The organism is Dyella sp. 2RAB6 (assembly GCF_052115385.1).
Classification (GTDB): Bacteria; Pseudomonadota; Gammaproteobacteria; order Xanthomonadales; family Rhodanobacteraceae; genus Dyella_D.
In genome coordinates this window covers 57,672-114,835 of sequence record NZ_JBFRGP010000014.1, presented here as the reverse complement: position 1 = coordinate 114,835, position 57,164 = coordinate 57,672, and the positions used below count along the sequence as shown (strand labels likewise).

Annotated in this window: 47 protein-coding genes (2 of these 47 cut by a window edge); 15 read left to right on the top strand and 32 right to left on the bottom strand. The window is 67.7% G+C overall.

Annotated elements, in window-relative coordinates; translation table 11 throughout:
* Positions 1-422 carry the 5' portion of an RDD family protein gene (locus tag AB4083_RS17750; protein ID WP_441609544.1) on the bottom strand. The gene continues 352 nt to the left of window position 1, outside the view, so the window shows 422 of its 774 coding nt (coding positions 1-422); the start codon lies at positions 420-422; its stop codon lies off the left edge, out of view.
* An 88-nt stretch (positions 423-510) separates the two neighbouring features.
* Positions 511-2,385, bottom strand: coding sequence for a tRNA uridine-5-carboxymethylaminomethyl(34) synthesis enzyme MnmG (gene mnmG / locus AB4083_RS17745; RefSeq protein ID WP_441609542.1), 1,875 nt, complete (start codon positions 2,383-2,385; stop codon positions 511-513).
* A gap of 598 nt (positions 2,386-2,983) precedes the next feature.
* Between mnmG and AB4083_RS17740 the strand changes: the two genes are divergently transcribed.
* The gene (locus tag AB4083_RS17740) at positions 2,984-3,169 is read left to right on the top strand and encodes a hypothetical protein (protein ID WP_441609540.1); all 186 of its coding nucleotides are present in this window, start codon (positions 2,984-2,986) and stop codon (positions 3,167-3,169) included.
* A gap of 36 nt (positions 3,170-3,205) precedes the next feature.
* Here AB4083_RS17740 and pepN read toward each other — a convergent pair whose 3' ends face one another.
* Positions 3,206-5,857: an aminopeptidase N gene (pepN, locus tag AB4083_RS17735; protein ID WP_441609538.1), complete on the bottom strand. Its 2,652-nt coding sequence runs from the start codon at positions 5,855-5,857 to the stop codon at positions 3,206-3,208.
* Between the two features lie 67 nt (positions 5,858-5,924).
* On the opposite strand from pepN, the gene AB4083_RS17730 reads away from it, so the two are divergent.
* Positions 5,925-6,935, top strand: coding sequence for an aldose 1-epimerase (locus AB4083_RS17730; RefSeq protein WP_441609536.1), 1,011 nt, complete (start codon positions 5,925-5,927; stop codon positions 6,933-6,935).
* Entirely contained in the window at positions 6,932-7,879 is a 948-nt protein-coding gene (locus AB4083_RS17725) for a pyridoxal-phosphate dependent enzyme (RefSeq protein ID WP_441609534.1), read from the top strand. Before AB4083_RS17730 ends, AB4083_RS17725 begins: the two co-directional genes overlap by 4 nt.
* 103 nt (positions 7,880-7,982) lie before the next feature.
* On the opposite strand, the gene AB4083_RS17720 is transcribed toward AB4083_RS17725, so the two are convergent.
* Positions 7,983-8,870 carry a DMT family transporter gene (locus tag AB4083_RS17720; RefSeq protein WP_441609532.1) on the bottom strand — a complete coding sequence of 296 codons (888 nt, stop codon included), beginning with the start codon at positions 8,868-8,870 and terminating at the stop codon, positions 7,983-7,985.
* A 251-nt stretch (positions 8,871-9,121) separates the two neighbouring features.
* On the opposite strand from AB4083_RS17720, the gene AB4083_RS17715 reads away from it, so the two are divergent.
* The 4 genes from AB4083_RS17715 (at position 9,122) to AB4083_RS17700 (ending at position 12,733) form a co-directional block, all read left to right on the top strand.
* Complete coding sequence (locus AB4083_RS17715) at positions 9,122-9,907, top strand: hypothetical protein (RefSeq protein WP_441609530.1); 786 nt, start codon at positions 9,122-9,124, stop codon at positions 9,905-9,907.
* Between the two features lie 117 nt (positions 9,908-10,024).
* Positions 10,025-10,768: an MHYT domain-containing protein gene (locus AB4083_RS17710; protein ID WP_441609529.1), complete on the top strand. Its 744-nt coding sequence runs from the start codon at positions 10,025-10,027 to the stop codon at positions 10,766-10,768.
* Positions 10,769-10,840: 72 nt separating this feature from the next.
* Positions 10,841-11,401 carry a DNA-3-methyladenine glycosylase I gene (locus AB4083_RS17705; RefSeq protein WP_441609527.1) on the top strand — a complete coding sequence of 187 codons (561 nt, stop codon included), beginning with the start codon at positions 10,841-10,843 and terminating at the stop codon, positions 11,399-11,401.
* 456 nt (positions 11,402-11,857) lie between these two features.
* On the top strand, positions 11,858-12,733 hold the full coding sequence (locus AB4083_RS17700) for an MBL fold metallo-hydrolase (protein ID WP_441609525.1): 876 nt from the start codon (positions 11,858-11,860) through the stop codon (positions 12,731-12,733).
* Here AB4083_RS17700 and bioC read toward each other — a convergent pair.
* Genes bioC through bioB form a run of 5 tightly spaced genes read right to left on the bottom strand, consistent with a single transcriptional unit; the run spans position 12,730 to position 17,408 of the window.
* Complete coding sequence (bioC, locus tag AB4083_RS17695; protein WP_441609523.1) at positions 12,730-13,611, bottom strand: malonyl-ACP O-methyltransferase BioC; 882 nt, start codon at positions 13,609-13,611, stop codon at positions 12,730-12,732. The two genes, AB4083_RS17700 and bioC, sit on opposite strands and share 4 nt — an antisense overlap.
* The gene (bioH, locus tag AB4083_RS17690) at positions 13,608-14,378 is read right to left on the bottom strand and encodes a pimeloyl-ACP methyl ester esterase BioH (protein WP_441609521.1); all 771 of its coding nucleotides are present in this window, start codon (positions 14,376-14,378) and stop codon (positions 13,608-13,610) included. The genes bioC and bioH overlap by 4 nt, the downstream gene beginning before the upstream one ends.
* Positions 14,375-15,130 carry a sulfurtransferase gene (locus AB4083_RS17685; protein WP_441609520.1) on the bottom strand — a complete coding sequence of 252 codons (756 nt, stop codon included), beginning with the start codon at positions 15,128-15,130 and terminating at the stop codon, positions 14,375-14,377. Before AB4083_RS17685 ends, bioH begins: the two co-directional genes overlap by 4 nt.
* Positions 15,131-15,158: 28 nt before the next feature.
* Complete coding sequence (gene bioF, locus AB4083_RS17680; protein WP_441609519.1) at positions 15,159-16,340, bottom strand: 8-amino-7-oxononanoate synthase; 1,182 nt, start codon at positions 16,338-16,340, stop codon at positions 15,159-15,161.
* Positions 16,341-16,361: 21 nt separating this feature from the next.
* Complete coding sequence (gene bioB / locus AB4083_RS17675; RefSeq protein ID WP_441609518.1) at positions 16,362-17,408, bottom strand: biotin synthase BioB; 1,047 nt, start codon at positions 17,406-17,408, stop codon at positions 16,362-16,364.
* A gap of 284 nt (positions 17,409-17,692) precedes the next feature.
* On the opposite strand from bioB, the gene AB4083_RS17670 reads away from it, so the two are divergent.
* On the top strand, positions 17,693-17,899 hold the full coding sequence (locus AB4083_RS17670; RefSeq protein WP_441609516.1) for a hypothetical protein: 207 nt from the start codon (positions 17,693-17,695) through the stop codon (positions 17,897-17,899).
* A gap of 44 nt (positions 17,900-17,943) precedes the next feature.
* On the opposite strand, the gene AB4083_RS17665 is transcribed toward AB4083_RS17670, so the two are convergent.
* Positions 17,944-18,417, bottom strand: coding sequence for a hypothetical protein (locus AB4083_RS17665; RefSeq protein ID WP_441609514.1), 474 nt, complete (start codon positions 18,415-18,417; stop codon positions 17,944-17,946).
* 14 nt (positions 18,418-18,431) lie between these two features.
* Positions 18,432-20,219 (bottom strand): M12 family metallo-peptidase, encoded by a 1,788-nt coding sequence (locus AB4083_RS17660; protein WP_441609512.1) that lies wholly within the window; start codon positions 20,217-20,219, stop codon positions 18,432-18,434.
* 268 nt (positions 20,220-20,487) lie between these two features.
* On the opposite strand from AB4083_RS17660, the gene AB4083_RS17655 reads away from it, so the two are divergent.
* A complete protein-coding gene (locus tag AB4083_RS17655) occupies positions 20,488-21,201 on the top strand; it encodes a ComF family protein (RefSeq protein ID WP_441609510.1) in 714 nt (237 codons plus the stop codon).
* 28 nt (positions 21,202-21,229) lie between these two features.
* On the opposite strand, the gene AB4083_RS17650 is transcribed toward AB4083_RS17655, so the two are convergent.
* Positions 21,230-22,207 (bottom strand): hypothetical protein, encoded by a 978-nt coding sequence (locus AB4083_RS17650; protein ID WP_441609508.1) that lies wholly within the window; start codon positions 22,205-22,207, stop codon positions 21,230-21,232.
* Between the two features lie 257 nt (positions 22,208-22,464).
* Here AB4083_RS17650 and AB4083_RS17645 point away from each other — a divergent pair, with 257 nt between their 5' ends.
* The 4 genes from AB4083_RS17645 to AB4083_RS17630 all read left to right on the top strand — a co-directional run bounded on the left by AB4083_RS17645 (position 22,465) and on the right by AB4083_RS17630 (position 25,457).
* A complete protein-coding gene (locus AB4083_RS17645; RefSeq protein WP_441609506.1) occupies positions 22,465-23,268 on the top strand; it encodes a thioesterase family protein in 804 nt (267 codons plus the stop codon).
* Positions 23,269-23,380: 112 nt separating this feature from the next.
* The gene (locus tag AB4083_RS17640; protein WP_441609504.1) at positions 23,381-23,725 is read left to right on the top strand and encodes a helix-turn-helix transcriptional regulator; all 345 of its coding nucleotides are present in this window, start codon (positions 23,381-23,383) and stop codon (positions 23,723-23,725) included.
* Positions 23,722-24,987, top strand: a complete 1,266-nt coding sequence (locus tag AB4083_RS17635) for a type II toxin-antitoxin system HipA family toxin (protein ID WP_441609502.1) — start codon at positions 23,722-23,724, stop codon at positions 24,985-24,987. Before AB4083_RS17640 ends, AB4083_RS17635 begins: the two co-directional genes overlap by 4 nt.
* A 113-nt stretch (positions 24,988-25,100) precedes the next feature.
* Entirely contained in the window at positions 25,101-25,457 is a 357-nt protein-coding gene (locus AB4083_RS17630) for a helix-turn-helix domain-containing protein (RefSeq protein WP_441609500.1), read from the top strand.
* A gap of 26 nt (positions 25,458-25,483) precedes the next feature.
* On the opposite strand, the gene AB4083_RS17625 is transcribed toward AB4083_RS17630, so the two are convergent.
* The 5 genes from AB4083_RS17625 to AB4083_RS17605 form a co-directional block, all read right to left on the bottom strand.
* On the bottom strand, positions 25,484-27,004 hold the full coding sequence (locus AB4083_RS17625) for a CehA/McbA family metallohydrolase (protein ID WP_441609499.1): 1,521 nt from the start codon (positions 27,002-27,004) through the stop codon (positions 25,484-25,486).
* The gene (locus tag AB4083_RS17620; RefSeq protein ID WP_441609497.1) at positions 27,001-28,161 is read right to left on the bottom strand and encodes a phosphatidylinositol-specific phospholipase C1-like protein; all 1,161 of its coding nucleotides are present in this window, start codon (positions 28,159-28,161) and stop codon (positions 27,001-27,003) included. Before AB4083_RS17620 ends, AB4083_RS17625 begins: the two co-directional genes overlap by 4 nt.
* Positions 28,162-28,198: 37 nt before the next feature.
* Positions 28,199-30,712 carry a TonB-dependent receptor gene (locus AB4083_RS17615; protein ID WP_441609496.1) on the bottom strand — a complete coding sequence of 838 codons (2,514 nt, stop codon included), beginning with the start codon at positions 30,710-30,712 and terminating at the stop codon, positions 28,199-28,201.
* A gap of 289 nt (positions 30,713-31,001) precedes the next feature.
* Complete coding sequence (locus AB4083_RS17610; protein WP_441609494.1) at positions 31,002-32,537, bottom strand: MFS transporter; 1,536 nt, start codon at positions 32,535-32,537, stop codon at positions 31,002-31,004.
* Positions 32,530-33,270, bottom strand: a complete 741-nt coding sequence (locus tag AB4083_RS17605; protein ID WP_441609492.1) for a 3-oxoacyl-ACP reductase family protein — start codon at positions 33,268-33,270, stop codon at positions 32,530-32,532. Before AB4083_RS17605 ends, AB4083_RS17610 begins: the two co-directional genes overlap by 8 nt.
* A gap of 104 nt (positions 33,271-33,374) precedes the next feature.
* On the opposite strand from AB4083_RS17605, the gene AB4083_RS17600 reads away from it, so the two are divergent.
* A complete protein-coding gene (locus AB4083_RS17600) occupies positions 33,375-33,995 on the top strand; it encodes a TetR/AcrR family transcriptional regulator (RefSeq protein WP_441609490.1) in 621 nt (206 codons plus the stop codon).
* 111 nt (positions 33,996-34,106) lie between these two features.
* Here AB4083_RS17600 and ubiA read toward each other — a convergent pair whose 3' ends face one another.
* The gene (ubiA, locus tag AB4083_RS17595; protein WP_441609569.1) at positions 34,107-35,000 is read right to left on the bottom strand and encodes a 4-hydroxybenzoate octaprenyltransferase; all 894 of its coding nucleotides are present in this window, start codon (positions 34,998-35,000) and stop codon (positions 34,107-34,109) included.
* 236 nt (positions 35,001-35,236) lie between these two features.
* Between ubiA and AB4083_RS17590 the strand changes: the two genes are divergently transcribed.
* Entirely contained in the window at positions 35,237-35,587 is a 351-nt protein-coding gene (locus AB4083_RS17590) for a hypothetical protein (RefSeq protein WP_441609488.1), read from the top strand.
* A 98-nt stretch (positions 35,588-35,685) separates the two neighbouring features.
* Here the strand turns inward: AB4083_RS17590 and AB4083_RS17585 are convergent, their stop codons facing one another.
* The 14 genes from AB4083_RS17585 to leuC all read right to left on the bottom strand — a co-directional run.
* Positions 35,686-38,217 carry a TonB-dependent receptor plug domain-containing protein gene (locus tag AB4083_RS17585; RefSeq protein WP_441609486.1) on the bottom strand — a complete coding sequence of 844 codons (2,532 nt, stop codon included), beginning with the start codon at positions 38,215-38,217 and terminating at the stop codon, positions 35,686-35,688.
* Positions 38,218-38,632: 415 nt separating this feature from the next.
* On the bottom strand, positions 38,633-40,660 hold the full coding sequence (locus AB4083_RS17580) for a S8 family peptidase (RefSeq protein ID WP_441609484.1): 2,028 nt from the start codon (positions 40,658-40,660) through the stop codon (positions 38,633-38,635).
* 125 nt (positions 40,661-40,785) lie between these two features.
* Positions 40,786-43,647, bottom strand: a complete 2,862-nt coding sequence (locus tag AB4083_RS17575) for a TonB-dependent receptor domain-containing protein (RefSeq protein WP_441609482.1) — start codon at positions 43,645-43,647, stop codon at positions 40,786-40,788.
* 49 nt (positions 43,648-43,696) lie between these two features.
* Positions 43,697-44,719: a FecR family protein gene (locus tag AB4083_RS17570; protein WP_441609481.1), complete on the bottom strand. Its 1,023-nt coding sequence runs from the start codon at positions 44,717-44,719 to the stop codon at positions 43,697-43,699.
* Positions 44,716-45,276: an RNA polymerase sigma factor gene (locus AB4083_RS17565; RefSeq protein WP_441609480.1), complete on the bottom strand. Its 561-nt coding sequence runs from the start codon at positions 45,274-45,276 to the stop codon at positions 44,716-44,718. The genes AB4083_RS17570 and AB4083_RS17565 overlap by 4 nt, the downstream gene beginning before the upstream one ends.
* 391 nt (positions 45,277-45,667) lie before the next feature.
* The gene (locus AB4083_RS17560) at positions 45,668-47,638 is read right to left on the bottom strand and encodes a S8 family peptidase (protein WP_441609479.1); all 1,971 of its coding nucleotides are present in this window, start codon (positions 47,636-47,638) and stop codon (positions 45,668-45,670) included.
* Positions 47,639-47,809: 171 nt separating this feature from the next.
* Positions 47,810-49,405: a threonine ammonia-lyase, biosynthetic gene (gene ilvA / locus AB4083_RS17555; RefSeq protein WP_441609478.1), complete on the bottom strand. Its 1,596-nt coding sequence runs from the start codon at positions 49,403-49,405 to the stop codon at positions 47,810-47,812.
* Positions 49,402-49,650 carry an acetolactate synthase small subunit gene (ilvN, locus tag AB4083_RS17550; RefSeq protein WP_026633363.1) on the bottom strand — a complete coding sequence of 83 codons (249 nt, stop codon included), beginning with the start codon at positions 49,648-49,650 and terminating at the stop codon, positions 49,402-49,404. The genes ilvA and ilvN overlap by 4 nt, the downstream gene beginning before the upstream one ends.
* Before the next feature lie 10 nt (positions 49,651-49,660).
* The gene (ilvB, locus tag AB4083_RS17545) at positions 49,661-51,538 is read right to left on the bottom strand and encodes a biosynthetic-type acetolactate synthase large subunit (protein ID WP_441609475.1); all 1,878 of its coding nucleotides are present in this window, start codon (positions 51,536-51,538) and stop codon (positions 49,661-49,663) included.
* 62 nt (positions 51,539-51,600) lie between these two features.
* Positions 51,601-52,626, bottom strand: a complete 1,026-nt coding sequence (gene ilvC, locus AB4083_RS17540; RefSeq protein WP_441609474.1) for a ketol-acid reductoisomerase — start codon at positions 52,624-52,626, stop codon at positions 51,601-51,603.
* The gene (ilvD, locus tag AB4083_RS17535) at positions 52,623-54,329 is read right to left on the bottom strand and encodes a dihydroxy-acid dehydratase (RefSeq protein WP_441609472.1); all 1,707 of its coding nucleotides are present in this window, start codon (positions 54,327-54,329) and stop codon (positions 52,623-52,625) included. Before ilvD ends, ilvC begins: the two co-directional genes overlap by 4 nt.
* 195 nt (positions 54,330-54,524) lie before the next feature.
* Complete coding sequence (gene leuB / locus AB4083_RS17530) at positions 54,525-55,622, bottom strand: 3-isopropylmalate dehydrogenase (RefSeq protein WP_441609470.1); 1,098 nt, start codon at positions 55,620-55,622, stop codon at positions 54,525-54,527.
* On the bottom strand, positions 55,619-56,203 hold the full coding sequence (leuD, locus tag AB4083_RS17525) for a 3-isopropylmalate dehydratase small subunit (protein WP_441609468.1): 585 nt from the start codon (positions 56,201-56,203) through the stop codon (positions 55,619-55,621). The genes leuB and leuD overlap by 4 nt, the downstream gene beginning before the upstream one ends.
* A protein-coding gene (gene leuC / locus AB4083_RS17520) for a 3-isopropylmalate dehydratase large subunit (protein WP_441609467.1) crosses the window boundary here: on the bottom strand, positions 56,200-57,164 show its 3' portion. Its footprint extends 451 nt past the window's final position; 965 of the gene's 1,416 nt are visible here — the last part of the coding sequence; its start codon lies off the right edge, out of view; its stop codon occupies positions 56,200-56,202. Before leuC ends, leuD begins: the two co-directional genes overlap by 4 nt.

Genomic DNA, 57,164 nt, shown 5'->3' with positions numbered 1-57,164 from the left:
CTGTAGAACGCACCGTAGGCCGACATCAGGGCGCCAGGATCGGCACCGGCGCCCTGCGCGCTCTGCATCAGCGCGCTCTGCGCGGCGTCGGCGCCGAGCAACTTGCTGATCCCCAGGTTCGGGATCACCAGCACGATGTAGTCGAGGATGTAGGCGACCACGCGCTTCCAGAAACCGGCGTGATCCTCCAGCGAGCGCTCGGCGCTCGGCGCGGTCTGCAGCGGCGCCTTGGGCGGGGAGTAGACACGGTCGAGTGCGGGCGGCTCTTCGGGAAACAGCGCGGACAGCGGTTTCCAGTCGGTCATGCCCTGGTACCAGCCCAGGTCGTCCGAGCTCACTTTGCCGGTGCGCAACCACTCGCGCACATCGCTTTCGCTATAGGGGCCATGCCGCTCGCCATCCCGGCCGATCCAGACTTCCATCGTTCGTGCTCCCATCGGTGGAAGCCGCATCATGCCATGCCTGGGTTGACGTTCCATGTCCGCGCGGGCCGCCGCGCCGGGCGCGGACTCAGGCCGCGCGGCGCTTCAGATGCACCAGCAGCAGCGAGATCGCCGCGGGGGTGACGCCGCTGATGCGCGACGCCTGGCCGATGGTCTGCGGCAGCGCGCGCTTGAGCTTGAGCAGCACTTCGGCCGACAGGCCGCGCACCTTGTCGTAGTCGAAGCCGGCGGGGATCGCGGTCTGCTCGTGGCGGCGCTGGCGCGCGATTTCCTCGCGCTGGCGCTCCAGATAACCGGCGTACTTGGCCTGCACTTCCACCTGGGCGGCCACGTCGGCGTCGCTCACGGCGGGGCCGAGCTCGGGCACGCTGGCGAGGCGGGCGTAGTCCAGTTCGGGGCGGCGCAGCAGGTCCAGCGCATTGCTCTCGCGGCTGACCGCGATGCCGAGCTGGCGCTCGATCGCTGCACCCAGTGCGTTGTTCGGCGCGGCCCAGAGCGTGCCCAGGCGCTGCGTTTCCTGCTCGACGGCTTCGCGCTTGGCGCGCAGCGCGTCGAAACGCGCCTGCGGCACCACGCCCAGCGCGTGGCCGGTCTCGGTCAGGCGCAGGTCGGCGTTGTCCTCGCGCAGATGCAGCCGGTACTCGGCGCGCGAGGTGAACATGCGGTAGGGCTCGATGGTGCCGTTGCTGGTCAGGTCGTCGATCAGCACGCCGATATAGGCCTCGTCGCGGCGCGGATACCACGGCGCCTTGCCCTGCGTGGCCAGCGCGGCGTTGAGGCCGGCGATCAGGCCCTGCGCGCCGGCCTCTTCGTAGCCGGTGGTGCCATTGATCTGCCCGGCGAAATACAGGCCCGGGATACCCTTGGTTTCCAGCCAGGGGTGCAGGCCGCGCGGGTCGAAGTAGTCGTACTCGATCGCGTAGCCGGGGCGCGTGATGTGTGCGCGCTCGAAACCCTTGATCGAATGCACCAGCGCCAGCTGCACGTCGTAGGGCAGCGAGGTCGAGATGCCGTTCGGGTAGATCTCGAACGTATCCAGCCCTTCCGGCTCGATAAAGATCTGGTGCGAGGACTTCTCCGCGAAGCGCACCACCTTGTCCTCGATCGACGGGCAGTAGCGCGGGCCCACGCCTTCGATCTGGCCGGTGTACAGCGGCGAGCGGTCGAGCGCGCCGCGGATCAGCTCGTGCGTGCGCTCGCTGGTGTGGGTGATCCAGCAGCTGACCTGGCGCGGATGCTCGTCGCGCGAACCCAGGTAGGAGAACACCGGCGCGGGATCGTCGCCCGGCTGTTCCTCCAGCCCGGTGAAATCGATGCTGCGCAGGTCGATGCGCGGCGGCGTGCCGGTCTTCAGGCGGTCGGCCGCCACGGGCAGCTCGCGCAGGCGCTGGGCCAGGGTGGTGGCCGGCGGATCGCCGGCGCGGCCGCCGGCGTACTGCGCCTGGCCGATATGGATCTTGCCGGCGAGGAAGGTGCCGGCGGTGAGCACCACGGCCTGGGCGCGGAAGCTCAGGCCCATCTGGGTCACCACGCCGACCACGCGGCCGCCTTCCAGCAGCAGGTCGTCCACCGCCTGCTGGAACAGCTCGAGCCCGGGCTGGGTCTCCACCATGCGGCGAATCGCCGATTTGTACAGCGCCCGGTCCGCCTGGCAGCGCGTGGCGCGCACGGCCGGCCCCTTGGAGGCGTTGAGCGTGCGCCACTGGATACCGGCGCGGTCCGCGGCGTGCGCCATGGCGCCGCCCAGTGCGTCGATCTCCTTGACCAGGTGCCCCTTGCCGATGCCGCCGATGGCCGGGTTGCAGCTCATCTGGCCGATGGTCTCGATGTTGTGGCTGAGCAGCAGCGTGCGCGCGCCGATGCGGGCCGCGGCGAGCGCGGCCTCGGTGCCGGCGTGGCCGCCGCCGACCACGATGACGTCGTAGGGAATCGGGTGAAGCATGCTGAAAGACCGCCTGTGGGGCCTGGAACGCAACGAGTGAGGGCGATATGGTAACCCGATCAGTGTCTTAGCACGGCGGCCGGATTTCCTGGCACGGATCCTGCTTTTACCCTGACGCACTTTCACTGGGCAGACGCTGCGCGGAGACGCGCGCAGAGACCGAACGGACAGGGGTTCGGTCGCGTGCCGGGGAGAGGAAGCAAGACGGCGCCCACTGGGCGCCGTCGTTTTTTCTGCTGCCGGAAGGCTTTAAGAAGCTAACGTCCGACCAGAATAAGATCTGGCGCCCGGCGGTCTCAGGAACAGGGGGAATCCAGGATGACCGTGTTGCCGGGCGCCAGAAACCGTGAATTCGGTAAGCGCAGGCGGCGATGCCGCCTCGTTGTAGGGGTCATACTTACCCCCGCAGCGTGAACACGGGGTGACTAAAACGGAGATTTGTGCCGGAGCGCGGCAGCAGCTGACGCGCTGCGTCATTCCGTGATCTGTGCCCGGAAATTTGGTGATAGGTATCGTGACGGTGCGTGATGCACATCACAAACGATGGCACGCCGGTTGCTTCGCCTTCCCCGCCGTAGAGCTTCAAGGGGGCAGGGCCATGGACATAAGCATCGACTTCAAGGCGTTCTTTCCGCACCACGATCTGTTGATCGAACTGGGTCGCGTGGAGATGGCGATGGAACATCTGGAGCTGCGCGCCGAAAACGAGCGCCGCTCGCTGCGCCCCCGACTGGAGTCGCGCATGCACCGCTTGCGCGACGAACTGGACCACCTCGTCGTCTGAAGCGGCCCGGCGCGCCGGGCCACTCCCCAAGCCTGCTTACTCGTGCAGCATGCTCTGCACGATTTCCGCCAGGTTGCGCGACAGGCCTTCCCGCTCCGCCAGCGCCGCAATCGCTTCCCTGGCCCGCGCGCGACGCACCGGCTCCAGCCGGCGCCAGCCGTTGAACACGGTAGCCAGCCGCGCGGCGATCTGCGGATTGAGCGCATCCAGTTCGGCCAGCCGCTCCGCCAGCAGGCGGTAGCCGGCGCCATCGGCGCGATGGAAGCCCGATGGATTGCTGCGCGTCCAGGCGCCATAGAGCGAATTGACCCGGTTGGGATTCTTCAGCGTGAACGCGGCGTCGCGCTCCAGCGCCTGCACGGTCGCGAGCGCCGGTTCGCCGGGATGCTGGGTCTGCACGCTGAACCACTTGTCCAGCGCCAGCGGGTTGTCCGCGTAGCGCTGGCGGAAATGCGCGAGCGCGCCCGCGGCCTGTGGCGCCGCGGTGCGCACCAGTACCGACAGCGCGGCGAGGCGGTCGGTCATGCCGGGCGCCTGTTCGTACTGCCCAGCCGCAAGAGCCTGGGCACGCGGCACGTCGAGGAGGCAAAGCAGATCGAGCATGCGCCGCTTCAACCGGCGTTGCGCCTGGCTGACGGCGTCCAGCTGCGCGCTCGTCGCAGCGACCAACGACTGATAGCGCGCCAGGATCGCTTCGGCGCCCAGCCGCTCGGCCAGCCGCCGCTGCAATTGCTGGCGCATCGCGTAGATCCGCTCCGGATTGGCTTCGCGCTCGCGTTCGGCCAGCTCCACCTCGCCCGGTGGCGTCATCAGTTCGGCCAGCAGGGCGGGGTCCACACCGTCCTCGGCGAACAAGCCGGCCAGCGCCTCGCTCCAGGCCTCGACCGCTTCGCCGCCGCCATGCTCGCGCAGCGCCTCGTAAGCGCAGGTGGCCAGCTGCTGCCCGGCCTGCCAGCGGTTGAAGCCGTCCGCGTCGTGGCGCAGCAGCAAGGCCAGGTCGGCCGCGCTGTCCATGCCTTCGAGGATCACCGGCGCCGAGAAGCCGCGCAGCAGGGATGGCACCGGCGCGGCATCCACCTCGCGGAACACGATCTGCTGCTCGGCCTTGTCGGCCACCACCACCAGCTCGGTGGCGCCGGCCTGCGGATGCCCGTCGACCTGCAGCGGCAGCATCCGGCCATCGCGCGCAAACAGCGCGAGCTTCACCGGAATCGGCAGCGCCCGCTTGTCCGCCTGCCCGGGCGTGGGCGGCGTGTGCTGCGCGAGCGTGAGCACGTACTCGCGCCGCATCGCGTCATAGCGCCCGCTGGCGCGCAGCCGCGGCGTGCCGGCCTGCGCATACCAGGCCAGATACGGCGACAGATCGACACCGTTCGCCTCGCCCACCGCGCCGAGGAAATCCTCGATCGTCGCCGCCTGCCCGTCGTTGCGCTCGAAATACAGATCCATGCCACGGCGGAACCCCTGCTCGCCCAACCGCCCGGCAAGCATGCGCACCAGTTCGGAACCCTTCTCGTACACCGTCGCGGTATAGAAGTTGTTGATCTCGCTGTACTGCGCCGGCCGCACCGGATGCGCCAGCGGGCCCGCATCCTCGGGAAACTGCGCGCGCCGCAGCAGCGCCACATCCTCGATGCGCTTGAGCGCGAGCGAATTCATGTCCGCGGAAAACTGCTGCTCGCGAAATACGGTCAGCCCTTCCTTCAGCGACAACTGGAACCAGTCGCGGCAGGTGACGCGGTTGCCGCTCCAGTTATGGAAATATTCGTGCGCCACCACTGCTTCCACCGCGCGGTATTCGTCGTCGGTGGTCGAATCCGGATCGGCCAGCAGGTATTTCGCGTTGAAGATATTGAGACCCTTGTTCTCCATCGCGCCCATATTGAAATCGTGCGTGGCGACGACGTGGAACACATCCAGGTCGTAATTGCGTCCATAGGCCTGCTCGTCCCAGCGCATCGAACGCTCCAGCGCATCCATCGCGTAATGGCAACGATCGATCACGTTGGCCTCGGACCAGATCACCAGCTTGACCTCGCGCCCGTCCGCCGTGCGGTAATCGCGCTCGATTTTCTCCAATCGTCCCGCCACGGCGGCGAACAGATAGCTGGGCTTGGGATGCGGATCGACAAAACGCGCCCAATGGCGCCCGTCCTGCATATCGCCAGCGCCATCGGGATTGCCGCCGGCCAGCAGCACCGGGAAGCGCGCCTTGTCCGCGCGCAGCGTCACCGTGTAGCGCGCCAGCACGTCCGGCCGATCGGGCAAGAAAGTGATGTGGCGAAAACCTTCCGCCTCGCACTGCGTCAGCAGGAAGCCGGTCTCGCGCGAGCCGGACAGGTACAGGCCTTCCAGCGCCGTGTTCCTGGCCGGCCGCACACGCACCCGCGTTTCCAGCACGCTGCCGTCGCGCGCGCCGTCCACTTCCAGCTCGGCTTCGCTTTGGCGATAGCGGCTTGGCTCCAGCGGCTGGCCATCCAGCACGATGGAGAGCAGCTCCAGTCCTTCGCCATCCAGCCGCAGCGGCTCGATCTGAGCAGGGTCGCGGCGCAGGAACAGGCGGGACGACACCTCGGTGACGTCGATGCCTAAGTCGAACTCCAGTTCGACGCGCTCCACGCGCCAGGCGGGCGCGCGGTAATCGCTGAGGCGGATGGTCGGTGCGGAAAGCTGATCGCGTGCGCTCATGAGGACATTGGCAGGCTGCGGAGACGGTTCAGGCTAACATGCGGCATTTTCGGATCAGGACAAGTCGATGCCGAGCCCCGCCTACCGCGCCGAACCCAGCCACGTGGGCCCCCACGACATCGTGGTGCTGGAAGACCCCGCCCGCGGCCGCCGCGTGCGCATCGCGCGCCGCGGCGCCACCGTGATCGGGCTGGAACAGACCCTCGGCGCGGCCACGCTGGACCTCGCCGACGGCTACCGCGACGCCGCCGAGCTGGACAGCCGGCCCAGCTCGCGCTTCGCCATCATGGCGCCGTTCGCCAACCGCATCGACGACGCGCGCTACCGCTTCGACGGCGCCACCTACGATCTGCAGCCCGGCGTGGAAGGCGCGCAGCGCGCGGCGCGGCATGGCTTCGTGCGCGGTGTGGATTTCGAATTGGCCACCTTCGGCGCCGATGAGCGGGGCGCGCGCGCCGAATTCCGCACCTCGGCGATCCGTCCTGGCGTGCATCCGGGCTATCCGTTCGCGATCGACCTCAGCATCAGTTATCTGCTCGATGCCAGCGGCCTGACCCTGGAGGCGAACATGCGCAACGTGGGCGAACACGCCGCGCCATGTTTCTTCGGCTGGCACCCGTACTTCCGTCTCGGCGACGCGCCGGCCGATGCGTGGGAGCTGCAGATTCCCGCCGAGACGATCGTGCGCACCGACGCCAACTACATCCCGCTGCCCGGCATGGCCGCGCACGTGCCGATGCAGGCAGAGCCCGCGCTGGATTTCCGCCGCCCGCGCCTGATCGGCGCCCACGAGATCAACCACGCCTACGCGCAGTTGCGGCTCGACGAAGACGGCCGCGCCCGCACGCGCCTGCGCGATCCGGACAGCGGCCTGGGCCTGGCGGTGTGGCAGGAGTCCGGTGTGATGCTGGTGTTCACCGCCGACACCGCCACGCGCGACGTGCGCCGCTCGGTGGCGCTGGAACCGATGGAAAGCTGGGCCGATGCCTTCAACCGGGCCGATTGCGAAGATGCGATCCGCCTCGAACCTGGAACCGAACGCCGCTTCCGCTGCGGCGTGGAGATCGAATTGCCATGAGCTTGTTGCCCGACCTCGACCAGATCCGCGACGCCGCCGCGCGCATCGCTCCCTACGCCACGGTGACGCCGGTGCTGCGCAGCGCACGCCTCGATGCGCTGTCCGGTGCGCAGCTGCACTTCAAATGCGAGAACCTGCAACGCGGCGGCGCCTTCAAGTTCCGCGGCGCCTGCAATGCGGTGTGGTCGCTGGACGACGCACGGGCCGCGCACGGCGTGGTCACGCATTCCTCCGGCAACCATGGCAATGCATTGGCGATGGCCGCGGCCACGCGTGGCATCCCGGCGCACGTAGTGGTTCCCGAGGGCGCGGTGCGCGCCAAGCTGGAGGCGATCGAACAGGCTGGCGCCGTGCTGCATCGCTGCGGGCCGACCCAGGCCGCGCGCGAAGCCATGTCGGCGGACGTGCAGCGCGAGACCGGCGCCGAGATGGTCCATCCCTACGCCGATGCGCGCGTGATGGCCGGGCAGGGCACCCTGGTGCTGGAATTTCTGCGCCAGGTCGAAGGCCTGGATGCGCTGATCACTCCGATCGGCGGCGGCGGCCTCGCTGCCGGCTGCGCGATCGCCGCGCATGGCCTGCAGCCGGAGCTGACGATGTATGGCGCCGAGCCCGCGGGCGCCGACGATACGGCGCAGTCGCTGGCGCGCGGCGCGCGCATCGAATCGTTCCAGCCGGACACGATCTGCGACGGTTTGCGCGCACTGATCGGCGAGCCGAACTTCGAGGCGCTGCGCGCGCACCGCACGCAAGTGATCACCGTCACCGACGAAGAAGTGATCGCAGCAATGAAGCTGCTGTGGCGCGAACTGAAGCTGGTAGTCGAAGCCTCCAGCGCCACCGTGCTCGCCGCGGTGCTCAAGCAGCCCGAGCACTTCGCCGGCCGCCGCGTCGGCCTGGTGCTGACCGGTGGCAACGTCGATCTCGACGCGCTGCCCTGGTAACCACCACCACCTCGTAGGTTGGGGTGAGCCATCGGCGAACCCCAACGATGTGGTCGCGAGGTTGGGGTTCGCCTGCGGCTCACCCCAACCTGCGGCAGCGTTTCTACGTCGACGCTTTCTTCAGGCGCACGCCGCTCACCGCCAGCAGACCCAGCAGCACCAGCGCGATCCCAAGCCACTCCATCGCCGACGGCTGCTCCTGCAGGATCGCCCACGCCAGCAGCACGCTGACGATCGGCACGCCCAGGCTGGACAGGCTCGCCACCGCGGTCGGCAGGCGCTGCAGCACGAACAGCCACAAGCCCCACGCCACGCTCGACGCGAACACCACGCTATACGCCAACCCGGCCATCAGGCCCGGGGTCCATTCGATCGACCGCTGCGGCACCAGCAGTGCGACCACGCACAGGCCCAGCGCGCCGAACAGCATCTGCCACGCGGTGAGGTTCAACGGTGTCGGGCGGTGACGCTGGAACATGCGTTTGCTCAACACCGTACCCATCGCCCATGCCGCGCCCGCGCCGATCGCCAGCAGCGTGCTGCCGCCGCTGCCCAGGCCGCGCCACGGTTCGATGATGCAGACCAGGCCCAGCGCCGCGAAGGCGAGGCCGGTCCAATGCCGCGGCGTGGGTTTTTCATGCAGCACCACCCACGCGAGCAGCACCGCCCAGAACGGCATCGTGTAGGCGAGCAGCGCGACGCGACCCGCGCCGCCTTCGACCAGCGCCCATTGCCCCAGCCCCTGGAATGCGGCGGTCTGGCACAGGCCGATCAAGGCGGTCGGCAGCAGCGGCGGCGGACGCAGCGACTGGCGCATCGCCAGCAGCGCGCCGAACAGCACTAGCGCACCCAGCGTGTAGCGCAACGCGGAGAACTGGAACGGCCCCGCATGCTGCAGCACCTGCTTCATCACCACCCAGCTATACGCCCAGATCAGGATGGTGACGAACATCGCGGCGACCGCGCCGCGTCGGGAAGCATTCGAGGACATGGGGCCTGCGCATTATTTTTCGCCGCGCGGGTGGCGCGGCATCGGTGGAGGGAGTCAGCAATGCGCAAGCTTACAGAGGGATCGGCGCGCGACGAGGCGCTTGCGTGAAGGCCGCGTGTAGAGCGCGCGCCGAGCCAACCATTGAATGCGAGACGCAATGCGAGTTTCTAGAAAGGCATCACATTTTGCCTTGATCGCATGACTCATGTTGCCGTTCACAATTTAAACCAGCATCGACCACGGGGGGAAAGATGATCGAGCTGGAGGTGCAGGTCCTTTCGGACCGCCGCGAAGGATTGCTGGTGGAACTCGGCCGTGTAGTGGTCGCCAACGGTTTCACCTTGGTGCGGCAACGTTTATCCCAGGACAGCCGGGGTACCTGGCTGACCATGATCGTGCGCGGTCCCACCGACCGGCAGCTCGCGATGGAAGAAGCACTGGCCACGCATAGCCGCGTGCTGAGCTTCGAAGCGGGCATCGCCGAAGGGCGGCCGCCGCTGGCGGCGCAAAGCGCGTTCGCTCAAGCGCCCGGGCCAGGACACGCGCCGGTTGCCGCGCCCGCACCCGCACCGTTGTCGCCGATGCAAAGCGCCGGCCCCGACGTGCATCAGGTGGAAAGCACGCTGCCCCAGCTGGCGCGCGACTATCCGAAGATCTATCCCTGGCTGCGCAATCTCGAACATGCCGTGGCCGCGGATGCACGCGAAGCCTCGCTGCATCTGGCCGGCCGGCGCACCGGCGCCTGGGTGTACAAGCGCGACTTCGCCATGGGCGCCAAGCTCAGTCTGGTCGATGCGATCAAGCGCATTGCCGTGCCGGCCATGCGCGAACTGGCCAGCGTCGACTGGCGCGACGGCCAGATGCTGATCCAGAACAGCCCGCTGTGCTCACCGGGCAGCCAGTCCGGCTGCCGGTTTTTCAGCGGCTACCTCGAAGGCGTGCTCGCCGGATCGGTCGAGCCGCAGACCGTGTTCGTACGCAACCTGTTCTGCCGCAGCCACGGCGCGGCCAGCTGCATTCTCGAAATCTCGCACTGACGAACTGGCAGTAAGCAGGGGGGGCCGGCCCCGGCCCGGACCCATGGCAGACGCCAACGGCGCAGCCGCGCCGACGGCAGGACGTTTCCAATTCCACGTGACTCAAGGAGAAGTGCCATGGCCGCGCATCAAAGCTATAGCTGGATGCTGATCGCTCTTTCGTACCTGATCTCGATCCTCGGCTCGTACACCGCGCTGCAACTGGCGGTGGGCATTCCGCTGGCGCAGAGCAGCCGCCAGCGCACCGCCGCGATCCTCGCCGCCGGCGCGGCGATGGGTGTGGGCGCGATCTGGGCGATGCATTTCATCGCCATGCTGGCCTGCGACATGGGCATGCCGGTTACCTACGACCTGGCCCGCACCTCGCTGTCGGCGGTGCTCGCCTTCGGCGCCTGTTCGCTGGGCCTGGCCATCGCCGGCAGCGGTGGCTTCAGCTGGTCCAAGCTGGTCGCCGGCGGCGTGTGCATGGGCCTGGGCGTGGCGGGCATGCACTACCTGGGCATGACGGCAGTGCTGATGGGCGCCTTCATCACCTACGACGTCAGCATCGTGGCGCTGTCGGTGCTGATCGCGATCGTCGCTTCGATCGCCGCGCTGTGGCTGGCCTTCAACCTGCGCGGCATGGCGCAGATGGCCGGCAGCGCGCTGGTGATGGGCGTTGCCGTCTGCGGCATGCACTACACCGGCATGGCCGCGGTGAATATCGAAGACAACGGCGGCCAATTGCCGGCTGGCTACGCGGACGGCCTGCGCGGCGAAAATCTCGGCGTGAGTATCTTCGCCGTGGTGCTGGTGCTGCTGGTGGTGGTGCTAGTGCTCAACCATATGCGCCAGCGCCGGCGCGAGGCGATCACCATCTGACGGCGTCCGGGGAGAGTTGCCACCCCATGGCGACTCTCCCGCTATGCTGCGTCTCCCTTCCGGAGCACACGCATGGCCGACCATCTCACCCGCTGCAGTTGGGCCGCCGGCAGCGAGATCGAACGCGACTACCACGACACCGAATGGGGCGTGCCGCTGCACGACGAGCGCCTGCTGTTCGAATGCCTGATCCTGGAAGGCGCGCAGGCGGGCTTGTCCTGGCGCACGGTGCTGGTCAAGCGCGAGCGCTATCGCGAAGTGTTCCATGATTTCGACATCGCTCGCGTGGCGGCAATGAAGGATCGCGAGCTGGAAAAGCTGATGCTCGATGCGGGCATCGTGCGCAACCGGTTGAAGCTTTCGTCCACGCGCGGCAATGCGCAGGCGGCGCTGAAGCTGATCGACGAAGTGGGCAGCCTCGATGCGCATCTATGGTCGTTCGTCGACGGCAAGCCGGTGAAGAACCGCTGGCGCGATCGCAGCCAGGTCCCCGCCAGCACGCCGCTGTCCGACCGCATGAGCAAGGACCTGAAGAAGCGCGGCTTCCGCTTCGTCGGCACCACCATCTGCTACGCCTTCATGCAGGCCACCGGCATGGTCGACGACCACATCACCACCTGCTTCCGCCACTGACTATCCCGCTCTCCCCTCCCTGACGGGCCGGGCGAAGTGGTGCGCCGGGTTGATCGACGGTGTCGGCGCGCTGATTGAGTTGGGGATGCGCTGCGCGATCCAGGCGCACACGCTGCTGCAATGGCGACATCCCGACATGGACGTGGCCGAGGATACTTGCGAAGAGTAAGCAACCGTCATTCCGGCGCAGGCCGGACGAGCGCGTAGCGCGAAGAACGCCCGCAGGGCGGCCCCGAAGGGGTGAGCGAAGCGAATCATCCAGTAGCGACAGTGTCCGGTTGTCGCCAGAACGTCCAAGAGCACGCCTTGAAGCGCCACGCTCCATGACGCGCCCCACTACTGGATTCCGGCCTGCGCCGGAATGACGAGCGAGATGACAAGGGCTGCCGTCGCGTCGCACTATGTGCGCTGTTTCCAACGCATGCCGTCCACTGGCATGCAGGCGAGGTAGGCCAGATGCCGTCATCACCGCTGCAACCCGACGTCCACGCGTTTTTCCACGCCGACACCAACACCTTTACCTACGTCGTCCACGAAGGCCGCTCCGCGGTGGTGATCGACCCGGTGCTCGACTACGACGCAGCCGCCGCCCGCGTATCGACCACATCGGCGGACGCGGTGATGGCCTATGTGCGCGAGCAGCGGCTCACCGTCGAATGGATCCTGGAGACCCACGCTCACGCCGATCACCTCAGCGCCGGCGATCATCTTCGCGACGCTTTCGGCGCGCGACTCGCCATCGGCGCGGGCATCGTAAGCGTGCAGTCGCGCTTCAAGGCGCTGTTCGGCCTGGGCGAGGAGTTCGTGCCGGATGGCCGCCAGTTCGATCGACTGCTGCGCGATGGCGACGTGCTGCATGCCGGCGTGATGGAGATCCGGGTGATGGCCACGCCCGGCCACACCGACGATGGCCTTACGTACCTGATCGGCGATACGGCTTTCGTGGGCGATACGCTGTTCGCACCGGAAACCGGCACCGCGCGTTGCGATTTCCCCGGTGGCGACGCCACGCGCCTGTACGCATCGATCCAGCGGATTCTGGCGCTGCCGGCGGACACGCGGCTGTTCCTCTGCCACGACTATCCGCCCATCTCGCGCAGCGCCGAAGCGCAGAGCAGCATCGCCGCGCAGCGCCACGGCAATGTGCACGTGAAGGATGGCGCCACCGAAGCTTCGTTCGTCGCGCTGCGCACCGCACGCGACGCCACCTTGCCCGTGCCGCGGCTGTTGCTGCCCGCGCTGCAGGTGAATATCCGCGGCGGCCGCCTGCCGCCGCCGGACGAGCAAGGCGTGCGCTACCTGAGCCTGCCGCTCAACCGCTTCGGCGCCTAGCGCCGGCGCGAACCGCGCAGGCTGTCGACCGAGAAGCTGGCGATCTCGCCGCCGCCCTGCACGCGGCGCGACTGCCCGCTCGGCGGACCCCACGCATGCGCCGTCACCACTTCCCAGGTGGCCGGGATGCGGCCACCGACGCGCAGCGCTTCGTACGCTTCCAGCATCTGCCGGTAGTGCCGCTTGCCGGTAAGGCCGCGCTCGCGCGTGGTGTCGGCGTTGGTGGCGCCCAGGCCTTGCAGCTCCTTCAGCAGCAGGCGTGGCTCGCTGTAGGTGAGGGTGTAGCGGTCCACGTCCAGCACCGGGTCGCGCAGGCCGGCGGCGATCATCGCGTCGCCCAGGTCGTGCATGTCCAGGAAGCGGCTGACGTGCGGCTGCTGGTCGGCCTGCGCCCAGGCTGCGCGCAGTTCCTTCAGCGTGTCCGGGCCGAAGGTGGAGAACAGCAGCAGGCCGCCGGGCTTCAGCACGCGCGCGCATTCGCCGAACAGCGCCTGCAGGTCGTCGATCCACTGGAAGCACAGGTTGGAATGCAGCACGTCCACGCTGCGGTCGGGCAGCGGCAGCGCGGTGGCTTCCGCACACACGCGCTGGAACGGTTTGAACCAGCTCGCATGCTGCTTCGCCGCGCGCAGCATCGGCAGCGCGAGATCGGTCGCCAGCACCTGCGACTTGGCGTAGCGCTTTTTCAGCAGCGCCGCGCCGCGACCGGTGCCGGCGCCGACGTCGACCACCAGGCCGGGCGTTTCCAGATAGAAGTCCAGCCGTTCCAGCAGCAGGTTCTGCACTTCGCGCTGCAAGGCATCGTGCTGTTCGTAGGTGCGCGCGGCGCGGCCGAAGTTGCGGCGGACCTGGCGCTTGTCGATATGGAAGTCGCTCATCGCCAGGTATCCAGCAGAGGGTTGAGGGCCTGCGCCACCGCCTCGGCGTGGCCGAAGAACGGCGCGTGGCCGGCGCGTGCGATCTCGTCGTAGCGGCCGCCGCACTGAGTGGACGACCATTGCATCGCCTGCGGATGCACCAGGCGGTCGCGGTGGCCGGCGATCCACACGCTGGGCACGGCCAGGTCCGGCAAGGCGGCGCGGCGGTCGGTGTCGTCCAGGATGCGGATGCCTTCCTGCAGCACGCGCAAGTCCGGCTCGCCGCGCTCGAAGGCCAGCGCGCGCAGGTGGCGCAGTTCGGCGCGCGGGTCGGCGCTGCCCATGGCTTCGAGCGCGAGGAAGCGTTCCAGCGTGGCGTGGTAGTCGGTTTCCAGGTCGGTGGCGAGCTGGCGTACCAGGGTGGGGTCGCTGCCGTAGGGCCAGCTTGCGTCGCGCACGAATTTCGGCGTGGCGCAGACCATGCCCAGGCCGCGCACCTGGCGCGGGCGTTCCAGCGCGGCGGTCAGCGCGATCAGGCCGCCCATCGACCAGCCCAGCCACAAAGCTGGTGGCGTCGCCGCGGCGATGGCGGCGGCGCACGCGGAAGGCTCCAGTGGAATACCGCAATCGCGCGAATGGCCGTGGCCCGGCAGGTCGACCACGTAAACCGTGCAGCGCGCTTCCAGCGCCTCGGCCAGCGGCGCCATGACGCCGCCGTGCATGGCCCAGCCGTGCAGCATCACCAGCGGCACCGGACCCGTGCCGCGCACTTCCACGTGCAGGCTCATGCGTCCGCTCCGCGGTCGTCGGTCGCGGATGGCGAGAGTTCCTTATCCACCGCGCCGCGTTCGTCGAATACGAAGCAGTCGCCGCGCCAGTAGGCGCCGTCGGTTTCCTCGAAGTATTTCAGGATGCCGCCTTCGAGCTGGAACACGCGCTCCACGCCCAGGTCCTGCATATGCAGCGCGGCCTTCTCGCAGCGGATGCCGCCGGTGCAGTACGACACCACGGTGCGGCCCTCGAAACGTGCGCGATCCGCGGCGACGGCTGCGGGGAAGGCGGTGAAGTTGGCGATGCGGTAATCCACCGCGTTCTCGAACAGGCCGACGCTGGTCTCGTAGTCGTTGCGCGTATCCAGCAGCACCAGCTCGCGCCCATCGTCGTCACGGCCCTGCTCCAGCCAGCGGCGCAGCGTGGCCGGCGCCACCGACGGCGCGCGGCCGCCTTCGGGCCGGATCATCGGCAGCCGCATGGTGATGATTTCCTTCTTCAGCCGCACGCGCATGCGGCCGAACGGCGCCTCGTCGGACAGCGATTCCTTCGGCGCCAGATCGGCGAAGCGCGCGTCTTCGCGCAGCCAGGCCATGAACGCATCGGTCGCCTCGCGCGGACCGGCCAGGAACAGGTTGATCCCTTCCGGCGCCAGCAGGATGGTGCCTTTCAGAGCGAGCGCCAGGCAGCGGTCGAGCACGTGCTCGCGCAGCGCCGGGAGCTGGTCCAGGCTGATGAATTTGTAGGCGGAGAGATTGACGATCGGCATGGGGGGAAAGACGGCAGGCAGCGCGCCATTATACGGGCGGGGTGCCTGCGCCGCCCGCCAGGGCTTCCAGCAGGCGGTCCACGTGCTCTTCCTCGTGGGCGGCCGACAGCGTGATGCGCAACCGCGCCTTGCCGGCAGGGACGGTGGGCGGGCGGATCGCGCCGACCAGGAAGCCCTGTTCCTCCAGCGCCTGCGCCGCCGCCATTACCGCCTCGGCCTCGCCCAGCAGCAGCGGCTGGATGGCGGTATCCGAGGGCATCAAGGGCAGGCCCAACTCGCGCGCGCCGTCGCGGAAGCGGCGGATCAGCGCGGCCAGTTTCTCGCGCCGCCAGCTTTCCTCGCGGGCGACCCGCACCGCGGCCAGCGCGGCGGCGGCAACCGCCGGCGGCATCGCGGTGGTGTAGACATAAGTGCGCGCGGATTGCAGCAGGCCTTCGATCAGGCCGGCGGAGCCAGCGACGAACGCGCCATGGCAACCGAGCGCCTTGCCCAGCGTGGCCATCAGCACCGGCACCTCGCGCTGGCCGAGCTCCAGCAGGCTGAGCGTGCCGGCGCCGTTGTCGCCGAGCACGCCCAGGCCGTGCGCATCGTCGACCAGCAAGGTGGCGTCTTCGCTTTCGCACAGCCGCGCCAGTTCGCGCAGCGGGGCCAGGTCGCCGTCCATGCTGAACACGCCGTCGGTGGCGAGCAGCGCGCCGGCCTCCGTGCGGCTGGCGAGCTGCCGCGCGGCGCCGTCCACGTCGTTATGCGGATAGCGCTTCAGTTCCGCCCCGGCGAGCGCGGCGCCGTCGAGCAGGCTGGCGTGATTGAGCTTGTCCTGCACGCACACGTCGCCCGCGCGCAGCAGCGCCTGCATCACGCCGAGGTTGGCCATATAGCCGGTGGAGAACAGCGCCACGCGTTCGCGCCCGGTCCACTCGGCCAGCGCTTCTTCCAGCGCCGCATGCTCGGCGCGATGGCCGCAGATCAGATGCGCGGCGGTGCTGCCCACGCCTTCGTCGTCGGCGGTGCGCTTGAACGCGGCGATCACCAGCGGATGCTGCGCCAGGCCCAGGTAGTCGTTGCCGCAGAAGCCGAGCAGCCGGCGCCCGCCGCTTTCCAGCCACGGGCCTTCGGCGTGCTCGATGGTGCGCAGCCGGCGCAACAGGCCGGACTGCGCGCGCTCATGCGTGGACTGCGCCAGGCGCGCGAGCAGGGAAGGGCGGGACATGGCGATGCCGCCGGCGCGCGCTCAGGCGGCCGCGCTGCAACCGCAACCGGTGCCGCAACCCGCGGCGACCGGCGTGTCTTCCAGAATATCGGCGTGCACCGTGCCGGCTTCTTCCACCACCTGCAGCGGATGCAGGTCCAGCCGCTGGAACAGGCGGCGGTCGTGTTCCACGTCCGGGTTGCCGGTGGTCAGCAGCTTCTCGCCGTAGAAGATCGAGTTGGCGCCGGCGAAGAAACACAGCGCCTGCACCGCGTCGTCCATCTGCTGGCGGCCGGCGGACAGACGCACCATCGAGGCCGGCATCAGGATGCGCGCGACCGCGATCGTGCGCACGAACTCGAACGGATCCAGCGCCTCGGTGCCTTCCAGCGGCGTGCCTGCCACTTGCACCAACTGATTGATCGGCACCGACTGCGGATGCTCGGGCAGGTTGGCCAGCGTCTGCAGCAGGCCAGCGCGCTGCGCGCGCGTCTCGCCCATGCCGACGATGCCGCCGCAACAGGTCTTCAGGCCCACCGTGCGCACGTGTTCGAGTGTATCGAGGCGGTCCTGGAAGTCGCGGGTGTGGATGATCTCGCCGTAGAACTCCGGCGCCGTATCCAGGTTGTGGTTGTAGTAGTCCAGGCCCGCCTGCTTGAGCGTCTGCGCCTGGCCGCCGTCGAGCATGCCCAGCGTGGCACAGGTTTCCAGCCCCAGCGCCTTCACCGCCGAGACGATCTCGGCCACCTTGGCCACGTCGCGGTCCTTCGGGCTGCGCCACGCCGCGCCCATGCAGAAGCGGCTGGCGCCGGCATCCTTGGCGGCCTGCGCGCGTGCGACCACCGCGTCCACGCTCATCAACTTCTGCGCCTTCACCCCGGTGTCGTAGCGCGCCGCCTGCGGGCAGTACGCGCAATCCTCCGGGCAGCCGCCGGTCTTGATCGACAGCAGGGTGGAGACCTGCACGGCGTTGGGGTCGTGGTGCTCGCGGTGCAGGCTGTGCGCACGGTGCAGCAGCTCGTTGAACGGCAGCGCGAACAGTGCGGCGACCTCGTCGCGGGCCCAGTCGTGGCGGAGAGCTTGAGTCATGGGGATGGCTCTGGCGGGGAAGGCCGACAGTCTGGCAGCGCTGCGGCGTCTGTCAACCAGGATGGTGGTGACGAGGTTGACGATGCGGGAACGTATGGCTCAGGCCCGTCATTCCGGCGCAGGCCGGAATCCAGTAGCGACAACGACTGGTTGTCGTTGGGATGCCAAAGCGGGCCTTTGCATGCGGTCACTCCATATAGCGCCCCGCGCCTGGATTCCGGCCTGCGCCGGAATGACGGCTCTGGGCTACGATCCACCTGTTCAGCCCTTCCAGGAGCCCAGGCATGACCACCGGACAAGGCAGTACGGGCAACGTGCTCGCCGCCATCTGCAGCTTCTTCATCCCCGGCCTCGGCCAGCTGGTGCAGGGGCGCCTGCTGATCGCCATCGTGATGTTCGTGCTGGCCGGCGTGCTGTGGATCGTCTGGCTGGGCTGGATCATCCACCTGTGGTCGATCCTGGATGCGGCGATGTACAAGCCCAAGGGCTAGCACCCCCAGCGGCGCCGCTCCTTCGCAGCGGCGCCGGCTGGCGCTTACTCAAGCTGCATCAGGGCGCTGTGGTCGAGCCGGGTGTCCTCTATATACCCACGCCCTCCGGTACCTCTGAAGCCGTACTCGTGATCGTCCATCACGGCCGTGCCGGTGATGGACTGGCCGGCACGGTCCAGCGTGATGCTGAAGTGGCCGCGGGCGATGGCCTCGCTGGGATCTTCGATGCTGCCGGCGAGGCGGTGGAAACCGTCCAGCATGAACTGGTCGGACGTGATCGCCAGCCGGACGCGGTCACCGGGAACCAGCGTGACGTAAACGCCATCGCCGGGTTTCAGCGCACTCAGCGCAACGAAATCGTAGGCGAGCGGGAAACCCCCGAGGAGGGTATGCGAGGAAGCCGGCCTTGCCGAGATGGCTTCGGCGACGCCGTTCGATCCCGCATGAACGAGGGTGGTCATGCCGAGCATGAGCGCGAAGGCCGTGGCGGCACGAATGGAAATATGGCGAATATGCATGTTCGTCGCTTGCCTTACCGGTAGTTGGCTACTTGCTTGGAGAATTCGTTCATGGCGCGCGTGGCGTCGATCCGGTCGGGCGTACCCAGCGGAATGCCAGTTGCGGGGTCGTAGCGGTCCGGCGTGGCGTAGAACGGAATCCCGTTGCCGGCCATGATCGTGCCGAAGCGCACGTCGCCCTGGTTATACGAACTGCTCTCGCCGCCATGAGCGAGGCCCATGTTGTGGCCCAGCTCATGCCGCATGACCGTCGTTCCGCAGTTGGTGGATCCGGTCGCGACCATGTAGTCGGCGCTGCTGTGGATCCAGGCCAGGCCGCAGCCCTCTTCGGTGCCGACGTAGTAGATGCCGTCCGCGCGCAGCTCGTTGCGCCAGGCCTGGGCCCGGGGGTGATCCCTCAGGTCGCGCAGCGGACCTCCAAGGTCTTTCCAGCTGCTGGAGGCTTCGATCTTCCGGATCGACTTGGCCCGGAAGCGGAAGTTGGCGCCTGAGTTTTCGAGAGCTTCGTTGGTCAGGGCAAAGCTCTCCAGCAGGTGCGCGCGCATGGCGCTCTCGCCGAACTTCGCCGCCGCTTTATCGCTGTACAGGAGCAGCAGGTCGATCGTCACCGTTTCGCGCTTCCACTTGCGCGAGCCATCCACCACGAAGGCGGTCATCTCGCCGGTGCTCATGGCATGGCGAATGCCGCTGCCGATCACCTGGAATCCATACTGCGCACTGGTCCGAACCACCACGCGGGTACCGGGCGCCTGCTGATCGGGCAGCGACAGATACCACCAGAAGTTGGCATCGCCGACGTCGATGAAAGTGCGCGGCGTAGTGAGCGAGGGAACCACGCCGTTCGGGAGGTTCCTGGCCAGATAGTAGGTATCCGGTGCGCTCGTGCTGACCCAGCGCTGGCGCTCTTTGACGTACATGAACTCATACGCCTGCCCGCGCTTGAGCTGCATGGGCTCGGTCGGCGCATTGCCGCTGTTCTCGATTCTTGAGTTCCAGGTGGCCGTTGACGAAATGCGTATCCGGTCGCGGTCGCCGGCCTGCGCCGGCAGGCGGACGCTGCCTACCCAGCTGCCGTCGTACAGCTGCATGGAAGTTCTGGCGGTGGCCGGTGTGGGAATGTCGGTCCTTGCGTTGACCTGCCGCGTGGTCGCGTCGATCAACACCCACTTGCCGAATGCGCTCAGGTATTTGAATGCGTAGGAATCGCCCGTTGCCAGCCTCATGGTGGAGGCATACATCGTGCGGCTCGAATCGATCGATGCGGTATAGGTTGCACGGGAGCGCACGAGCAGGAGGTCGCCATCGTTGGCGTGGCTCGGCAGAATGGGCAGGCGCAGCCAGTTCGCATCCGCCATGGTGTAGACGGTGATGCGTTTTGACTTGCCCGACATGTCGGCGCCGCTGTCGTTGGGCGACAGATAGGCTATGCCGCTGCCTGAAATCGTCCACGCGTCAGCGCCGGACAGGTAGGTGAGGAGAAAGCGGTCGCCGTTGCGGATATCGAGGCTCTTGATGGGCAGGTCGGTGCGGAAGTTGCTCAGGCTGCTGGGATACAGCGCGGTACTGATGATCTCCACCTGATCGCCATTGCGGGGCTTGGCAGGAAGATGGATGGCGCCGGTCCAATTCCCGTTTGCCAGGGTAAACGTTATCCGGCTGTAGCCAGAGGGCAGCTGGCCGCTGCCGAGCTGATTGGGTGCGAGTGAAGCTGTTTGAGCAATTGCGGATAAAGCCATGGTCAGCGCCAGCATGCCCATGGCGGCGATCATCCAGCGCTTCACGCGCCGACTATTGAAGAACACTGCCGTCTCCCATCAATTCACAGTGGCGCACTCGGCTCTGGCGGCAGGGTCTACGACCTGCCCGGCGAGGTACGAACGCGACTTCGGATGCTTCGAAGTGCGGCGAGCCTAGCCGTGCGAAGCGGTAGGAAAGAACTGGATTTTTCCTATCAGATCGGTCGAAGGTAAGGCTGCTCACGGTATCTATCAGGAGAGTCTGAAATGTGAGCCAAGGCTCTCCTGCGGGACCCGGCGGATGAGCAATGCTTAACCATTTGCCGCATGCCTTATGCCGCTTCCGCCTCTTCATCGAGCGTTTGCGCTCTTACATGCCGCTTTGCTGTCCTGGCGCTGCATGCTTTGCGGCGCGCCGGGCGTCGATGGCATGGATTTGTGCGCGCCATGCGCGAAAGAGCTGCCGCGCAACGGTCCATGCTGCGCGCGTTGCGCCTTGCCGCTGCCGATCGCCGCGGCGATGTGCGGGCAATGCCTGCGCCGTGAGCCGCCGTGGGATGGCGCATGGGCACCGTTCCGCTATGGCTGGCCGCTGGACCGGCTGGAGACGCGCTTCAAGTTCGGCGACGACCTTGCCGCGGGGCGCACCCTGGCCGCGTTATGGCGTGAGGAACCCGCCCCGGTTGAACTTCCCGCGTTGTTGGTGCCGGTGCCATTGCATCGCGCCCGCTTGCGCCAGCGCGGCTATAACCAGGCGCTGGAACTGGCCCGGCCGCTGGCTGCGATGCTGGGTATCCCCCTGGGGCAGGACGTGCTTGTCCGCACCCGCGACACCTCTGCGCAGACCGAACTCGATCGCACCGCCCGCCGCCGCAATGTGCGTGGCGCATTCGCCGTGCGCGAGAATGCTGTGCTGCCCGACCACATCGCGCTGTTCGACGATGTCATGACCACTGGCGCCACGATGGCCGAATGCGCACGCCTGCTCAAGCGTGCGGGCGTGCAGCGGGTCGATGCATGGGCGCTGGCACGAGCGCCCATGCACTGACATCACTGGTGCGACTCACACGGTCCGCTCAAGGCGTGATGAGCTGTCCCGCATTCGGGCCATCGGCAAATACATTGGTGCTGAAGACATTCCCCGAGCCTTGGGGATCGTACGCGCCCAATGGCCCGTAGAAGCCGCTGTTCGCGAAATACACCGTCGAGAAGTAGTTATTGGTGACGTGGATGTTGGTGGAATTCCCGGTGCGGCTTCCCGCATACAGCGCATAGGCGCCGCCGGCCATCCAGTTGTTGTCGATGGTGACGTTGCTCAAGGGGCCGAAATCGTCAGTCGCGTAGACCGCCGCGGTTTCGCCGCGGTCGCCGGTGACCTGGTCGAGAAAGGTGTTGTGGCGCAGGATCAGCGGACGCGTGTCGTTGCCGCCATCGTATACATCTTCGAGGTGCGCGTAGTCCGTGCCCGTTCCGTAGATGAAAGCCTGCATGTCGTGCATGTAGTTGTCGTGCACGTAGCCATTGCTGCCGGCGAAGTTGTGCGCAAACTCGGAGATGTCGTTGTAGGCGATCTCGACATCGGGGCCGCCATAGTTCGCGATGCCGTAGTCTTCGCCGCCATTGTCGGCGCCTTGTCCGACCACGCCGACGATGGTGCAGTTAAGCACTTTCAATCCCGAATAACCCTCGGCCAGCATGATGCCCCAATAGCCGGTGGTGCTGATCCGCGAATTCCTGATCGTGACATTATTGGCGCTGACGTTGATCCAGCCGGTGATATCGGCGCCATCGATGACGGTGCCGTCCTGGGTGATGTTGATGCCGTCGGCGCCGCCGGACATGGGCTTGAGCGTGGTGCCTTTCAGCACGCCGGTATTGACGGCGCTGGGAAAGCCGCACGAAACATAATCGCCGCAGCCCATGCTCAGGGCGGGCAGCAGGCTGTGTTTCGTGGCGGCGGATCTGGCGCTCGAACTGCCGCTGCCAAGCGCCAGTACCAGTGCGGCGAGCAGCGGGATAAAGCCAGGCGTCGGGTTGCTTTGTCGTGTGAACATCATGGCACCGTTGATCGAGTGGAGTGGATGTACGGTCGAGAAAGCCAGCGGAACTGAGCTTGCCTGGCGCCGGAAAAGCGCAGCTCGCTGCGCAAGGCCGCGCAGTAGTACTGCGGGTGTATGGCTTCGTCATGTGCTGGGATGCGGGAGATTTCGCGAAGCATCGAAGGCATCACGATTTCTCGATACTGTCCGGAGCATTTCGCTGAATCGCCGATCGACGACGCATGGTTTTGATGACCTCCTGGAGAACCGACATGCTGTATTCGCAAGTGCTCGCCACCGTTCGTCCGCACGATGGCGGCTGGATCGCCGACGCGCCCGAGAGCTGGGCCCAGGGCCGCACCATCTTCGGTGGCCTGCAGGCGGCGCTGGTGGTGCGCGCGATGCGCGACCTGGTGCCGCCGGGCGTGCCCTTGCGCGTGTTGCAGACCAGCTTTATCGCGCCGGTTGCGCCGGGGCCGGTGCGGGTGGAGGCGAGCGTGTTGCGCCGTGGCAAATCGGTGACGCAAGTGGAGGCGCGCATCCTCGCCCAGGGGCAGACCGCCTGCCTGGTGATGGGCGTCTTCGGTGAGTCGCGCTCGTCGGTGCTGGAGATCAAACCGCCGCGGCCAGAGCTGCCGCCGGTGGAAGCCGCCAAGCCTTTCGTCTATGTCGAGGGCATCGCGCCGGCCTTTACCCAGCACGTGGCGACACGCTGGCTCGGTGGCGTGTCGATCTTTCAAGGCAGGGAGGAACCGAGGACCGGCATCTACGTCGGCTTTCGCGACGAACCCTATGCGGGCCCCGGTGCGCTGGGCGAAGCGCAGATCATCGGCTATGCCGACATCGTCCCCACACCAGGGCTGTCCATGCTGAAGCAGCCGACCATGGCCAGCTCACTCACCTGGACCCTGGAACTGCTGACCGACGACTTCGGTCCGGCCCGCGAAGGCCTGTGGCTGATGGACACCGAAGTCACCGCAGGGCACGGCGGCTATCTCAACCAGAGCGCCACGCTGTGGAGTCCGGAGGGGGAGGCGGTGGCATTGAGCCGGCAGAGCGTGGTGGTGTTCGGGTGAGCGGTGGAATCGCCAGGGCCGCGGCCGAAGAGCTGGCTTGAATCTGAACAATCGAGCATGGAAATACAAAATTAAATTGTATTGAAAGGCCTTTGAATGTAATTTAATTGGCATGGCCAAGCGAACTCCCCCCAGCCATCCAGCCGCCCAGCGCGCGATCAAGGCGCTCGGCGAGCGCCTGCGCGCCGCGCGCCTGCGCCGGAAAATGACCCAGGCGGTGATGGCCGAACGCGTGGGCGTCAGCGTTCCCACGCTGGCCAAGCTCGAGGACGGCGACCCGACGATCAGCCTCGCCACCATGTTCCGGGTCCTTGCCGTGCTCAGCCTGGCGGCCGATCTGGACAAGCTGGCGGCCGACGACAAGCTCGGCCGCGAACTGCAGGACGCCCTGCTCGCGCCGCCGCGGCCCAGCGGCCGGCGCTCGGCCTCCACCGCCCCGGTGCGGAGCAAGCCGTGAACGAGCTGGATGTCCGCCTCGACGACGCCACCCTCGGCGGCAGCGCGCTGGTCGGGCACCTGCAGCGGAGCATCAATCGCGGCCGCCAGGTCATCGATTTCGAGTACGCGGAAGATTGGATCGCGGGGACGGGCGATATCGGTCCGTTCGATCTGGATCATCAACTCATCGTCGGTCCGGGCCGCCTCTACGCGCGTGCCGGGGCCCATCGGCTGGCTCCCGCGTTCCAGGATGCATCGCCCGATCGTTGGGGCTGCATGCTGATCGAGCGGCGCGAACGGATCCGCGCGCGCCAGCGCGCAGAAGCACCGCGTCCGCTGAGCGATTGGGATTACCTGGCTGGTGTCAGCGACGAAACCCGCATGGGCGCCTTGCGGCTCTTCAGCCCGGACCAGCAACAGTTCGTGGATAACGATCGCCTGCAGGCACCACCGATGACCGACCTGCGCGAGCTCGAAGCGATCACCGCGGAAGTCGAGCGCAATGACGACGACGACACGCCGGAGCGCATCGAGTGGCTGCTGCATCTCGCTGCCCCCGGCTCGGGCCTCGGCGGTGCACGCCCGAAGGCTTCCATCCGCGATGTCGATGGTTCGCTATGGTTGGCAAAGTTTCCTTCGAACAACGATCGCCAGGACATCGGCCTGTGGGAATTCATTGCCTATCGGCTGGCCTGCGCGGCGGGTGTCGACATGCCCGAGGCGCGGGTCATGCGGTTTTCGGAGCGCGGCCACACCTATCTGGTCCGCCGCTTCGATCGGCACGCTGCCACGCGCCGTGCCTACGCCTCCGCGCTGACGCTGACGGATCGCGAGGATAGCGAGGATAGCGAGGGCGCGTCGTATCTCGACATCGTGCAGGCCATCGAGAACAACGGCGTCGCCCATCGCATCGGCGCCGATCTCGAGCAGCTCTACCGGCGCGTGCTGTTTACGATCCTCATCGGGAATCGGAACGATCACCTGCGCAATCACGGCTTCCTGCGCGAGGGCAATGGCTGGCGCCTTTCGCCGGCCTTCGACATCAATCCTAATCCTGAGAAGGACGCCCACGTCCTGGCCATCGACGAAGTCGATCCGACGCCGGACAGCACGCTGTGGAAGCACAGCGCGGAGTTCTATCGCGTGCCCGGGAAGCGGCTCGCGACGATTGAGCGCGAGGTGCGCGAGGCAGTAGCAGCCTGGCCCGAGGTCGCCCGCCACGCCGGTGCCACCCGCGGCGAGATCGCGCGCATGTCGACTGTGATCGACGCGGCCCGTTAGCGAGAGCACCGTCATGGCGCCTATCCACGGATCTGGAGTTTGCCAGGACGGATAACTCTCAAAGTTCGAAAAACAAATTGCGTTGAGGCCGCATCGAAGGGAACTTGATGGGCATGAGCATCCGCAACGTACCTTGCCATCCGGCAGCCAAACAGGCGCTCAAGGAGCTCGGCGAACGACTGCGTGTCGCGCGCCGGCTGCGGCGCATCACCCAGGTAGCGATGGCCAGGCGCGTCGGCGTCAGCGTGCCGACGCTGGCCAAGCTCGAAGATGGCCATGCCACCTCGAGCATGGCTACGCTGGGCCGCGTCCTCGTCGTGCTGGACCTCACGGCCGACCTGGACAAGCTCGCCGCGGACGACAAGCCCGGGCAAGAGCTCCTGGACACCCAGCTGACCTCGCCGCTGCCCCACTGGTGCCGCCTGGGCAAGATCACGCCGCTGGTGCGGCGCAAGCCTGGAACAGGCTGAGCGGGAACGAGCTGAGCGCCCTGCCTTCAGCGGGTTGAATTGAGATAGATGGGATTACCCACCAGCAGCACCTTGCCGGCCGCATCGCGCACTTCCACCCGCAGCCAGTGCGGCTTGCCGTCGCTGGTCCAGCTGAAGTTGCGGTGCTGGTCGTCCGCGTCGATCCGCGCTTCGACGGCCGGCACGAACGGCTTGCCGTCAAGCAGCACGGCCAGGCTGGTGCCCTTCGCGTGACCGATGTGCACGTCGAACGAAGCGGTGGCTTTCGCCGGTACGCGCAGCGCATCGCCCATGGTCGCCTTCGTGCCATTCGCTTCGCCACTCAATTCCAGCAGGCGGTCGCGGCTGCCTTCCGTATCGATGAATACATGGCCCGCGCGGATGCCGTCCAGGATGGCCGGCATCGACAACTCCTGCGCATACACCACCGTCGCCGGCACGCCGGTCGGATTGGTGCCGATGCGCGCTTCGTTCTGGAACGCCTCGTGGTTGTCGCTGCCACCAATGGCGGTCAGGCGATAACCCTTGGCCAGCTGCGATTCCCAGAACGGCAGGCCGGAGATAGGGGTGCCGATGTCGCTGCCGTTGACCGCTTCCACCGCCTGCACCATGCCCATATCCACTGGCGGCTTGGCGGTCCATCCGCAACCCATGCACACCTCGCCGCTGGGGCGGATCGCGTGGTTGATCGAGATGACGCCGTGCAGCGGCGCGATCGCCTTCAGCAGCGCGTTCCAGTCCGGCACTTCCTTGCTGCCCACGCGGAAATCCACCAACGCGGTGGTGCCGAACAGGTTGGCGTGGCCGGTGAAGGTCGTTACTTCGCGGCCGGGGATCAGCAGCAGCCTGTCGAAGTAGGGCTGCAGTTCGCGCATCGCGTTGGCGTGCGACACGGTGTTGTGGTCGGTGATGGCGATGAAATCCAACCCACGTTGCGCGGCGGCTTGGACGGTGAAGAACAGCGGGCAGGGTACGCGTTCGCCGCTCTGGTTCTTGCAGCCGCCGTCGCTGTGCGCGGTGTGCATGTGCAGATCGCCGCGATACCAGCCGGCTTCCTTGCGCAGCGGCGGATTGAGCACCGCCGGCTCCCAGGCCGGGTCGTTGGCGTGGCCGAACCAGATACTGGCGGTGTAGTTGCTGTGGCTGTCCTTGCGGATATTCGGGATGCCAAGCAGCAGTTGCCAGCGGCCGGGGCGGATCGCGCCGGGCAGGTAGGACGGCGTGGCGTCGGTGGCCGAGATGGTGAACAGCTTCTTGGTGCCGCCGCTCCAGCCGCGGAAGCCATCCTGCCCGCGGAAGCCGTCCGGACCGAGCAGGCCGAGGTCCACCGCGGTCTTTTCCTCGCGGCCGCTGTAGTCGAACTGCACGGTGATGCGGGTGACGCCGGCCGGCACGTCGAAGGGCAGCGTGCGGTAGGTCTGGTGGTCCTTGCCGTTGAGGTCGCCGTGCAGCACGACGTCCGGTTTCTCGGTGTCTGCCGCGCCAGCGCTGAGCGGAAGCAGGGCGGCGGCGAACAGGGCCAGGGAATGCAACAATCGGGTGCTCATGGCTTGGCGGAACCTTGCGGAGAATGGCAGTCGGGTTGGCGGATGGGATTGCAGCGCGCCACCGCATCGGCAGGCAGGCGGACACGATAGTCGCCGAAGCGCGTGTCCGGATGCATGTAATCGGTGGAGACGTACTGCGCGCCGCTCGCGAAGGCGGCTTCGCGCCGGGTGGTGTCGTTGCGTCGGGCCTCGGCGGCGTCGGCATCGGCGCGAGTGCGCACCAGGAAACCTGCCGCGACGTCGCGGCGGATGCGCTCGCCGTCGCGCACGGAGTCGTTGATGGTGAGGTAGGCGGCAGCCGGCGAGGACTCGTCCGTGTTGACGAACATCACGCGGCCTTCGAGCGAAAGCCTGCGGCCACGGTACGCGGCGATTTTCTCCGCATCCTCGTCCAGCACGAAGAACACCTTGCCGCGTGCCTCGCCCAGTGTCGGCCACGCGCCGGCGAGCACCGCCGCGCGCAGATTTCGGTGACGGCCCTGCACAAGATCCGGCGTGACCAGTTCGGTGGGCCCGAACACCGAGCGCACCTCCGCATCCAGCGCATCGAAGGCCCGTTCGTCGAACGCCAGCGGCGCGGCCGCACCCGGGCCACCCTTGCCGTCCTTGGCATTGATCAGAATCATGATCGGCACATGTCGCCGATGCGCGCGCGACCAGTTGCGGATCTGCGCCAGGCACACCACGAAGGTCTGGCAGTTGCTGCGGAAATCGATATCGGCCAGGTGCATCACCTTGAAGCCGGGATGCAGCATCTGCGCCGCCGCTTCCGGCGACCACGGCGAGGTGGCGTAGCCTTTGCGCAGCGCGCCGGGCGGATGCGCGTAGTGGCCGCCTTTCGGGTCGTAGTACACGTCGAGCTCGATGGTGCGGGCGCCTTCGTCGAGCTGCGCGGACAGCGCCGGGTGCGCGTAGTCGATGCCATCCGCGCCGCGCGGATCGTGCGCACGGTGCGCGGCGAGTTCCGCCGGCGGCATCGCCTGCTTGTAGCTGTTGTGCGTGCCCACCGTCTGCAGCTCGTTCAGATGCAGCTGGCGATCCAGTGCGTTCAGATCGCAAGCGGGGCCGGCGTGTTCGAGATCGCACGCGCCGGCACTGCCTACCCAGAACAGCAGGGCCGCCGTCGCGAGTCGATAAAGCGAGATTCGTTGTGTCATGCGTGATGGGGCCGGGTTCGCACCCGGCCCCATGTCCTCAGAAGCGATACATGATCGCCGCACGATACGCGCGGCCCAGGATCGGACGGGCGATAAACGTGTTGGCACCCGCATCCGCGCTTGCCAACTCACCCGCACGCGGGTTGCCTTCGGTCAGGCCCAGCGAGTTGGTGATGTTGTCGGCATAGAAGAACAGCGAGCACATCGACGAGATGTCGTAGCGTGCACTGGCGCTCCACACGTCGTACGAGGGCAGCTTTACCGAGTTGGCGGTATCCACATAGCGCTCGCCCTCATACTCGTAGGCGAGCTGCAGGCGCAGCTTGCCGCCGAGCAGGTTCACGCCGGGCACCACGCGGTAGCTCTGCTTCGGCACGCGGATCAGCTGGTTGCCTTCGTAGTCGCGCAGCACCGGTGCGCCGGCCACCAGCTCGGTATAGCGCAGGCCCTTGTACTGCGGGTCCTGCAGGGTGGCGGTGACCTGCACGTCGAACCAGTCCACCGGATACCAGGTGCCTTCCAGTTCCAGGCCCTTGGTCTTGGTGTCGGCATAGCCCTGCTGGCTGGTGGAGGTATTGCCGTTGGGATTGAACACGTAGTTGCTGAAGCCGACGTTGTTGTACTTGGTGTAGAACGCGGTGGCGTACAGGTCGACCTGGCGATCGGTGTACTTGTAGCCGATCTCGCCCAGCTTCATGGTCTGGGTCACCGGCACCGCGGTCGGATTGGTGATGTAGGTGCTCAGGTTGGGCAGGCGGAAGGTCGGCGTCCAGCGCGCGAACACGCCCGAGCGCGGCGAGAACTGCCAGTTCGCGCCGAGGGTCCAGCCCAGCTTGTTGAAGGTGTGGTCCCACGGCACGTACTGGCCGGTGCCGGTGATGATCTGCGTGGCGGCCGGCGTGCCCAGGTTCACCGTCTGCTTGGTCTCGGTCTTGCCGCGGGTGTTGACCTGCTCCCAGCGCACGCCGCCATCGATGCGCAGGTCGTCGGTGACCTGCCATTCGTCGGAAACATAGAAAGCGTTGGTGGTCGAGGTGCCGCTGGCGTTCTCCCACTCGTAGCCGTAGCGCGAGATACCGTGGTCGGTGAGGTTGGAGATCGGCTGGCCGGCGCCGTTCACCGCCACCAGGTCGAGCAGGCGCGCATTGTTGGTGGCATCGAGCAGCGCCACCGAGGAGTAACGGCTGAAATCCTGGTCGAAGCGGGCGTAGTAGTAGCCGAAGGTGACGTCGTGGGTCTGGCTGCCCAGCTCGAACTTGCGCAGCAGGCGCGTGTCGTTGATGAACTCCTTCACCGGCATGGTCACGCCGCGCAGGCCGCCCACCACCACCAGGCCGTTGCCGTTCTGGTTGGCGTTGTCGAACACCTGGTTGGGGTTGTCCACGTAGCGCAGTTGCAGGCCGGCGGCGCCGGCCGGCTTCTGGCCGGCCACCGAAGCGAGATACTTGGTGGCGCTCATCAGCGAGTTCGGGAACACGCCGTTGCGCTGGGTGTGGGTGTCGTCGTAGCGCATCGACTCGGCCAGCTTCCAGCCGCCGCCCAGTTCGTAATCGAACTTCAGCGTGAGCTGGTCGCGCTTCACGTGCGTGCCCTCGCTGTTGTCGAAGTTGTACAGGCCGCCATTGCCCATCTTCATCAGCACGTGCTCGGTTTCGGGGCCGGCCAGCGTGCCGTAGTTGCCATCGAAGCCGGGTACCGCACGGATGTCGCCGTTCGAGGTGGTGCGCATCGGGACACCAAGGTACAGCGCGACCTTGTCGTCCAGGTGCTTGACGTCGGCGCTGAAACTGCCGCCTTCGAAATCGCGCGCCAGGTTCAAGCGGATCTGGCCGCCGTCGTTGGCGTTGAACTTGGGATCGCGGATGCCGCTGTCGGTGCGGTAGAAACCGCCCGCGCTCAGCTTCCAGCCATTGCCGACCGGCGCGCCGACCCAGAAGTCGCCGCGGGTGAGGCCGTAGTCGCCCACGGTGAACTTGAGCAGGCCCTCGGCCTTGTCACCCACCTTGCGGGGGATGAAGTTGATCGCGCCGGCCGGCGCGTTCGAATAGAACACCGAGGACGGGCCGCCGCGCACCACTTCGATGCGCTCGATCGTCTCGTCCAGGCGGAAGGCCTGGTCGGCATTGAGATAGCCCAGCGCCGGGTCGTGCTGCACCGGCACGCCGTCCTCCAGCAGGTTGACCGAGCCGAAACCGTCCACCGGGATGCCGCGCGCGCGGATATTGCCGCTGGCTTCGCCGCCGGAGGCTTCGACCCAGAAGCCTGGCACGGATTTCATCGCCTCGGTCACCGAGGTCGGCGCCTGCATGCGCAGGCGGTCTTCGTCGATGGTGGTGATCGAATAGCTGGTCTCCGCCTTGGTGCGCGTTTCCACGCCGGAACGGGCGGTGACCACGATGCCGTCGAGGTTCTTGGCGCGGTCGGTGGCCGGCTTGCTGTTGTCGCTGGTGGAGGGGTTGCTGTCCTGCGCGCTGGCATGCGGTGCGAAGGAGCAAAGCAGGCCGCCCAGCAGGGCCAGGCCGATGGCGTGGCTGATCGATGTGGTGCGCAACGTCGTGACTCCGGGGAAGAGGGGGTGACGGAGCGATGTGTGCGGGCAGCCCCAGGCACGGCACTGCGCGCGGATTCTGTGGGAATCGCGATGAGTGTCGTGTGGAGGCTTCCCTGGCCCGGACACAGGCTCTGACCCCGCGCAAGTTAGGTCGGCGCCATGACAGCGAAGCTCAGGGGGGATGACGTGTAGCCGACAGCTTGGGTTTAGACGTCCAAAACTGTCATGAAACTGTTGCGTAACGGGTCACCCAGGGGCGGCTGGCCGCCCCTGGGTGAATGTGCCCGGATTAATGGGCGGTGCGGGGCTCGCGCGCGGGTACGGCCACCCTTCGGCGGCGCAGCAGTACGAAGGACGCGGCTGCGAGCGCCAACGTCAACGCCGCCAAGCCGACGAGCAAGCCGCCGAATGCGCCGCTATAGCCGTGCAACAAGGCTTCGCGACCGATGGCCGGAGCCACGCTGGCGGCGTGCGCCATGCTGCCGCTGGCCAGGCTGGCTGCTGCTGCCACCGCCTGCTCGCGCGGCGCCGATGTCAGTTGCGTTTCGATCAAGCCCGTCAGCGCCGTGCCCACCGCCGCCATGGCGATCGCCTCGCCGGCCACGCGCGTGGTGGTGAAGAAGCCGGTCGCCATGCCGGCGCGCTCCTTCGGCACCACGCTCACCGCCAGGTCGTCCATCAAGCCCCAGGGCAGGCCGGAGCCGGTACCGATCAACAGCAAGGGCCACAGCAGCGCGTTCCAATCCGCACCCGGTACGGCCACTACACGCAGCCAGAGCAGACCGGCGGCGGCGAGGCCCAGGCCGAGTGCCGAGAGCAGGCCCGCCGACAGCCAGCGCGTCAGCAAGGCGCCGACGAACGGCACCACCAGCATCGGCACCGACAGCGGGATCATCAGCAAGCCTGCCGCCACTTCACTGCGTCCTTCCACGCCGACGAAGCGCAGCGGCAGGAAGATCAGCAGCACCACGTAGCACAGCGCGGTGGCCAGCGGCAGCGCCTGCGCGCCGAGGAAGCGCGGGTTGCGGAACAGCGACAGGTCCAGCATCGGCCGCGGCACGCGGCGTTCCACGTAGACGAACAGCGCGAGCATGGCGGCCGCGGCCGCCACCAGCAGCAGCGGCAGATGTCCGTTCGGGTGGCGTGGTGCTTCGATGATGCCGAAGGTGAGCAGCACCAATGCAGCGGTGAAGCTCAGGCTGCCGGGCAGGTCCAGGCCTTGCGCGCCGGGATCGCGCGTCTCGCGCATGCGCGGCACGCCGACGACCAGCACCAGGACGCCGATCGCCGCGGTGGAGAGAAACACCGCGCGCCAACCCAGGCCGCCGATCAACCATGCGGAAAGCAGTGGACCGAATGCCAACCCGAGACCAAAGGTGGTCCCGAGCAGGCTGTATGCCCGCGTGCGCGCATGGCCTTCGAACTCCTGCGCCAATGAAGCGGCGCCGGCGGACATGGTGAGCCCGGCGGCGATGCCTTGAGCGGCGCGGCCCAGATCCAGCCACCACAGGTTGCGCGACAGCGCGAGCAGCACCGACAAGCCGGTGAACAGGCCGATCCCCAAAGTGAAGATGCGCTTGCGCCCGTACTGGTCGGCCAGCGCGCCGGCCGCCATCACGCTGCCGCCGAAGGCGAGGATGAAGGCGTTCACCGCCCACGACAGCAGGCGCGGATCGCTGCCCAGGGCCTGCCCGATCGCCGGCAACGCAATCGCTGGCCCGGTAAAGCTCAGCGGCATGCCCAGTCCGGCCAGGCATACCGCCGCCAGCACCAGCAGCCGGTCGCGCAGGCTGTGCTGCGCGAGGGAGGAAGCACCATCAGGCATTGGCGCCACCGTCTACGGTGAACGCGGCGCCGGAGGCGAAGCGGCCTTCGTCGCTGGCCAGCCAGGCCACCATGCCGGCGATGTTGGAGGCGTCGCCGTAGCGCTGGATCGCCATGCGCGCGCGCTGCCCATCGGCGTGGTCGCCGTCGGCCGGATTCATGTCGGTGTTGGTGGAGCCGGGCTGCACCAGGTTGACGGTGATGCCGCGCGGGCCGAGGTCGCGCGCCAGACCCTTGGTGAAGGCCGACAACGCGGACTTGCTCATCGAGTACAGCGTCATGCCCGCGAACGGCACGCTATCGGCCAGGCAGCTGCCGATGCTGATGATGCGGCCGCCCTCGCCCAGATGCCGCGCCGCCGCCTGCGAGGCGACGAACACCGCACGCACATTGACCGCCATGGTGCGCTCGTAGTCCTCCAGCGTGGTCTCCTCGAATGCGCCGCCGAGGAAGATGCCGGCGTTGTTGATCAGGATGTCCAGCCGCCCCAATTCCGCGGCGACCTGGTCCACCGTTGCGCGCAGCGCTGCCGGATCGGCCGCGTCCGCCTGGTAGGCGCGCGCCTTGCCGCCCGCCGCTTCGATCTGCTGCACCAGGGCCTGGGCCTTGTCCGGGGAGCTGACGTAGGTGAACGCCACCGCCGCCCCATCCCGCGCCAGTCGCTGCACGATCGCCGCGCCGATCCCGCGCGAGCCGCCGGTCACCAGTGCCACCTTGCCGTTGAGATCGCTCATGCTCGTGTCGCCTTTTATGTAATGATCGATACATAAATAGAAACAGCCCTTGACTGGGGCTGTCAAGGACTTTATGTATTGAGCGCTACAGAAAGGTGCGCGCGATGACAGCGACGACGAAAGAGCGGGGCCGCCCGCGCAAGTTCGACCGCGACCAGGTCCTGCGCCTGGCGATGGAGGTATTCCTGGATCGCGGCTATGACGGCGCGTCGGTGGGCGACCTCACCACGGCGATGGGCATCAACGCACCCAGCCTGTACGCCGCGTTCGGCTGCAAGGAGGCCTTGTTCCGCGAGGCGCTGGACCTGTATGTGAACTCGGTGGGGCCGCGCACGCTGGACGAGCTGGGCAAGCGCGACGTTTCCGCGCGCGGCGCCGTGGATGCGATGTTGCGGGAAGCCGCGCGACGCTTCGGCAATGGCCGCGGCTGCCTGGTGGTGCTGGGGGCGACGCATCGGACGGCGGATAACGAGGCGGTGTTCCATGACCTCGCCGAACGCAGGAACGAGACCCAGGCGCTGATCCGCCGGCGCTTGAAGCAGGGTGTGGCCGATGGCGATGTGTCGGCAGCGGTGGATATCGGCACAGTGGCCGCGTTCTACGCCACCGTACTCAACGGGCTTTCGCTGCAGGCGCGCGACGGCGCGTCGCGTAAGCAGCTGCTGGGCGTGGTGGATTGCGCGATGAAAGCCTGGGACGGGTTGATAGGCCCCGCATCGGCGTAGGTTGGGGTGAGCCAAGGGCGAACCCCAACAAGGTGAAGCGCCCGGGATGTGCCGATGTTGGGGTTCGCCTTCGGCTCACCCCAATCTACGTCGGCGTCTTCGTTCCGGCGCTCACTTCACCGCCAGCGCCAGCACGATCCCCACCCACAGCACCATGCCCAGCCAGTTGTTGTTGCGGAACGCCCACAGGCAGGCCGCGCGGTCATGCGTGCGGATACGCCACAACTGCCAACCGAACAGCCCCGCCGCGACCACCAGCCCCAGCCAATACGGCCAGCCCAGCGTGGCGCGCTGCCCGACGAACACCATCGCCAGCAGGAAGGTGCCGATCAGGATGCCCAGGATCGGCAGGTCCGCGTCGCCGAACAGGATCGCCGTCGACTTCGCGCCAGCCTTCAGATCGTCATCGCGATCGACCATCGCGTACTGCGTGTCGTAGATCACCGACCACAGGATATTGCCGATAAACAGCAGCCACCCCAGCGGCGGCACGTTATTGCCCACCGCCGCGAACGCCATCGGGATCGACCAGCCGAACGCTGCCCCCAGCACCACCTGCGGCATATAGGTGTAGCGCTTGGTGAACGGATACAGCGCGGCCAGCGCGGCGCCGGCAAAGGACAGCTTGATGGTCAGCGCGTTGGTGAACAGCACCAGCAGAAAGGAAAACGCCAGCAGCACGCCGAACACGATCAGCGCCTCGCGTGGCGTCACCCGGCCGGCCGCGATCGGGCGCCCGGCGGTGCGTTCGACCTGCGGGTCCAGCTTGCGGTCGGCGTAGTCGTTGATGGCGCAACCGGCGGCGCGCATGGCGAACACGCCCACGGTGAAGATCAGCAGCGCCTTGATCGGCGGGAAATCGCCCGCCGCCAGCCACAGCGCCCACCAGGTCGGCCACAGCAGCAGCAGGGCGCCGATCGGGCGGTCCATGCGGGTCAGCACCAGGTAGTCGCGTGCCTTTTCCTGGTAGTGCGGTGGCAGCCGTTGCAGCAGCAGGTCCAGCACGCGGGTGGCGCGGCTGGAGCTGTCGGCCGGGCCGGCCGGCGGGGCGGCGGCGGGGCGCGGACGCGCCGAGCCGGAGGAGGGAACGCGCCGCTGGCGCTTGCGGGAAGTCGGGGCCATGCAGCGAAGTTTAGCGTGGGCGGTCGGCGAGGTTGGAGTGACGGAGGCCGTGAAATGCCGCTGTCATGGACTTGGGTCCGGCCGCGCGCATACTCTCACGCGTCGCCCGAGGAGCCGCCATGCCCAAGGCCATCAGCCACATCGCATTGATCGTGCATGACCCGGACCAGACCGCACGGCTGTTCGCCGCAGTCTTCCCCGATGCCCGCATCCTGGTCTCCGCGCCCGACGACAGCCACCACCAGGAAGCCCACGTGGAACTGGCCGGCGTGTGCTTCGTGCTGGTCAAGGGGATGGGGCCGGCCACCCGCCACGGCGACCATATCGCCCTGGCCGTCGACGCGGCCGAGCTGCGCGCCTGCGCCGAGCGGCTGAGCGTGCTGAAGATCGAGTACCAGCTCGCGCGCGGCGAGAGCGCCCTGTACTTCAGCGACTACGACAACCACGTGTTCGAGCTGGATGCGACCTAGGTTGGGGTAAGCCGCAGGCGAACCCCAACCATGCGAGACGCTTGAACGTTGCCATGTTGGGGTTCGCCTGCGGCTCACCCCAACCTACGGCGTCGCGCTTAGAACTTGAAATCCAGTCGCGCGTAGTAATACCCGCCGTTCACGCCGAACGGCAGCGTCTCCCAGCCGTACACGAAGCCCAGCTGCGGAAACGGCGCGCCCGTCTTCGGATTCCACTTGTCCGGATAGGTGTCGAACACGTTGTCCGCGCCCACGGTCAGCTTCAGGTTGCGCGAGAAGCGGTAGCCCACCGCCGTGTCGGCCAGCCACTTGCCGCTCCAGGTCTGGATGATGCCGGGCGTGAAGCCCTGGCCGCTGACCGGGCCGAAGTAGTTGCCGCGCAGGGTGAAGTCCCACGGCCCGGTGCGGTAGACGCCCTGCAGAATATGGTGCACGCGCGGCTGGCCGTGCTCGATCAGGGTCACCTGGGTGTCGTCGAACAGCTTGTCCGGCGGCAGGATCGCGGACTGCGACTTGCGCTTGGTGACCTCGGTCTTGTTGTAGTTGAGCAGCGCGGTCAGGTCGAGCGCGGAGTTGTCGTCGAAGCGGAAACCCTTCTCCACCACCACGTCGATACCCTTGGTGCGGGTGTCGATGGCATTGGTGAAGAACAGCACCTGGCCCACGCCGAACGGCTGCAGGATGCCGCGGATCGGGCAGTTGGCATTGTTCGCCGCGCAGGCGTTGCCGTCGGTGCCCACGCTCTCCGGCACGATATTGCTGGAGAAGATGATGCGGTTCTTGATGTCGATGCGGAACACGTCGACGGTCAAGGTGAAATCGTTGCCGGGCTTGTAGACGATGCCCGCGGTGCCGCTGCGCGAGGTCTCCTGCTTCAGCGGCTGGATGCCGAAGGCGCGCGTGACGGCGCTGTTCTGCCGCGCGGTCAGCGTGTCGGTGAGCGTGCCGCTCGGGTCCAGGTTGGTCGAGCGCTGGCTGTAGAACAGCTGCTGCACGCCCGGTGCGCGGAAGCCGGTGGCGAGCGTGCCGCGTACGGCGAAGCTGTCGTTGGCGTCGAAGCGCAGCGAGACCTTGCCGGTGGTGGTGCCGCCGAAGTCCGAATAATGCTCGTGCCGCACGGCGGCGCCGAGCAGCACGCGCTGGGTCACCTGCGATTCGGCATCCAGATAGAACGCGATGTTGTGGCGCCCCAGGTTCACCGCTTCCGTCGGCGAGAAGCCGGGAAAGCCTTGCATGCCCGGCTGTGCGATATCGCCGGTCTGGCCATAGATCGGAATGCCGCGGTTGTCGGTGCGGCCATAGGTGTACGACACCGGATCGCCCGGCAGGATCTGGTAACTGTCGCGCCGCCACTCGAAGCCCACGGCGAGATTCAAGGCATCGTGGCCGACGCCCCAGTCGATCGGACCGCGCACGTCGGCATTGAAGGTGGTCTCGTTGAGCCGCAGCGTGCCGGTGTTGGCCGAGGTCGGCGAGGCGCCGTAGATGCCGGCGGCGGGGTTGGTCGGATCGCGTGGCTCATACCACCAGCTCACGTTGGCCGAGTTGCGCTCGTCGAAAGCGAACTGGCTGCGGCCGTGGATCAGCGAGATGTCGTAGTCCCACTTGTCGCCCAAGGGCCCGCGATAACCCACCGCGAGCGAAGCGTCTTTCACGTTGGTGGCGATATTCGGCAGGAAGCCGTTCGGATACAGCGATGGAATGGTGCGGTTGTCGCCGGCCGGCCGGAAGAAGCCGAATGAATCGCCCTTGCGCTGCGAGATGCCGCCGAACCAATACAGCTCGCCACCGGCGATGGGCAGCCCACCGTTGAGCCAGAAATAAGCGTCCTTGGTATCGGCGTCGCCAAGCTTCTGCGTCACGCGCGGCGGACTCACGCGCAGCGAATCCGGGCCGGCGCGATTGGTGGGATCGCGATGGCGATATTCCGCGGTCAGATTCAGATAACCGTCCTGGCCCAGGCGGAAGCCGGTATTGATGCCGCCCTGGCGGGTGAAGCCGTCGCCCTTGTAGGTCTGCCCGGCGGTCACCGAGCCGGTGGTCTCGCCGACCTGCTTCTTCAGCACGATATTGATCACGCCGGAGATCGCATCGGAACCGTACTGCGCCGCGGCGCCGTCGCGCAGCACTTCGATGCGTTCGATCGCGGAGATCGGGATCGCGTTGATATCCGTGCCGGCCGAGCCGCGGCCGATGGTCTGCTGCACGTTGACCAGCGCCTGCTGGTGCCGCCGCTTGCCGTTGACCAGCACCAGCACCTGGTCGGGACCCAGGCCGCGCAACGTAGCCGGGCGGATGGTATCGGTACCGTCGCTGACGAAGGTGCGCGAGAAGTTGAAGCTCGGCTCCAGCATCTGCAGCGCCTGGCCGACTTCGACCACGCCGGCGCTTTCCAGCTGCTCGCGACCGATGACGTCGACCGGCGCCGGTGTTTCTGCTGCCGTGCGGTCTTTCGCGCGCGAACCGATGACTTGTACGCCTTCGAGCGTCTTGGCTTTTTGTTGATCCGTTGGCGCGCTGTCCTGCGCCTGCGCGGCGAACACCATCGACAATCCCAGCATGGCCATGCCGCAATGGCGCGCACTGACCCAGACGCGTCCTTGCGGACGCGACACATAACGACGTGACATGCACTTCTCCCGATGAAGTCGTACGAGACGACAACCTGGCAGCACGCATGAACATGCGACTGCCGCCTCCCGGGTCCGAACGTGCGCTGCGAGAAAAATCATGTCAAGCGCAGATGTTCCTAAAGCGCGAACACCATCATCAAATGCGTAGACGAAGCGGCGTATGCGACACATCGCTTCACATGGTCGTGACGTATTGCGTTGGTGCTTACGTAATTTGCCTATGTGTACTGATGATTCTTCGCAAGCCTCGCGTCAGTTGTTTCGCATCATGGTGCTTCAACGCAAAGCCCCTCTCCCTCCGGGAGAGGGGTTGGGGTGAGGGTACGGGCGGAGCGAAGTGCTTCACTCCGCCCGTACCCTCATCCGGCTGCCGCCACCTTCTCCCGGAGGGAGAAGGGTTCCTCCGATAGGCTCAGGGCTTCTTCTTATTCGCCACCGCTTTCTGCAGATTCGTACGCAACCGCGCCAGCGCCTGATCCGCCTGGATAAACCCATACCCCGAGTGATAATCAAACCCCGCTGCACCCATATCGAGCGCCGAACCCTGCAACGCGCTGTACAACTGTGTCTTGGTGGCCGTCGGCTGCGCCTGCCATAACAGTGCAGCCACCGCCGCCGCATGCGGAGCCGCCGCCGACGTGCCGTAGAACTGGAACGCGAGGAAGTCCGGATAGGTGCGGCAATCGGCGATCAGCGAATTGGCTGCGCCGGCGTCCAGGCTGGCCATGCCGAAGAAGTTGGTGGTCACGCCATCCGGCGCCACGATGTCCGGCTTCTGCGGCACCGCGACCTGCGCCAGCGCCGCGCCATTGTTGTCGAACAACAGCGGCGTGCCGCCGAAGGAGGAGTACGACTCCAGCGTGGCGGTGCGCAAGCCGGCATTGCAATGCGGCGTCTTGAAGTAATCGGCGGCGCCGACCGCCTGCGCATTGGGCGACAGCGGATGGCCATAGATGGTGCCGGTGTCGGTGCCGTAGCGATTGATGGTGGAACCGCCGCCGATCACGATCAGATGCACGCGCCCTGGCGCCGCGCCGCCGGCAAGTCCCAGGCGCAGGCTGCCGTTGATCGCCGCGCCGCTGTTGGTGACGCTGAGGATCGCGTGCGCCGGCTGCCCGATCACGCTCGGCCCGGTGCACAGGTTGACGGCCAGCGGCTTGCCGTTGGCATCGCCCACGCACAGGTTCAGCGAGCTGGTGGCATTGGGCGGCGTCATCGGCTGATCCCAATACACGGCGACGCGCGTGGTGTTCGGATGCTGCCGCGAGCCGGCGGCGATGGTGAACGGCAGATTGTTGAGCGTGCTGGCGCCGCTGGCATCGAAGTTGAACAGGCGCTCGCCGAGATTGAGCGGATCGCTCTTGGCGCCCGCGGCACGCTTTACCGCGGCGGCGGCGAAGGCGGCGGCGTTGTTGTCGTAGGCCGCGTGGCCGCTGTTGGCGTCGTTGCCGGCGGCGGTGAAGTAGGCCGTGCCGTAGGTGGTGGCCACGTCGTCGATCGCGGCGCCGACGATGCCTTCCTGGTACAGCGGCTCGGCGAAGAAGCTCAGGTCGTCGACGATGATCTGCGCGCCGCCACCGTGGCGGCCGTTCGCGTCGACCTTGTCGGCTGGCAGCGCCAGCGTTTTTATGCCCTGCGCGAAGTCGGCCATGGTATCGGGCGAATAGAACGCGATGCTGGCGCCGGGCGCCACGTCATGGATGATCTGGGCCATGGCGCGGCCTTCGTCGGTGCCGGCGTTGACGCAATCGCTGGCCTCCTTGACCACCGTGGTATCCGCCGGCAGGTCGTCGCTGTCGATGTCGTCGTCCTTTCCCGCCAGGCAGTTGAAGCTGTCGGAGATCACGCCGATGGTCAGGCCGGTGCCGTCGACGTGCGGCGGGTTCGGCTCCTGCGGCGTTGCCGGACGCACCAGCGCCACGTCGCGCAGCGCCTTGCTGCGCTGTGCCGCGTCGCCCTGCGAATTCACATTGCCCGAACGGGTGCGCTTCTCGGGCACGCTGATGGTGATGACGCCGGGCAGCGTCGCTGCCTGGTCGATCTGCGACACCGGCAGGCGTCCGCCGATATCGTTGCGATACACCGCGTCGGTGCGAAAGCCCAGTTGTTCCAGCTGCGCGCGCGGCGTGGCGACATTGCCCTTGGCGACGATGTCCACCGTCACGTAGTTTTCCGGCGCGACCGAGCGCGCCGACCTGGCCCCCCGCGACGTGCTGCTGCTGGCCGGCAAGGCCGAGCTGCCGAGCGTGGCTGGCGCGGCGGCCTGCTGCTTGAGGCGCAGCAGCGCGTTGTCGAGCTTGGCATTGGTGCCGCTGGAGCGCGCCTGCGCGGAGAGTCCGCTGGGCGCGTTGTTGCCCTGGAGCTGTTCCTGTGCGAACGCGCTACCGCTGAGCGCCACGGACAGCGCCAACGCCAGGGCCAAAGGGGCGGGCTTTTGCATGTTGGGGTTTCCTTGTCAAAAGGCGGGACGGAATGCCCTCGCCTTATGGGAAACGCCATGCCGGTGCTTTACCCCTACCCTTGATTTCATTTGGACGTCCAAATCGCGATGGACGTCCACATGCATCAAGGCTGGTAGCTTATGCCGATAAGGTAATAGCGACCGACCACATCGTCGAACATCGGGTTGTATGCAATGCCGGGCGAGCCGTAATAGACCGGCTGGTGATCGAGCGCGTTGTGCACGTTGAGGGTCAGCGACCAGTGCGGGATGCCGCTGTACGCGGCATGCAGGTCGAGCACGCTGAAGGACGGCGTCTTGCACTTGTCGTTCTGCTGCAAATCGTCCGGGCAGATCAGCGGACTGCCCGCATACGGCTCGTAGCGATAATGCCCGGTAAAACGCAGATTGCCGCCGAGGCTCCAGTGGCGATACGTCCAGTCGAGGCTGGCCAGCGCGCTGACGCGCGGCTGCGAGGCATAGCCTGCATAGCGCATCGAGGGGTCGCCGGCGATCATCTCGCGATCCAGGCGGTCCAGGTAATCGACGCCCAGATGGATGTCGTAGCGACCGTAGTTGGCGGTCTGGTGGCGATAGCGCAGATCCAGGTCGATGGTGCGCGCCTCGGTATGACCGAGGTTCACCAGTTGCTGGTTGAGCGCGTACAGCACGCCGCGGCGATTGCGCTGGAACAGCTGCGGGTAGCTGTCCGGATGCAGCAGCGCATAGCTGAGCGGCAGCGGGATGATCTCGTGGTCGCGGCGGATGCGATAGAAATCCAGCGCCGCGCCGAATGCGCTGCTCGGTGCCCACACCACGCCCAAGGTATAGCTGCGCGAGGTCTCCGGCCGCAGCTTCGGATTGCTGACCGAGTTGGCCTGCACCTGGCAGAACGAGGTGTCGTCGGTGGCCGGCGTGGCATTGACGCAGGGCAGCACGCTGTTGGCCACCTGGGTGATGAAGCGGGTGGCCGCGAGCACCGGCGGGCGGCTGAGCTGCAGCAGGGTCGGTGCGCGATAACCCTTGGCCCAGGTGCCGCGCAGGCTCAGGTCATCGCGCACATCCCATTTCAGGCCGAGCTTGGGCGAGATGGCCGCGCCATAGGGCTGCGTGCGGTCCAGCCGCCAGGCCATGTTGGCCTGCAGGCGCGCGGTGATCGGCGCATTGAACTCGGTATAGGCGGCCAGGCTGTGGCGGTTCTCGTGGCGCTCGTAGGGGCTGTCGAACTGCTGCACCAGGTTGCGCAGCAGCAGCGGGTCGGGGCGGTCGTCGAGGCGGTCGCGCCAGGTTTCCGCGCCGATCGCCATCGACAAGGGGCCATGCGGCAACTGCATCAGCGGCCCGGTCAGCTGCACGCTCAGGCTGGTCTTGGCGGCGGTCGCGTGGCGCATCAGCACGGGTGAGATCGCCTGCACCACGTCGGCATCGTTGGGCGCATCCAGGCGGAACGCACCCGAGCGCAACGACTTGGCGAAACTGTCCACGCGCAGCAGCCCGCGCAGCTCGTCGTCGCTGCGGTTGCGCTGGTCGTTGGCATGCACGTCCCAGTCCCACTCGTCCCAATGGCCCTTCAGGCCGAGCGTGACGAAGCGGTTGGTCGACACGGAGAGGTCGCGCACCGGGCCGAGGTCGCTGAAGCTGTGGTCGTAGATCGGCTCGTCGTCGCCGCTGCGGTTGTCCGGGTGCGCCGCCGGCAGCATGAAGCTGTCGCGCAGCGGCGCCATCTGCTGGCGCTGGTCGATCTTGGTCCAGCGCAGGTCGGCATACGCCTGCAGCGTGCCGAAGCGCCGGTCCAGGTGTGCGAACAGCGAGCGGCTGAGCAGGCCGGTCTGCAGGCTGGTCAGCTGCGCGTCGTCGTCGATGCACACGCCGCTGCCATTGCGCTGCCGGTTCGAACAGCCGCCCGCCAGGTAGCGCAGGTTGGCGCCGTCCAGCACGAAGGCGCTGGCGTCGCCGCTGCTGTCGTCGCCGCCGGCCTGGCGCTGCCGGCTCCAGTCGCGCGCGCCGCCGAGCAGCGGTTGCCGTTCCAGGTAATCCACGCTGACCAGGGCATGCAGCTCGTGGCCGAGCATGCCGCCGGCACTGGCGGTGACGCGCCGCTGCCGCGCGTCGCCGCGGTCGGAGACGCCATAGCTGCTGCTGAGGTTCAGCCCGGGCGCGTCCTTGCGCATGATCACGTTGATCACGCCGGCCATGGCGTCGGAGCCATAGATCGCCGACGCGCCGTCGCGCAGGATCTCCACCCGTTCGACCAGGGCTAGCGGGATGCTGTTGAGATCGTTGACCGTGTTGAAGTTGTTCTGGCTCAGGCCGTAGCCGGCCATGCGCTGGCCGTCGACCAGGAACAGCGTGGCGGACGAACCCAGCCCGCGCAGATCCACCGACGCCGCGCCGGTGGCCGTGGCCAGGCCGTTGTTCTGATACAGCTCGCCTTCGGTCATGGCCACCGGTGCGTTGCTGACGCGGATGCCGGGCTGCGCGCGCAGCAGATCGAACAAGGTCTGGTAGCCGCTGCGTTCGATCTGTTCGCGATCGATCACGGTCAACGGCGATGCGGTTTCCACGTCGGTGCGGCGGATGTGCGTGCCGGTCACTTCCACCGGCGCCAGGCGCGGCGCCGGCGAGGGGCGCTCGATCGGTGGCAGATCCTGCGCAGGGATCGCCACGGTGGCGACCGCGGTGGCCTTCAGCACATAGGTGTGCTCGTCGACCGCCACCGCGCGCAGACCGCTGCCGCGCAGCAGTTGCTGCAGCGCGTGGTCGGCCGAGTAATGTCCGCTCAGGCTCGGGTGGTGCCGCCCGATCACGATCTCCGGCGCGTACAGCAGCTGCGTGCCGCTCTGCGAGGCGAACGCACGCAGCCCATCGTCCAGCGTGCCGGCGGCGATGCGGTAGTCGCGCTCCTCCGTGGCCAGCGCGGCGCACACCGGCAACAGCAGCAGCACCAGGGCCGCGGCCAGAAGCGGAAACACCTTGCCTGCGCGCATGCGGTTTAACTGCGCCGAGGTTGCGACAACGCGGGACGGCGCGGGTTACTCAGTGGCGCGCGCCTCCGGCGTTCGTGGCCTGGCCGGGGTAGAGGGTCAGCTCGTTGTTTCCGGTGGTCACGGCGCGTAAATCCCAGCCGGCATCCAGCGCCTTGACCAGGGCCTGCTGGTCGCCGGCATGGAAACTGCCGCTGATGCGCAGGTCGGCCAGGCGCTGATCGCCCAGCAGCAGCTTGGTGTCCGAGTAGCGATTCATTTCCAGCAGCAGCGAATCCAGCCGGCGCTGGCGGAACACCAGCTCGCCCTGGCCCCAGGCCAGCACGGCCTGGGTGTCCAGCGCGCCGACCACGGCGCTGCTGCCGTCGGCGGCGATGCGCAGCTGCTGCGCGGGCGACAGTGCCTGCGTCTGCGCGCCGTGGGTGACCAGCACCGAACCGTCGAGCAGGCCCACCACTACGGCGTCGCGTTCCTTGCTCACCTGGAACACCGTGCCGGTATCGCGGATCACGTTGCCGCCGGCATGCACCTCGAACGGCGCAGCGGCGTGTGCCACCGAGAACTCGGCGCGCCCGCGTTCCAGCGTGACCAGGCGCCGTTGTGCGTCGAAATGGGTGGTCACGGTGGAGTCGGCATCCAGGATCATCAGCGTGCCGTCGTCCAGCGTCAGCTTTCGCGGCAGCTCGGTGGCGCTGGCGTAGCGGCGCGAGAAGCCGCCGTTTTCGGCCGGCGAACGGCGCAGCAGATAGGGCAGGCCAAAGGCCAGCAGCACCGAGGCCGCCGCGGCCACCGGCAGCAGCCGTGTCAGCAGGCGGCGCCGGTCGCGCCGCGCCGCGGTGCGCCGCCGCGCGGCCAGGCCCGCCGCGCGCAGCAGCGGATCGCCGGCGAGCAGGGCGGCGTTGGCGTGCAGGCGTTCGGCCTGTGCGTAGGCCTGCGCATTGGCGGGGTGCTGCGCGCGCCAGCGCTCGAACGCCGCGCGTTCGCTGGGGCCGCAGTCCGGTGCGTGCAGGCGGGCCAGCCAGGCTTCGGCGCTGGCGGGCAACGAGCGGGGTGAAGTTGCGTCGTTGGCGTTCATTCGACCTGCCCCCTGTCGCCCAGCTTCTTGCGCAGCAGCGCAAGCGCCTTGCTGATGTTCTTTTCCACGGCTTTGACCGAGATGCCGCAGTGCTTAGCTATTTCGGTGTAACTCATACCTTCGATGCGATTGAGCAGGTAGATCTCGCGGCAGCGCGAGGGGAGTCCGAGCAGGGCCTGCTGCAGGCGCGCGAGCTCCTGCAGGTTGGCGATGCGCTGTTCGTGGTCCTGGTCGTTGGAGACCAGGCCGTGCGCGTGCTCGTCCAGGCTGATGTGGTCGTGCTGGAAATGCGTCTGGGCGCGGCGGGCGCGGTCGTTCAATGCGTTGATGGCGATGCGGTACAGCAGCGAACTCCAGGATTCGGGCGCGTGTTCGCGATAGCGGATCAGGCGCACCAGGCTTTCCTGGGCGATGTCCTGGGCGTCTTCTTCGGACGACACCCGACGGCGCAGAAAGGCCAGCAAGGACTGGCGCTGCTCGCGCACGAAACTGTCAAAAGGCAGTGCATTGACCGCCTGGCGTCCCGGCTGCTCGCCATCGGCCGAACTTCCACCCATACCCTGATTCCGTACGCGGAAACCCCTTAGGGCCAGAGTATCGCAATTGTTCAAGGCTACCTCGCTCGGGAACCGCGCCAGCGTGGGTAAAACCCCTCCCTCGTACCCAAGCACGAGGGAGGGGGGTAGCCCCTGTTGCCAGGGTTTGGCCTCGTTTCAGGGGAGGACGAGGCCCACAGTCCGCAATCCTTGCGGCTTGCGCTCGCTTCCGGGGGCACCGGAAGAGAATCGGCGCCGCGCCGCCCGCGCCCAGGGCGGCGGACGGCTACGGCAAAATCCACCGGGATTTTTCCCGGTCATCTGAAGGGATAAACGCAAGCCGGGCCGCACCCCCCTACCTTCCGGGAGAAAAAGATCGCCTTCCTTCCCGGGAAGGCGATCGGAGGCGAGGTCAGGGCGTCTTGGGCTGGACGCTGGCTTGGCGCAGGGCTTCGCGCAGCTTGGCCAGCGCCTGGTCGGCCTGGATGAAGCCGTGTCCGGAGCGGTGGTCGAAGCCCGGGGTGGCCATGTCCAGCGCCGATGCCTGCATGGCGCGGTAAAGGTGGCCGGTGGTGGCTTCCGGCTCGGCCTGCCACAGCAGGGCGGCGACCGCAGCGGCATGCGGAGCCGCGGCCGAGGTGCCATAGAAGTGGTGCGACAGGTAGTCCGGATAGGTGCGGCAATCGGCGACGCGGGCATTGGCCGCATGGCTGTGGGTGCTGGATTGGCCGAAGAACGTAGTGGTCGCACCGTCCGGTGCGACGAAGTCGGGTTTACGCGGGATCTGGACCCGGCCCAGGGCGGCCCCGTCGTGATCGAACAGCAGTGGCGTGCCGCCGACCGACGAAAACGATTCCAGCGTGGCGGTGCGCAGGGAGGTATCGCAGTACGGCGTGCGGAAGTAGTCGGCGGCGCCCAGCGTCATGGCCGTAGCCGCCAAGGTATGCCCGTAGAGGGTGCCGGTATCGGTGCCATGGCGGTCGATGGTCGAGCCGCCCGCCAGCACGATCAGGTGCACGCGCGCGGGTGCCGGGCCGGCGGCGAGGCCGAGCCGCAGCACGCCGCGATAGGACGCCCCCGGATTGCGGATGTTGAGGCGCAGCTGCGCCGGTTGGCCGAGCACCGATCGGCCGGTGCACAGGTCGGCGCGGATCGGTCTGCCCTGCTGGTCGCCCAGGCACAGGTTCAGCGAGTTGCTGGCGTTGGGCGAGGTCATCGGCTGGTCCCAGTACAGCGCGATGGTGGTGGTCGTACGCGCGGCCACCGTGATGGGCAGGTTGTGCAGGGTGGCGGCGCCGCTCGCATCGAAATTGAGCAGCCGCTCGTCGACGTTGAGCGGCGTGCGCAGATCGCCGGGGCCGCGCTTCACTGGTGCGGTGGCAAAGCTGGCGTCGTTGTTGTCGTAGGCGGCCCGGCCCCGGTTGGCGTCGTTGCCGCCGGCGGTGAAATAGGCGGTTCCATAGATGCGGGTGACTTCGTCGATCGCGGCGCCGCCGATGCCGGTCTGGTAGAGCGGCTCGTTGAAGAAGCCCAGGTCGTCGACGATGATCCGCGCGCCGGCGCCGCGGCGGCCGTGCGCATCGGTCCGGTGCGTGGGCAGGGCCAGCGTCTTGATGCCCTGGGCGAAGTCGGCCAGGGTGTCCGGCGAATAGAAGGCGATGCTGGCGCCGGGCGCCACGTCGTGGATGAGCTGGGCCATGGCGCGGCCTTCGTCCGAGCCGAAGTTGAAGCAATCGCCCGATTCCTTGACCACCCGGACCCGGGCCGGCAGGTCGCCGTTCTCGATGTCGCCAGCCATGCCGGCCTTGCAATTGAAGCTGTCGGAAATCACGCCGATGGTCAGGCCGCTGCCATCCACCTGGGGCGGCTCGGGATCTTCCTTCGTCGCCGGCCGCACGCGGGTGGTCTCGCGCAGCGCCTTGCTGCGCTGCGCGGAATCGCCCTGCGAGTTCACCAGGCCGGCGCGGGTGCGCTTCTCAGGCACGCTGATGGTGAGCACGCCGGAGAGCGCCGCCGCCTGATCGATCTGCGACACCGGCAGGCGCCCGCCGATATCGTTGCGATAGACGGCGCCGGTCTGGAAGCCCAGCGCTTCGAGCTGTGTGCGGACGGATGCGACGTCGTCTTTGGCCACGATATCGACCGTGACATAGGGTTCCGCCTTGGCCGCGCGCCGGATGGCAGTGAGCGAGGCGGCTTGCTGCTTGATGCGCAGCAGCGCGTTGTCGAGCTTGCCGTTGGTGCCGCTGGCGCGTTCCAGTGCGGAAAGGCCGGCCGGCAGATTCTCGCCGCGCAACTGCAGTGGCGTGGATTGTCCGTGGGCGGCGCCGCTGAGCGCGATCGACAGCGCAAGCTTCAGCGCAAAAGCATGTGCTCTCGGCATGGGGAGATCCTCAGGTCGAAACGAGACCGGATGGCCTCGCTGACATCAGACGCTGGTCGCGCCGGGATCTTCCGCGTCACGGAACATCGGGATACCAGGATCGGCGGCTGGCGCACAGGGCGATGCCCGGGTCGCCGATACGGGGATCAAAGAAGCTGCTTTCTGCGGCTGCTAGCCGCTGACTTGTTCCGCCGCCGTACGCGAGCCTTCGCGCAGCAGCAGCTGGTAGGCGGGATTGGCGCTCTCGTCGCGGCAGGGGTAGCCCAACTGCGCCAGGAACTGCTGGAACATCGCGCGCTCGCCGGCCGGCACCTGGATGCCGACCAGGATGCGGCCATAGTCCGCGCCGTGGTTGCGGTAGTGGAACAGGCTGATATTCCAGTCCGGGTGCATATGCCCGAGGAAGCGGGTCAGCGCGCCCGGACGCTCGGGGAATTCGAAGCGGTACAGCAGCTCGTCGCGCGCCAGCGGCGAGCGGCCGCCGATCATGTGGCGCAGGTGCAGCTTGGCCAGTTCGTCGTCGGTGAGATCGAGCACGCCGAAGCCTTCCGCGGCGAAAGCAGCGGTAAGCGCCTCGCGCTCGTCGCGCTGGCGGATCTGGATGCCGACGAAGATGTGCGCGCTGGCCGCGTCGCCGATGCGGTAGTTGAACTCGGTGATCGAACGCTGGCCGAGCGTGGCGCAGAAGCGGCGGAAGCTGCCGCGTTCTTCCGGGATGGTGACGGCGAACACCGCCTCGCGCTGCTCGCCCACTTCGGCGCGCTCGGCGACGAAGCGCAGGCGGTCGAAGTTGAGGTTGGCGCCGGAGACGATGGCGACCAGGGTGGCGTCGTCCAATGCGTGCGCGGCGGCGTATTGCTTGAGGCCGGCCAGGGCGAGCGCACCGGAAGGCTCCGGCACGCAGCGGGTTTCCTGGAACACATCGCGGATCGCGGCGCAGATCGCGTCGGTGTCGACACGCAGCATCGCATCCACGTGGCGTTGGCATAGCGCAAACGTTTCGGCGCCCACGCGCTTGACCGCGGTGCCGTCGGCGAACAGGCCCACTTCGTCCAGCGTCACGCGTTCGCCGCATTCGAGCGAGCGCGCCATCGCGTCCGAATCAACCGTCTGCACGCCGATCACTTTCACTTCCGGGCGCAGCGCCTTGATATACGCCGCCACGCCGGCGAGCAGGCCGCCGCCGCCCACCGGCACGAACACGGCATGCAGCGGGCCGGGGTGCTGGCGCAGGATCTCCATGCCCACGGTAGCCTGGCCGGCGATCACCGCGGGGTCGTCGAAGGGATGCACGAAGCTGTAGCCGTGCTGCTGTTCGAGCCGCGCGGCCTCGGCCTGCGCATCGCTATAGGAATCGCCGGCCAGCACCACCTCGACCCAGGCGCCGCCGAGGCGGCGTACCGCATCGATCTTCACCTGCGGCGCGGTCACCGGCATCACGATGGTGGCGCGCAGGCCGAGCTTCGCCGCGGCCAGCGCCACGCCCTGCGCATGGTTGCCGGCCGAGGCGGCGATCACGCCGCGTGCGCGTTGCGCGGCGTCGAGCGCCACCATCTTGTTGTAGGCGCCGCGCAGCTTGAAGGAGAACACCGGCTGCTGGTCTTCGCGCTTGAGCAGCACGCGCTGGCCGAGGCGGGCGGACAACAACGGCGCGGCGTCAAGCGCGGACTCGCGTGCCACCTCGTACACCCGCGCGGCCAGCGTGCGGCGCAGCAGGTCGTGGTCCGCATCGTCCGCCGATGGCGGGGCAGCGGCCACTGCGTTCACTGCAGCGCTTCCGCGGCGGGATGGCTGACCTCGATCACATCCACCAGCTTGCGCGTCTGCTTGATCAGCTGGTCCACCGCCTCGTCGGCGCCGTGCATCACCAGGGTGAGCTGCGAGACCGCCGGGTCCTGCGTGGCGGCTACGGTGAGCGAATCGATATTGAAGCCGCGCGCGGAAAACAGTCCGGCCACGCGCACCAGCGCGCCGGCCTCGTTCTGCAACAGGATGGAAAGCGTGTGTTTCATGAGTGTCTCTTCAGAACATGTCGCTGGCGGCGCCGTCGGCCTGCACCGACTGGCGCGAGGCGATGTGGTCGCCGGTGATCATCTGCGCGTAGGTGGCGCCGGGGCCGACCATCGGATACACGCCGGCATCCGGGTCGATCATCACTTCCAGGAAGGCCGGGCCCGGGTGGGCGAGGAAGTCGGCGATGGTGGCGGCCAGTTCTTCCTTGCGCTCCAGCCGGCGTGCCCACTCGAAGCCGTCGGCCTGCGCGGCCTTGATGAAGTCCTTGCGGTGCAGGCTTTTGTCGGAGGAAGCAAAGCGGCCGCGGAAGAACAGCTTCTGCCACTGCCGCACCATGCCGTCGCCGATATTGTTGAGCACGACGACCTTTACCGGCAGGCCGTAGGTGGTGACGGTTTCCAGCTCGCCCAGGTTCATGCGGATGCTGGCGTCGCCGTCGATATCGATCACCACCGCGCCGGGCCGCGCGAACTGCGCGCCGATCGCCGCGGGCAGGCCGAAACCCATGGTGCCCATCGAGCCGGAGCTGAGCCAATGGCGCGGCTCGCGGAAATCGAAATACTGCGCCGCCCACATCTGGTGCTGGCCGACGCCGGTGCTGATCACCGCGCGGCCCTGGGTGTGGCGGTTGATCTCTTGGATCACGGCGTAAGGCTGGATCAGCGGGCTGGCGCGGTCGTAGTCCAGCGCGTGCACGCGTTTCAGTTCCGCCACGTGGGCATGCCACGGGGCGTAGCGTTCGGACAGCTTGTCGCGCCAGCCATGCTGTTCGCCCCACTCGCGCAATTGCGCCAGCGTGCGCGACAGGTCGCCGGTGTGATGCCAGTCGACGGTCTTGACCTTGCCGATCTCGGCCGGGTCGATGTCGATCTGCGCGATGAACTTCGCCTGCGGTGCGAACTTGTCCGGCACGCCGGCCACGCGGTCGTCGAAGCGCGCGCCCAGCGTGAACAGGAAATCGCAATCCTCCACCGCGTAGTTGGCATAGGCCGTACCGTGCATGCCCAGCATGTGCAGGGCCAGCGGCTCGGTGGTGTCGTAAGCGCCCAGGCCCATCAGGGTGGTGGTGACGGGCAGGCCGTAGTCGGCGACGAAGGCGCGCAGCGCTTCGGACGCGCCAGAGGCGATGGTGCCGCCGCCGGCATAGATCAGCGGACGCTTCGCTTGCGCCAGCGCTTCGAAGAACGCCGCGCATTGCGCATCGTCCAGCACGGACTGCTCCAGCCGCTGCAGCCGCGCGCGATAGCCGGGCATCGGCAGCAGGCCCTCGCCATGGAACGGCAGCAAGGTGTTCTGGATGTCCTTGGGAATATCGATAACGACCGGACCCGGCCGGCCGCTGCGTGCGATTTCGAACGCGGTGCGCAGGGTGGCTTCGAGTTTCTCCGCGTCGGTGACCAGGAACACGTGCTTGGCGCAGGCGCTCATGATGTTGGCGATCGGCGCTTCCTGGAACGCGTCGGAACCGATCGCGGTGGTCGGCACCTGGCCGCACAGCACCACCATCGGGATGGAATCGGACATCGAGTCGCGCACCGGCGTGACCATGTTGGTCGCGCCGGGGCCGGAGGTGACGATTGCGACGCCCACCTTGCCCGACGCGCGCGCATAACCGGCGGCCATGAAGCCGGCGCCCTGTTCGTTGGCGGGCACGATCAGCGGCATCGGTTCGCCGCCGCTCGGTCCGATATGCGTGGCGTTGTAGCGGAACACGGCGTCGTACACCGGCAGGATGGCGCCGCCGGAGTAGCCGAACAGCACGTCCACGCCCTCGTCGGCCAGAACCTGTACCACCACCTCGGCACCGCTCATGCGCAGCGCGTTGAGGGGATGGGTGGCGTCGTCGGCGTGCGTGGCGTCGGCGATGTCCGGCAGCAGGGCATTCATGGTGTCGCGAATCCTCAAGAAAAAAGAAAGCCCCTCGCCGTGGTGGCGAGGGGCGGGGTGGATCAGCCGGTTTTCTTCAGCGGTTCGGCGGCGGGCTTGGCCGCGGCGGCGCCGGCCTGCAACCAGGACATGCGTGCACGTAGCTTGGCGCCGACCTGTTCGATCGGATGCTCCAGGTCCGCCTGCTTGAAGCGCTTGTAGTTGGGCAGGCCGGCCTGGTACTCGGCGATCCAGTTGCGCGCGAAGGTGCCGTCCTGGATGTCGGTCAGCACATCTTTCATGCGCGCCTTGGTGCCGGCGTCGATCACCCGCGGGCCGCTGACGTAGTCGCCGTACTGCGCCGTCTCGGAGACGAATTCCAGCATGCGCGCGATGCCGCCTTCGTAGAACAGGTCCACGATCAGCTTCAGCTCGTGCAGCACTTCGTAGTAGGCGATCTCCGGCTGGTAGCCGGCTTCCACCAGGGTCTCGAAACCGGCCTGCACCAGCGAGCTGGCGCCGCCGCACAGCACGGCCTGTTCGCCGAACAGATCGGTCTCGGTCTCTTCCTTGAAGTCGGTCTTGATCAGCAGGGCGCGGCCGCCGCCGATGCCGTCGGCATACGCCTTGGCCCTGGCTTCGGCCAGGCCGGTGACGTCCTGGTGGATCGCCCAGATGCTGGGCACGCCGCGGCCGATCTCGTACTCGCGGCGCACCAGCGCGCCCGGGCCCTTCGGCGCGACCAGGATCACGTCGATGTCCTCGCGCGGAGCGATCTGCTTGAAGTGCACGTTGAAGCCATGCGCGAACAGCAGCGCTGCACCAGCCTTGATGTTCGGCTCGATCGCTTCCTTGTACAGCGTAGGCTGCACCATGTCGGGGGTCAGCACGGCGACCAGGTCGGCGCCGCGCACGGCGTCGCCGGGTTCGGCCACCTTGAAGCCTTCGCTGGTGGCGCGCTCCCACGAGGGACCGTCCTTGCGCAGGCCGACCACGACGTCGAGGCCGGAGTCGCGCAGGTTGAGGGCGTGCGCGCGGCCCTGGCTGCCGTAGCCGAGCACGGCGATGCGGGCGTTGGCCAGCGACGGGTTGGAAGTGGTGCTGCTCATGCGGTGACTCCTTCGGTAGCGGTGACTTGGATGTGTTTGGGGGTGGAGACAGCGGTATCGGGATGGGTATTGGCGCCGTCGGAGGCGGAGCCGACCAGGCGCGCGTACTTGGCCAGCGCGCCGCTGGTGACCTTGGGTGCGGGGGCGGTCCAGTGCTTGCGGCGTTCGGCGAGGTCGGCGTCGGTCTCGATGGCACGCAGGCCGGCATCGATGCGGATGCGGTCGCCGTCGCGCAGCAGTGCGATCGGGCCGCCGCGCACCGCTTCCGGCGCCATGTGACCGACCATGAAACCGTGGGTGGCGCCGGAGAAGCGGCCATCGGTGATCAGTGCGACGTCGTCGCCCAGGCCGCGGCCGATCAGTGCGGCGGTGACGCCGAGCATCTCGCGCATGCCGGGGCCGCCGGCGGGGCCTTCGTTGCGGATCACGATCACATCGCCCTTGGCGATGCGACCCTGCTGCACGGCGGCGAAGGCCAGTTCCTCACTTTCGAACACGCGGGCGTTGCCTTCGAAATGCGTGGCGCCCTTGCCGGCGAGCTTCAAGATGCAGCCTTCCGGCGCCAGATTGCCGTACAGGATCGAATAACCGCCGCGCGGCTTCAGCGGCTGGCCGACCGGCAGGATCACGTCCTGCGTTTCGGCACGCGGTGCCGCCGCGGCTTCCTCGAACAGGCTGCGGCCGGTGACGGTGGGCGCGTCTTCCAGCATGTCGGCGGCGATCAGTTCCTGCGCCACGCGCGCGGCGCCGCCGGCGCCGAACATCTCCACCGCGGTGTAGCGGCCACCGGGCAGCAGGTCGGCGATCACCGGAGTGTGCCTGGAGGCCGGCTCGAAATCTTCCAGCGTCCACGGCGCGCCGGCTTCGCGCGCGATCGCCAGCAGGTGCAGCACCGCATTGGTGGAGCCGGCGGTGGCGGCGACCATGCGTGCGGCGTTGCGCAGCGAGGTGCGGTTGATCAAGGCGCGCGGCGAGCGCTGCTCGCGCAGGCATTCCATCACCAGCTCGCCGCAGCGGCGTGCGGCGGCGGCCTTGGCCGGATGGGTGGCGGGAATATCGTTGAAGCCCATCGGCGACAGGCCCAGCGTGGTCAGCACCATGGCCATGGTGTTGGCGGTGAACTGGCCGCCGCAGGCGCCGGCGCCGGGGCAGGCGTCGCGTTCGACCGCGGCCAGTTCGGCGTCGTCGATCTTGCCCGCGCCATGCGCGCCGACCGCTTCGAACACCTGCTGGATGGTGATCGGATGCTGGTCGTGCGTGCCGTGCGCGATGGTGCCGCCGTACAGCGCCACCGCCGGGATATCCAGGCGCGCCATCGCCATCGCGGCGGCGGGGATGGTCTTGTCGCAGCCGCACAGCACCACCATCGCGTCCAGGCAATGGCCGTCCACGGCCAGCTCGATGGAATCGGTGATCACCTCGCGGCTGATCAGCGAGGCGCGCATGCCGGGCGTGCCCATGGCGATGCCGTCGGTCACGGCGATCGTGTTGAATTCCACCGGCGTGCCGCCGGCGGCGCGGATGCCCTCGGCCACATGCTCGGCCAGCTCGCGCAGGTTGAGGTTGCAGGGGCTGACGTTGGACCAGGTATGCACCACCGCCACCAGCGGCTTGGCGATGGCGCCGTCGTCCAGCCCGGTGGCACGCAGCATGGCGCGCGCGGGGGCGCGGTCGGCGCCGGTCTTGATGAGGTCACTGCGCATGGAAAGACAAACTCCGGGTTGCCGAATAACGGGTGGTGGAACATCGATCGGTGCGTTGGGTTGCTCCCCCTGCGCGCAGGGGCACGCGGGACAGGGCGCGGGGAGTGGCGTTCACCCGGGGCGGGGTGAGCGACGCCCTCATATCCCGCTGCGCGCAGGGAGAAGCAGGCGGCACGGAGGTCGCGCGGGCAGGCGTCAGCCGCACGCGCGCGCTCCGCTGAAAAAGGCTTCCGAGTTGGCTACGTGTTCGTCCAGCGCGGCGATGACCGCGACGCGGATCTCCGCGGTGCCGGCATCGCCGCCGATATCGCGGCTGCGCGGGCCGTGCTGCAGCACGTGCTCCACCGCGGCTTCTACCGCGCCGGCCTCTTCTTCCAGGCCCAGCGAGTGGCGCAACAGCATGGCGGTGGACAGGATCGCGCCGACCGGATTGGCCACGCCCTTGCCGGCGATGTCCGGCGCGGAACCATGGATCGGCTCGTACAGTCCGCGCGCGCCTTCGCCCAGCGAGGCGGAGGGCAGCAGGCCGAGCGAGCCGGCCAGGGCGGCGGCTTCGTCGGTGAGGATGTCGCCGAACAGGTTCTCGGTGACCACCACGTCGTAGCTGGCCGGCTGGGTCAGCAGCAGCATCGCCATCGAATCGACCAGCTGGTGTTCCAGCTTCACGTCCGGGTATTCCGCGGCAACGCGCTGCACCGTGCTGCGCCACAGGCGCGAGGTTTCCAGCACGTTGGCCTTGTCCACCGAGGTGACCTTGTGGCGGCGGCCGCGCGCCAGTTCGAAGGCGCGGCGCACCACGCGCTCGACTTCGGCCACGGTGTACTTGCACTCGTCGGTGGCGGTGTCGACGGTGCGCGTCTTGGCGCCGAAGTAGGCGCCGCCGGTGAGTTCGCGCACGAACAGCACGTCGACGTTGCGCAGCCGGTCGTCCTTCAGCGGCGACAGCGCGGTCAAGGCCGGATGCACCTGCAGCGGACGCAGGTTGGCGTACACGCCCAGCGCTGCGCGCAACGCCAGCAGGCCCTGTTCCGGACGCACCGGCGCCGAAGGATCGGACCACTTCGGCCCGCCCACCGCACCCAGCAGCACCGCATCGGCGGACTGGCACGCAGCCAGCGCGGCGGCCGGCAGCGGCTCGCCGGTCGCGTCGATGGCGCAGCCGCCGATCAGGTGTTCTTCGTACTCGAACGTGTGCTCGAAATGAGCGGCGACGGCGTCCAGCACGGCGACGGCGGCGGCGGTGACTTCCGGACCGACGCCATCGCCGGGCAGGGTGACGATGCGGGCTTTCATGCGGCTTGCTCCAGATGCTGTTCGTAGTGGGCGATGGCGTCGGCGTGCTGCAGCAGGTAGCCGAGCTGGTCGACCCCGTTGAGCAGGCAATGGCGGGCAAAGGGTTCGAGCTGGAACGGGATGCGGCCGCCGTCGGGCAGGGCGATGTACTGGCCTTCCACGTCGATGGTCAGCTCGGTGCCGGGATGGGTCAGCAGCCAGTGGTGCTCGGCTTCGGACACCACGATCGCCAGCAGGCCGTTCTTCAGCGCGTTGTTGCGGAAGATGTCGGCGATCTCGCTGCACAGCACCGCATGAATACCGTAGTCCAGCAACGCCCACGGCGCGTGCTCGCGCGAGGAGCCGCAGCCGAAGTTGCGGCCGGCGACCAGGATCGCGCAGCCCTTGGCCTGCGACTGGTTGAGCGGGAAGGCCGGGTTGTCGCTGCCGTCCGGCAGGTAGCGCCAGTCGTTGAAGCACAGCTTGCCCAGGCCCGCGCGCTCGGTAGTGGTGAGGAAGCGCGCGGGGATGATGCGGTCGGTGTCGATGTTCTCGTCGGCCAGCACGGCGGTACGGGAATGGAGGCGGGTGACGGGTTTCATGCGGCGGCGGCCTCGTTGATGTACTCGCGCGGATCGGCGATCGAACCGGCCAGCGCGGAAGCGGCGGCGGTGGCGGGGCTGGCCAGCACGGTGCGGGCGCCCTTGCCCTGGCGGCCTTCGAAGTTGCGGTTGGAAGTGCTGACCACCAGCTGGCCCGGCTGTGCCAGGTCGCCGTTCATGGCGATGCACATCGAGCAGCCCGGCACGCGCCACTCGGCGCCGGCCGCGGTGAACACCTGATGCAAGCCTTCGCGCTCGGCATCGCGGCGCACCGCTTCGGAGCCCGGCACCACCAGCATGCGCACGCCGTCGGCGATGCGGCGGCCGCGCAGGATCTCGGCCGCTTCGCGCAGGTCGGACAGGCGCGAGTTGGTACAGCTGCCGATGAAGACGACATCCACCGGCATGCCCTGCATCGGCTTGCCGGGCTGGGCGCGCATGTAGTCCAGCGCGCGGGTTTCCTGTGCGGTGCGCGCGGCCGGCACCGGCAGGTCCATGGCGATCGCCATGCCTGGATGGGTGCCGTAGGTGACGGTGGGCTTCACCTTGCCGGCGTCGATGCGCACTTCGCGGTCGTAGCTGGCGCCGCTGTCGGTGCGCAGCGCGCGCCACGTGGCGACGGCGGCATCCCATGCGGCGCCCTGCGGCACGCGCGGGCGGCCCTTCAGCCAGGCGAAGGTGGTGTCGTCCGGAGCGATCAGGCCCGCGCGGGCGCCGGCCTCGATCGACATGTTGCACACGGTCATGCGCTCGTCCATCGACAGCGCCTCGATGGCGTCGCCGCGGTATTCGATGACGTGGCCGGTGCCGCCGTCGACGCCGATCTCGCCGATGATGTGCAGGATCAGGTCTTTCGCGCCGACGCCCTTGGGCAGCTGGCCGTCGACGTGGATCGCCAGCGTCTTGGGCTTGCGCTGCAGCAGGCACTGGGTGGCCATCACGTGGCCGACCTCGGTGGTGC

Bases quoted from the DNA above. Each gene is read 5' to 3' on its own strand.
- mnmG (WP_441609542.1), bottom strand. From the start codon at position 2,385: ATGCTTCACCCGATTCCCTACGACGTCATCGTGGTCGGCGGCGGCCAC.
- AB4083_RS17740 (WP_441609540.1), top strand. From the start codon at position 2,984: ATGGACATAAGCATCGACTTCAAGGCGTTCTTTCCGCACCACGATCTG.
- pepN (WP_441609538.1), bottom strand. From the start codon at position 5,857: ATGAGCGCACGCGATCAGCTTTCCGCACCGACCATCCGCCTCAGCGAT.
- AB4083_RS17730 (WP_441609536.1), top strand. From the start codon at position 5,925: ATGCCGAGCCCCGCCTACCGCGCCGAACCCAGCCACGTGGGCCCCCAC.
- AB4083_RS17725 (WP_441609534.1), top strand. From the start codon at position 6,932: ATGAGCTTGTTGCCCGACCTCGACCAGATCCGCGACGCCGCCGCGCGC.
- AB4083_RS17720 (WP_441609532.1), bottom strand. From the start codon at position 8,870: ATGTCCTCGAATGCTTCCCGACGCGGCGCGGTCGCCGCGATGTTCGTC.
- AB4083_RS17715 (WP_441609530.1), top strand. From the start codon at position 9,122: ATGATCGAGCTGGAGGTGCAGGTCCTTTCGGACCGCCGCGAAGGATTG.
- AB4083_RS17710 (WP_441609529.1), top strand. From the start codon at position 10,025: ATGGCCGCGCATCAAAGCTATAGCTGGATGCTGATCGCTCTTTCGTAC.
- AB4083_RS17705 (WP_441609527.1), top strand. From the start codon at position 10,841: ATGGCCGACCATCTCACCCGCTGCAGTTGGGCCGCCGGCAGCGAGATC.
- AB4083_RS17700 (WP_441609525.1), top strand. From the start codon at position 11,858: ATGCCGTCATCACCGCTGCAACCCGACGTCCACGCGTTTTTCCACGCC.
- bioC (WP_441609523.1), bottom strand. From the start codon at position 13,611: ATGAGCGACTTCCATATCGACAAGCGCCAGGTCCGCCGCAACTTCGGC.
- bioH (WP_441609521.1), bottom strand. From the start codon at position 14,378: ATGAGCCTGCACGTGGAAGTGCGCGGCACGGGTCCGGTGCCGCTGGTG.
- AB4083_RS17685 (WP_441609520.1), bottom strand. From the start codon at position 15,130: ATGCCGATCGTCAATCTCTCCGCCTACAAATTCATCAGCCTGGACCAG.
- bioF (WP_441609519.1), bottom strand. From the start codon at position 16,340: ATGTCCCGCCCTTCCCTGCTCGCGCGCCTGGCGCAGTCCACGCATGAG.
- bioB (WP_441609518.1), bottom strand. From the start codon at position 17,408: ATGACTCAAGCTCTCCGCCACGACTGGGCCCGCGACGAGGTCGCCGCA.
- AB4083_RS17670 (WP_441609516.1), top strand. From the start codon at position 17,693: ATGACCACCGGACAAGGCAGTACGGGCAACGTGCTCGCCGCCATCTGC.
- AB4083_RS17665 (WP_441609514.1), bottom strand. From the start codon at position 18,417: ATGCATATTCGCCATATTTCCATTCGTGCCGCCACGGCCTTCGCGCTC.
- AB4083_RS17655 (WP_441609510.1), top strand. From the start codon at position 20,488: ATGCCGCTTCCGCCTCTTCATCGAGCGTTTGCGCTCTTACATGCCGCT.
- AB4083_RS17650 (WP_441609508.1), bottom strand. From the start codon at position 22,207: ATGTTCACACGACAAAGCAACCCGACGCCTGGCTTTATCCCGCTGCTC.
- AB4083_RS17645 (WP_441609506.1), top strand. From the start codon at position 22,465: ATGCTGTATTCGCAAGTGCTCGCCACCGTTCGTCCGCACGATGGCGGC.
- AB4083_RS17640 (WP_441609504.1), top strand. From the start codon at position 23,381: ATGGCCAAGCGAACTCCCCCCAGCCATCCAGCCGCCCAGCGCGCGATC.
- AB4083_RS17630 (WP_441609500.1), top strand. From the start codon at position 25,101: ATGAGCATCCGCAACGTACCTTGCCATCCGGCAGCCAAACAGGCGCTC.
- AB4083_RS17625 (WP_441609499.1), bottom strand. From the start codon at position 27,004: ATGAGCACCCGATTGTTGCATTCCCTGGCCCTGTTCGCCGCCGCCCTG.
- AB4083_RS17620 (WP_441609497.1), bottom strand. From the start codon at position 28,161: ATGACACAACGAATCTCGCTTTATCGACTCGCGACGGCGGCCCTGCTG.
- AB4083_RS17610 (WP_441609494.1), bottom strand. From the start codon at position 32,537: ATGCCTGATGGTGCTTCCTCCCTCGCGCAGCACAGCCTGCGCGACCGG.
- AB4083_RS17605 (WP_441609492.1), bottom strand. From the start codon at position 33,270: ATGAGCGATCTCAACGGCAAGGTGGCACTGGTGACCGGCGGCTCGCGC.
- AB4083_RS17600 (WP_441609490.1), top strand. From the start codon at position 33,375: ATGACAGCGACGACGAAAGAGCGGGGCCGCCCGCGCAAGTTCGACCGC.
- AB4083_RS17590 (WP_441609488.1), top strand. From the start codon at position 35,237: ATGCCCAAGGCCATCAGCCACATCGCATTGATCGTGCATGACCCGGAC.
- AB4083_RS17585 (WP_441609486.1), bottom strand. From the start codon at position 38,217: ATGTCACGTCGTTATGTGTCGCGTCCGCAAGGACGCGTCTGGGTCAGT.
- AB4083_RS17580 (WP_441609484.1), bottom strand. From the start codon at position 40,660: ATGCAAAAGCCCGCCCCTTTGGCCCTGGCGTTGGCGCTGTCCGTGGCG.
- AB4083_RS17575 (WP_441609482.1), bottom strand. From the start codon at position 43,647: ATGCGCGCAGGCAAGGTGTTTCCGCTTCTGGCCGCGGCCCTGGTGCTG.
- AB4083_RS17570 (WP_441609481.1), bottom strand. From the start codon at position 44,719: ATGAACGCCAACGACGCAACTTCACCCCGCTCGTTGCCCGCCAGCGCC.
- AB4083_RS17565 (WP_441609480.1), bottom strand. From the start codon at position 45,276: ATGGGTGGAAGTTCGGCCGATGGCGAGCAGCCGGGACGCCAGGCGGTC.
- AB4083_RS17560 (WP_441609479.1), bottom strand. From the start codon at position 47,638: ATGCCGAGAGCACATGCTTTTGCGCTGAAGCTTGCGCTGTCGATCGCG.
- ilvN (WP_026633363.1), bottom strand. From the start codon at position 49,650: ATGAAACACACGCTTTCCATCCTGTTGCAGAACGAGGCCGGCGCGCTG.
- ilvB (WP_441609475.1), bottom strand. From the start codon at position 51,538: ATGAATGCCCTGCTGCCGGACATCGCCGACGCCACGCACGCCGACGAC.
- ilvC (WP_441609474.1), bottom strand. From the start codon at position 52,626: ATGAGCAGCACCACTTCCAACCCGTCGCTGGCCAACGCCCGCATCGCC.
- ilvD (WP_441609472.1), bottom strand. From the start codon at position 54,329: ATGCGCAGTGACCTCATCAAGACCGGCGCCGACCGCGCCCCCGCGCGC.
- leuB (WP_441609470.1), bottom strand. From the start codon at position 55,622: ATGAAAGCCCGCATCGTCACCCTGCCCGGCGATGGCGTCGGTCCGGAA.
- leuD (WP_441609468.1), bottom strand. From the start codon at position 56,203: ATGAAACCCGTCACCCGCCTCCATTCCCGTACCGCCGTGCTGGCCGAC.